The following is a 57,671-nucleotide window of genomic DNA, read 5'->3' as shown; positions in this document are numbered from 1 at the left end:
CTCAGACCCGCTGCTCGACGAGCACGTCACCTGGACGTACAACGACAACATCACCGCCTGGCAGGCGCTGCTCGGCGATCAGGCTGCAGCCGACGAGCCTGCCTCGGTCTATGCGACACCGGTGCGCGCCGACGACCTCTCTGGCCTGCCCGACACCTTCATCGACACCAGCACGCTCGACATCTTCCGCGACGAAGACATCGCCTTCGCCAGTCGGCTGCTGCAGGCCGGTGTGCAGACCGAGCTGCATGTGTATCCCGGCGTGCCGCACAGGTGGGATCGCATCGCCCCTGAGATCGAGATCTCTCGTCAGGCGGTTCTCGCCCGCATCCGCGCGATGCACGCGATCTGATCGACGGGACGCGCGACAGAGGCGGTCAGGTGCCATGCGCGGGCGTCGCTCGGCATCCGAGATCTGAGCAGTATCGGCGGCCTACAGCGCGATCGGCCGACTCACCACGACCGAACGCATGACGAGAGTCGAACGGATGCGCTCGATGCCGGGGATGACCGAGATGCGCTGATCGTAGAGCTCTTGGTAGTCGGCCAGAGTTCGCGTGAGCACCCTGACCAGAAAGTCTGGTTCGCCGAAAAGCCGCTGGCACTCGATGATCTCGTCGATATCTGCCAACGACCGTTCTATTGACGCCATGGTTCCGGCATCGCTGCGACTCACCGTGATGAAGAGCAGCGCCTGGAACTCGAGTCCGGCCTTTCGCGGGTCGATGCTGGCGTGATAACCGGTGATGATCCCGGTTCGTTCGAGCTGACGCACACGCCGCAGACACGGCGAGACGCTCAGCTGCACCTTTTCGGCAAGCTCGGTGACGGTCTGCCGACCATCTTTCTGAAGCTGCGCAAGAATCTTCCGGTCAATTGCATCCATACGCAAGATCTTACTTATAGAGACGCTTTCGACAACCAGACTTGGCACCACATGCGAAAGCTGTGCACATACCATTCACTCTATGGATACCGCATTGCTTCCGGCGTTCTTCGCCGTGAGTCTCATCGTCATCATCACCCCGGGTGCAGACTGGGCGTACATCCTCTCGCATGCACGCGGCACGCGTGAGGCGATGGCCTCGATCGGCGGGCTCTTGATCGGTTATGCAGGCCACACGATCCTTGCGACCGCCGGCCTCACTGTCGCACTGGCGCTGCTGCCCGGTGCGCTCACGACCCTCACCTTCGTGGGTGCGGCCTATCTCTGCTGGCTCGGGGTGCAGTCCCTGCGGCGTCCCAGCGGCTTCGCACTGTCGGCTCCGGCGCAGGTGACTCCAGTGCAGGCGCAGGCGATCTCGACGACGACAGGAGCGATGCCGGTGGTGACCAGGTCGATCACGCTGCCGGTGCTGCCTGCCCCGCCGGAGCATCCGCTCGGACGCGTCGTCGCCAAGGGCGCCGGCGTCAGCGGGCTCAACCCCAAGGTCGTGCTGCTCTATCTGTCGATTCTGCCGCAGTTCATCAGCCCTGACGCCGCATGGTCGCTGAGCGCGCAGACGGCGATGCTGGGCGGCGTTCACGTGCTGGCCACGATGTGCTTCTACACGCTGCTGGCGCTCACCGCAGTGCGCGTGCTCGACCGGCACCCTGGTGTCTTCAAGCCGATCTCGATCGTCTCGGGCATTCTGATGCTCTGCTTCGGGGTGGCGCTGATCGCAGACCAAGTCGTGACGCTGCTGCGCTGAGTAGGTGGTGCCGTGGGCTGCGCAAACGGCGGGCCAGACCGGCGGCGAGCTGCGGCAATTGGCAGACACCTGCGGCGATTGGTCAAAAACCGCTGATTTTGCGCGAACGATGGCTACTCCATCCAAACCGTGGTGGCCGCGCACGTGCGAACCGTGCTGGCGGCGCACGTGCGAACCGTGGTGGCGGCGCACGTGCGAAAGGTGGCGACAGCACCCACCAGCAGAGCGCAAGCGAGCCCCGGCACCAGAGGCTGGGCCGAGGCTCGCTGCAGTCGCTACGCTGTCAGCGCGACTGCACGCTGAGATCAGACAGACGCGCGCTGACCGATCAACACAACGGGTGCGCTGACTTGCACGCACAGACCGATCAGAATGGCGTGTTGATGTCCTGCACGTCGATCAGCTTCTTGTTCACGAACTCGTCGAAGCCGAGATCGATCAGCTCGTTGCCGAAGCCCGAGCGCTTGATGCCGCCGAACGGGATGTCTGCGAACACACCGGTGGGATGGTTCACGAACACCATGCCCGTGTCGATGCGCTTGGCCACCTCGACGCCACGCGCCTCGTCAGCGGTGAACACCGAGCCGCCGAGACCGTAGGGCGAGTCGTTGGCGATGCGCACTGCGTCGTCTTCGTCCTTCGCACGGTAGAACGTGGCCACCGGGCCGAAGAGCTCCTGGTGGTAGGCCGGGTTCTCCGGGGTCACGCCGGTGAGCACGGCCGGCTGGTAGTAGGCACCCTGAGCCGGGATCGGCGCGCCGACCTCGACCTTCGTGGCACCGGCTGCGACGGCGCCGTCGACCTGTGCGGTCAGCATCTCCTTGGCACGCTGTGACGACAGCGGAGCCATCGTCGTCGCCGGATCCTTCGGATCGCCGGGCTTGATCGTCGCATTGGCCTCGGCGATGTACTTCTCGAGGAACTCGTCGTAGAGAGCATCCACGACGATGATGCGCTTGGCCGACACGCAGACCTGCCCTGCGTTCCAGTTGCGGCCGCGCACAGCGAGGTGCACCGCCTTGTCGAGGTCGGCGTCGTCGAGCACGATGAATGCGTCAGAGCCGCCGAGTTCGAGGGTCGCCTTCTTCATGGCTGCGCCGGCGACGGATGCGACGGCCGAGCCCGCCCGCTCGCTGCCGGTGAGTGCGACGCCGACGACTCGGTCGTCTTCGAGCACGAGCTTGGTGTGCTCATGCGTGGCGAACACGTTGGCGAACACCCCTTCAGGCGCACCGGCCTCGCGGAACAGGTCGTCGAACGCCTGCGCAGCCTGCGGCACGATCTCGGCGTGCTTGAGAATCACGGTGTTACCCGCGGCGATCTGCGGCGCCGCTGCACGTGCGATCTGGTAGTACGGGAAGTTCCAGGGCTCGATCAGGTAGACCACGCCGAGAGGCTGGGTCACGAGCTGTGCCTTGCCCTCTGCAGGGTCGGCGACGGGGAGCACGCGCGGTGCGAGCAGCTCGTCGATGTGATCGGCGAAGTACTGCAGAATGTCAGCCGACAGATCGACCTCGCCCAGTGCCTCTGCGGTCAGCTTGCCCATCTCAAGGGTGAGGATGTCGGCGTACTTCTGCTTGTCGGCGCGCAGCAGATCGGCTGCTTTGGCAAGCACCGCCGCACGATCGGCAAGCGGAGTGTTTCGCCAGTCAAGGAAGGCATCGTGTGCCTTGGCGACCTTGTCGAGGATCTCCTCGTCAGTCGCGTTCGGAAAGGTGGCCACGACTTCGTTCGTGGCCGGGTTCACAGTCTGATACTGCAGCATGGATCTCCTTGGTCCGGTTTCGCGTGGCGTTCGCCGCACCGATCGAGGCACTCCTCTGTCGGCTCCGAGAATCCTGACTGCTGATCGCGGTGCGGCACTTCGACGCCACATCGCGTGAGTGGGGCGACGCCTTGAGCGTCGACCCGAAAACCGAGTGTAAGACCGGATTGATCGTGTGACAGTCCGCTGGCATCGGGATGTGCCAGAACAGGACATCTCTCAGACTCAGTCGCAGACAACTGCTGCAGAACTCCGCGCGCATCGGCACACGTTGCAGACGAGGAATCCCCGTGTCGCGACAGATTCGTCGCAGGCACGGGGATTCGACTGCTCAGTCTTCATCTCAGCCGGTCAGATCCGACTGCGACTGAGCGTGGGTCACTCGTCGACGGTCTCGTCTGCCTCGCCCAAGGCGATCACGCCGTAGTTGTAGCCCTTACGTCGGTAGACGACGCTCGACTTGCCGGTCTCGACGTCTTCGAAGAGGTAGAAGTCGTGGCCGACCAGTTCCATGCGATCGACGGCCTGCTCGGGCGACAGCCGCTCGGCTGGGAACTCTTTGCGACGGATCACCAGCGGCGACTCCGGCTGCTCGTCGACACCCGCGTCGGTCGCAGCAGACGCGTCAGGCACGACGACTCCGGCATCCACACTCACCTGGACGCGATTGGGGCGACCCTTCGAGATCTTGCGACGATCTTTGCTGCGCCGCAGTCTCTCTGACAGTTTGCCCAACGCCTGGTCGAACGCTGAGAAACGGTCGCCGCCTTCGGCCTCGGCACGAATCACCGGGCCCGGAGCGATCACTGTGAGTTCGACGCGTTCGCCGAGATCGGGAGTCTTGTCGCTGATGTTCGAGACCTTCACCTCGAACCGCTGTGCGCGGTCAGAGAGCTGAGTGACTTTGTCGGCCTTCTGATCGACATAGTTCTCGAAACGATCGGAGTTTTTCACTCCCCGTGCCAGGACGCTGATCTGCATGGCAGACCTCCTTCTGTCGTCGGCTGTGCCGAACACCGGCACCGCCGGGAATTAGGTTGCGACCATTGTACGGTACACAGCCGACGACGGAGGCCTCAGCGACCTGGCGCGTCGAACGTCGCGAAGATCAGATCGTTGTTCAGACCGATGCCGGCCCGAGCGCCCTCACCAGCGGCGATGATCAGCTGCGAGGGCGTGATGCCGCGCACGTCACCGGCGGCGTAGACTCCGTCGACCCCCGAACGGCCGTACTCATCGGTCTTGACCCCGCCGAGATCGCCTGCCGTGGGCACGAGATCGGCCACGACCTGCGGCAGGCTCCACTCCGGCTGCACGAACCCGCCGGTCGCCGGCAGCACGCGGCCATCGGCGAGTTCGACCGACTCGAGACGGCCTCCGTCACCATGCAGCGCGGCGATCGGGGTGTCGTCGACCTCGATGCCCTGTCTGCCCAGCACCTCGGCCTGGTGCTCTTCGATGATGCCTGAGCCGTTCGTGAGCACGATCTCACGGTCGGCCCACTGCGATGCACGCTTTGCGGTGTTGACCAGTTCGGGGTTCTCTCCGATGACCACCAGCGACTGCTCGCGGCGTTCCCAGCCGTCGCAGTGCACACAGCTGAAGATGGTGGATCCGTAGTAGCTGATCAGGTCGGGCACCTGCGGCAGCGCCTCGAGCACACCGGTGGCCAGCAGCACCTTACGGGCCTGCACCTCGCCGCTCGGCCCGCCGCGCACGCCCTTGATCGACGCGGTGAACTCGCCGTCGACGCCCGTGACGTGCTGCACTTCACCCCACTGGAAGTGCACGTTGGGATACTTCGCGAGGTCTTCGCGCCCCAGTTCGCGCAGTGCCATCGGCGGGGTGCCGTCACGCGTGATGAAGCCATGCGACATATAGGTCGCACGGTTGCGAGGGCGATTGCCGTCAACGACGAGCACCTCGCGTCGGGCCCGGGCGAGCACCAATGCGGCGCTCAGACCGGCTGGTCCCCCACCGACCACGATGCAGTCGTAGTTGTTCATCTGCAGCTCACCTCTCTGTGACCGTGCCTGTTCGACGGGGGTTGACGCCGCCCGCGTGTCAGAGCCCGCGCTCGGCGAGCACCGTGGAGAAGCGATCGAACCGTGCGAACGTCTCGTCGCGGCCGAGAATCTCGAGTGACTCGAAGAGCGGCGGAGAGACGCGTCGCCCCGACACGAGTGTGCGGATCGGCCCGAATGCCAGGCGCGGCTTGACGCCGAGACCGTCGACCAGCGCCGTCTGCAGTGCGGCGTGGATGGCATCGGTGTGCCAGCTGGTGGCTGGCAGCGCCTCGAGTGCAGCCCGCGCGGCCGAGACGACCACTGCGGGATCGCCCTTGAGCTTCATCGCGTCGTCCTGGTATTCGACTTGGTCTGCTGTGATGAACAGGAAGCGCAGCATGTCGGGGGCTTCGCCCAACACGTTGAGACGCGGCTGCACCAGCGGTGACGCCTCGTGCAGGATCTCGGCTTCGCGCTCGGTCAGCGGCGTGCTGACGAGCCCGCCGTGCTGCAGAAACTCAGTGAGTCGCGCTTCGAAGTCTGCGGGATCGAGCGCGCGCAGATGATCGCCGTTGATGGCAGTGGCCTTCTTCAGGTCGAAGCGTGCCGGGTTCGGGTTCACATCGACGATGTCGAAGTGCTCGACCAGCTCGGCCGGGCTGAACACGTCGCGATCTGGGGCGATGGACCACCCCAGCAGAGCCAGGTAGTTGACCAGGCCCTCTGGGATGAACCCGTTGTCGCGGTGGTTGAACAGGTTCGACTCGGGGTCGCGCTTGCTGAGCTTCTTGTTGCCCTCGCCCATCACGAAGGGCAGGTGACCGAAGCGCGGGATGAACGTGGTCAGCCCGATCTCGATCAGTGCGTGGTACAGAGCGATCTGACGGGGCGTCGACGACAGCAGGTCTTCGCCGCGCAGCACGTGGGTGATACCCATCAGCGCATCGTCGACCGGGTTGACCAGCGTATAGAGCGGCTGCCCGTTGGGGCGAACCACGACGAAGTCGGTGAACGAGCCGGCCGGGAACACGATCTCGCCGCGCACCAAGTCGTCGTACGAGAGGTCGGTGTCTGGCACGCGCAGACGCAGAGCAGGCTGACGCCCCTCAGCGCGGTAGGCGGCGCGCTGCTCGTCGGTGAGGTCGCGCTCGAAGTTGTCGTAGCCCTGCTTGGGGTTGCGTCCCTGTGCGACGTTGCGGGCTTCCATCTCTTCGCCCGTGACGTAGCTCTCGTAGAGAAAGCCGGCGGCCTTCAGCTTCTCGATGACGTCTTGGTAGATGTCACCGCGCTGCGACTGCCGGTATGGGCCGTGCGGGCCGCCCACGTCGATGCCTTCGTCCCAGTCGAGGTGCAGCCAGCGCAGAGCCTCGACGATCTGCGCGTAGCTCTCTTCGCTGTCACGCTCGGCGTCGGTGTCTTCGATGCGGAAGACGAACGTGCCGCCGACGTGCCGCGCATACGCCCAGTTGAAGAGTGCGGTGCGGGCCATGCCGACATGGGGTGTGCCGGTGGGTGACGGGCAGAAACGCACGCGGATGTCAGAACCGGTCGCGTGAGAGAAAAGGTCTGTGGTCATGATGGCTCAGTCTACCCCGACAGGTGTCGGGGAGCACAGCGCGGCGCGCGCAACCAGCGAGCGAGCGTCGAGACGGATGCCGCAGGGGGCATCCGGCCAGGCCGTCGGCTCAGGCCGCCCTGACGGCGATCAAATGTTTCATTAGCCTATCGGTTCAGGCCGCGGCCACGGCTCTTGCGCAGACACGATGTATCATCGGCACCAATCTCCACCGCGACTCGGTCGAACGCCACACAGCCGAAGGTCGAACGCCACACCGCTGAAGAGGGAACCAATGAACCATCTGCTGCTCTTCACTCTGCTCACGATGTCTGTGCTCATCACCGCCTTCGCACGCAGACGTGGCTGGTCCTCTCCGCTGGTGATCGTGATCCTGACATCGGCGATCTCGTTCCTGCCCTTCGTTCCGCACTTCGACATCGACTCCGAGCTGATTCTGACGCTCGTGCTGCCGCCGCTGCTCTACTCCTCTGCGCTGAACGTCTCGGTGATCAGCTTCCGCAAGAATCTGCGCGACATCTCGATGCTAGGCGTCGTGCTGGTGATCGTCACGGCCGCAGTCGCCGGTTTCGTGGCCTACATGGTGATTCCGGATATGACTTGGGCCGCGGCTCTGCTGCTCGGTGCGATCATCGCGCCTCCTGATGCCGTCTCGGCAGCCTCGGTCGGCCGCAAGCTCAATCTGCCGAGACGCCTGATGACCGTTCTGCTGGGCGAGAGCCTCATCAACGACGCCACCTCGCTGACCATGATGAAAGTGGCGCTGACACTGGTCGGCGGGGCGGCGCTCACCTTCGCAGACGACCTCGGCATCTTCGGCCTGGCCGTCGGCGTCGGCATTGGTCTGGGCGTGGTCATGGGAGTGGTCTACAACTGGCTGCGCCGACGCCTGAACGATCCGGTGATCGAATCTCTGCTCGGCCTGCTGCTGCCGTTCTTCGCCTACACCGGCGCCGAGCACTTCGGCGGCTCGGGTGTGCTGGCCGTCGTGGCAGCCGGTCTCTTGGTCGGGTATGCGTCACCGACCTTCAACTACCGCACCCGTCTGCAGGACGAACCTCTCTGGAAAGCGATCGATGTGCTGCTCGAGGGCATGGTGTTCGCCCTCATCGGGCTGCAGCTGCACAGCGTCAGCACCAACCTGGTCGACGGCGGGCGTGGCATCCTGTGGAGCCTCAGCGTCGCCGCGCTGGTGCTCGTCGCCGTGATCCTGGTGCGACCGGCCTTCGTCTTCGCCACGTACGGCCTGCAGCTCTTGGGCATGCGCCTGCGCCGAAGCCGACACAGCGGATCGCCTGACTCAGCCGATGCATCCGCCCCACCCGGTGGGCAAAGTGTCCCAAGTGATCCGAGTCTGCTCACCCGGTCGATCATGGTGCTGACTCCGGAGAACAGCTCGACGCGCCGCTTCGCGGTTCGAGCGAAGAACACGGTGAGAGCGTTCGGCAGCTCGCAGGATCCGCTGAAGTGGAACGAGCTGTTGGTGCTGTCGTGGACGGGGATGCGCGGCGTGGTCACCCTGGCCGCCTCACTGAGCATTCCGGTGGTGATGGCCGACGGGTCGCGCTTTCCCGGGCACGACATGCTGGTCTTCATCGCGTTCGTGGTCACGGTCGGCACACTGCTGCTGCAGGGACTGACTCTGCCCGCGCTCATCCGCCTGCTCAACGTCGAAGACAAAGAGCAGCCCAAGCGCGACCGGGCCGCCCGGCAGCGTCTGCTGCGCACCAGCCTCGCCGAGGCCACCGACTTCGTCAAAAAGCGCGAGGGCAACTGGCGCAAGAAGTTCGGCGACGAAGCCGTCGACCGCGCGATCACGAACATCGAGTCACGGCTCAGCCGCATCGAGCATCAGCTCGACGCCGCCGAACATCAAGAGGTGACCGCACTCGCGTCTCGGCACATCACCGAACTGCGCCGTCAGGTGCTGCGCACTCGACGCGAGATTCTGCTGCGCGAACGCAACGCCGGGCACATCGACGAAGAGCTGATGCGCGAGGTGATGGCCGGACTCGACGCCGAAGAGCTGGCGCTCGACGAGTCGGTCGTGGGGGCCCGCTGATGGGCGGCCGCAGGTGAGCGGGTTCTGGTCTTCCTCGTCAGGCGGATGCGCCGAGGTCTCGCTGCGTGCGCTGCGGTCGGCCGACACCGAGTGGACGAACGTGCCCAACGCGTCCACTGGCTATGCCTTCGGCGAGATCGTCTGGACGTGGGTGCCCTTCGGCGAGCGCGGCGGTCACGGCAAAGACCGCCCCTGCGTCGTGGTGGGGTCGGTCTCTGACCGCGGCGACCTGCTGATGGTGTATCTGACCAGTCGAGATCATGATGACGACGCCGACCACCTGTTTCTGGGCTACGGCAGCTGGGATCGCAGCGATCGGGGCAGCTGGGCGCAGGTGCGCCGCCTCTTCCAGGTTCATCACACGGAGGTGCGAGACGGCGGCGCAGCACTCGATCGCATGCAGGCGAGAGCGCTGCGCCGAACGCTGCGGCTGAGCGACTGATCGATTTCTTCGTTCAGAGCTCAGCCGCAGACGGCCTGACGATCAGCAGGGACGGGTCTGCGGAGCCCGTTCGGCCGTCTTCGCCGGATCGGTCTCGGCGAAGGGCAGAATCACGTCGTCGATCGCAGCGAGCGTCGCATCGTCGAGTTCGACCTCGGCGGCCTGCACGTTCGAGGTGACCTGCTCGGGGCGTGAGGCGCCGATGATCGCACCTGCGATGCCGTCGCGATGCAGCACCCAGGCCAGCGACAGCTGCGCGAGCGTGATGCCGTGGTCGTCGGCGATGGGGCGCAGTCGCTGCACGGCTGCGAGCAGATCGTCGTGCAGGAAGGGCGCGATCATCTGCGATCCCCCGTGCTCGTCGGTGGCACGGCTGCCGGCCGGCGGCTGCTCGCCTGGCAGGTACTTGCCGGTGAGCACGCCCTGCGCAAGCGGCGACCAGACGATCTGCGAGATGCCGAGCTCCTTCGACGCGGGCACGACCTCGCCCTCGATGACTCGCCAGAGCATCGAGTACTGCGGCTGGTTCGAGATGATGCGGAAGCCTGCCTGACGCGCGAGCTCCTGCCCGGCGCGCAGCTGGTCGGCCGTCCACTCTGAGACGCCGATGTAGAGCGCCTTGCCGGCGCTGACGACATCGGCGAAGGCCTGAATGGTCTCTTCGAGCGGAGTCTCGGTGTCGTAGCGGTGCGCCTGGTACAGATCGACGTAGTCGGTGTCGAGCCGTTCGAGCGAGCCGTTGATCGATTCGAGGATGTGCTTGCGACTCAGTCCGCAGTCGTTGTGCCCCTTCGGCCCGGTCGGCCAGTAGACCTTGGTGAAGATCTCGAGAGACTCGCGTCGTTGGCCGTGCAGGGCTTCGCCGAGCACTGACTCGGCCTTCGTATTGGCATAGACGTCTGCCGTGTCGAACGAGGTCACTCCTGCGTCGAGCGCCGCGTGCACGCTGGCGATCGCAGCATCGTTCTCGATCTGTGAGCCGTGTGTGAGCCAGTTGCCGAAGATGAGGGATGAGATTTTGAGGCCGCTGTCGCCCAGATACCGAAATTCAGTCATGAGTGCACGTTATCGCATGCGTCATGCCCGGCGCTGTGAACGCGACATGAACCTGCGCCGACTTGCCCCGATGAGACTGGTTCGCTCTCACGCGAGCGTGAAAGACCCCTCGAACACCAGCTCGGCAGGCCCGCCCAAGGCGACGTGCTCACCGTCTTCGGCGGCGAACATGCGCACGGTGAGCGCTCCGCCCGGCACCTGCACCCGCCACAGGTTCGGGGCGCTCTCCCCCATCCAGTGACGAGTGGCCAGTGCGGCGGCAGCAGTGCCGGTGCCGCACGAAAGGGTCTCTCCGACGCCGCGTTCGAAGACGCGCATACTGATCTGCCCAACGCCGTCCACGATCGGCTGCTCGCCGAGCGCCACGAACTCGACGTTCGCGCCCGCAGGCGGAGCAGGGCTCAGCACGGGCGGCTCGATCAGCTGCAGCCGCTGCTGTGTGGCGCGATCCGGCAGCAGAACGACCACGTGCGGGTTGCCGACGTCAATGCCGAGACCGGGCCGACTCGCGCCGCCGAGTTCGTCGTCGACCGTGACGTCTCCGGGCACCAGCGCCCAGCGTCCGAGGTCGACCTGAAAGCCACCCGCCGACGCCTGCACGTCTTTGATGCCGGCACGCGTGGCGACCGGCAACGTGCTGCCCGGCATGATCTCGGCCAGACCTCGAGAGGTCAGATAACGGCTGAAGACGCGCACGCCGTTGCCGCACATCTCAGCGACGCTGCCGTCTGCGTTGCGGTAGTCCATGAACCACTCGGCACGAGGCTCTTCGGCCAGCAGCGGGCGGCCTTCGGGCAGATGTTCAGAGCGCACCACGCGGATCAGCCCGTCTGCTCCCACGCCGAAGTGTCTGTGGCAGATCTGCGCGATCTGTTCCTGGGTCAGCTCAAGCGTGCCGTCGGCGTCTTCGACGAGCACGAAGTCGTTGCCGGTGCCCTGCCCCTTGGTGAACGCAATCGTGGTCATCGTCACTCCGTTTCATGATCTGGCCGGGCATCGACGTCATGTGCGAGGTCGTCAGCCACAGCTTCGGCGATGCATCGGATGTTCCCAGGGTCTCCGGTGTGCAGCCGCACAGCATCATGGTATCGCCGAAACCAGGTGCGCTGCTTCTTGACGAGTCTCGTCGTGGCGAGCACGGTGTCTTCGACGGCCTGGGTCTCGGAGCAGCGGCCGTGCAGCTGTTCGAGCGCCTCACGATACCCCGTGGCGTGAATCGCCGTCGGGCTGGTGGCGAGCCCCTGCCGATCCAGGGTGCGAACCTCGTCGAGCATTCCGCCGCGCCACATCGCCTGGGTGCGCTCGGCGATGCGCGCGTTCAGTACGGCACGCTCGTCTTCGAGCACGAAGAGCCTCGTGGGCTGCCACAGCTCGGCGGCATCCGCGCGGAACGAACTGAATGGTCTGCCGGTGAGCTCAAACACTTCGATGGCTCTGATGACGCGACGTCTGTTGCGCTGGTCGATGCGATCCGCCGCGATCGGATCGACTTCACGCAGCAGATCGTGCAGCTGTTCGTCGGTGAGATCTGCTGTCTGCTGCTCGAGACGCGATCGAATGGCCGGGTCGGTTCCGGGCATCTGCTGCTGATGGATGACGGCCTCGATGTAGAACCCCGACCCGCCCACCATGATGGGATGAACGCCGCGCTGCTGCATCTCGGAGATGACGGTTCTGGCACGTTCTCGGAACCAGGCCGCTGTCGCCTCTTCTGTGATGTCGAGCTCATCGAACAGATGGTGCGGCACGCCACGACGTTCGAGCCCCGTGATCTTCGCCGTGCCGATGTTCATGCCACGGTAGACCTGCATCGCATCGGCGTTGACGATCTCACTGGGGATGCCCTGCTCGCGCAGTGCGAGAGCGACGTCGACGGCCAGCGCGCTCTTTCCTGTGGCGGTGGCGCCTGCGATGACGGTCAGCGCCATCAGGATGCGGTGGTCGCTCTGATCGGAATGCTCGGCATGCCGAGACTGACTCGTCCGTCGTCGACGGCGCAGGCATCGGCTTCGGCGGCCTCCCAGGCATCGCCGGATACGGTGCGGCGCACCCGATACTGGTCTTCTCGAGGATCGGCCAGCAGGTGGAAAGGCGCAGCGTCGGTCACCGGAACCGTCACGAAATCGCCGGGACGAGGCGCATCTGCACCGGCCGGCACGCTGAAGTGGACGAGGCGGTTGTCTGCGGCGCGACCGCTAAGACGATGATTCGCGTGATCTTTGCGTCCCTCGGCGGGCGCGACCAGCACCTCGACGCTGCGGCCGATCTGGTGGCGGTTCTCTTCGAGCGAGATCTGGTTCTGCACTTCGACCAGTCGCTCATAGCGCTCTTGGACCACAGCCTTCGGCACCTGATCTGGCATAGTGGCCGCCGGAGTACCGGGACGAATCGAGTACTGGAAGGTGAACGCACTGGCGAAGCGCGACTTGCGCACCACCTCGAGAGTCTGTTCGAAGTCTTCGTCGGTCTCGCCCGGAAACCCGACGATGATGTCTGTGCTGATGGCGGCGTCAGGCATGCGGTCGCGAACATCGTCGAGGATGCGCAGGAACTTGGCGCTGCGGTACGACCGGCGCATGGCTTTGAGAACTCTGTCTGAGCCCGACTGCAGTGGCATGTGCAGCTGCGGCATGACTGAGGGCGTGTCGGCCATCGCATCGATGACGTCGGCGGTGAACATGGCCGGATGCGGGCTGGTGAACCGCAGACGCTCAAGCCCGTCGATCGCACCGGCGGTGCGCAGCAGCTTGCCGAAGGCCTTGCGGTCTCCGAAGCCGACGCCATATGAGTTCACGTTCTGCCCGAGCAGCGTGACCTCGATCACGCCCTGATCGACAAGAGCTCCGACCTCGCTCAGCACGTCGCCCGGCCGGCGGTCTCTCTCTTTGCCACGCAGTGACGGCACGATGCAGAACGTGCATGTGTTGTTGCAGCCCACCGAGATAGAGACCCACCCGGACGCATGAGACTCCCGCTTGCTCGGCAGCGTCGACGGAAAGACCTCAAGCGATTCCAGAATCTCGACCTGCGCCTCATGATTGTGTCGCGCACGTTCGAGCAGCACCGGCAGCGAGCCCATGTTGTGAGTGCCGAAGACCACGTCGACCCAAGGGGCCTTCTCGATGATGCGCCCCTGATCTTTCTGAGCGAGACAGCCGCCGACGGCGATCTGCATACCCTCGTGCTCCCGTTTCACCGAGGCCAGGTAGCCGAGATTGCCGTAGAGGCGATTGTCGGCGTTCTCACGCACAGCGCAGGTGTTGAGCACGATGACGTCGGGCTCCTGCCCGTCTGCCTCGACATAGCCGGCAGCCTCGAGTGATCCACGCAGGTGCTCGGAGTCGTGCACGTTCATCTGGCAGCCGAACGAGCGCACCTCGTAGGTGCGGGGCTGGTCGGTGTGTGGTGCGCTCTGTTCGATGGTGCTCATGATGAAGTCATTCTAGGCGACGTCGGTGATACGGCAGAAAGTCTCCGTTCTGCGCGGCTCGTACGCCACGAGACGCTCTGCAGAGGTGCCGCCTCGGCGAACCTAGCCAAGCACCCTGGCGATGGCAAGATGAACCGTCTCAGAGTCGAAGCCTTTGCGCTGCAGCGTCGCCGAAAGCCGCTGGCGTTGAGCCGAGGGGGTCTGGGCACCCAGACTGCGCAGTCGCTTGCGGGCCAAGGCCTCAGCACGATCGACCTGCTGATCGCCGTCGAGGTCGGCGAGTGTGTCGTCGATGACCGAGCGGTCAAGCCCGCGCTCTTCGAGTGCACGTCGGATGACGATCGTGCCCTGGCCTCGACGACGCAGAATCTGCTCTGCGATGTCCTGAGCGATCTGACGGTCGTCGATGTCGCCGCGCTGCTGTGCTTCGGCGATCACGGCGTCGACCGCTGCCGGAGCGATCTCGTGTGCGTACAGCGCACCTCGGAGTTCTGACTCCGTTCGGTCTCGACGCGTCAGCAGACGGTCGAGTTCGGCTCGGGCCTGCAGCAGTTCAGGATCGGCTCCGAGCATTTCGCCGAGGGCTGTCGCCGCGTCGGCTGCGCCGGCGAGCGCACCCTCAGCCTCGAGCTCGTCGGCGTGATGCTCGGTTTCGTCTGTCGGGCCTGCAGCTGATGTCTGCGTCTGCGCCTCTGCGTGGGCCTGACCTCGGCCCTGCGCAGCGCGAACTCGAGGAGAAAGCGAGACCACAGAGGCGTCAGCGCTCTGCTGCCGATGGTTGGAAGCAGTCGCAGTCTGTTCAGACCGGTCGTCAGCATCTCTGCGCCAGGCCCCCAGACTGACGACGTTGTCGTCGCTCATCAGGCCTCTTTTGCCACACGCTTGTCGTCGAGCGATTCGACATTCGACTCTTCTGCGGATTCTGGAGCTTCGATGATGCCCAGACTGACCTTGATCTTAGTCTCGATCTCATTGGCGATCTCGGCGTGGTCTTTGAGAAACTGTCGAGCGTTCTCTTTGCCCTGACCGAGCTGCTCACCTTCGTAGGTGTACCATGCCCCAGACTTGCGCACGAAGCCGTTGTCGACACCGTAGTCGATCAGACCGCCCTCACGAGAGATGCCTTCGCCGTAGAGAATGTCGAACTCGGCCTGCTTGAACGGCGGAGCCATCTTGTTCTTGACGACTTTGACTCGTGTGCGGTTGCCCACTGCGCTGCCGCTGTCTTTCAGAGTCTCGATGCGACGGATGTCAAGGCGCACCGATGCATAGAACTTCAGTGCCTTTCCGCCTGAGGTGGTCTCGGGGCTGCCGAAGAACACACCGACTTTTTCACGCAGCTGGTTGATGAAGATCGCCGTGGTCTTCGAATGCGAAAGCGCACCGGTCAGCTTTCGCAGGGCCTGGCTCATCAGTCGTGCCTGCAGACCCACGTGCGAGTCGCCCATGTCGCCCTCGAGCTCGGCTCGCGGAACCAACGCAGCCACCGAGTCGATGACGATGACGTCGATCGACCCCGAGCGGATCAGCATGTCGGCAATCTCAAGCGCTTGCTCACCGGTGTCGGGCTGAGAGACGAGCAGCTGGTCGATGTCGACGCCAAGCTTGTGAGCGTAGTCAGGATCGAGCGCATGCTCGGCGTCGATGAACGCAGCGATGCCGCCGTTCTTCTGCGCATTGGCGAGTGCGTGCAGAGCCACTGTGGTCTTACCCGAGGACTCAGGGCCGTAGATCTCGACGATTCGGCCTCTCGGCAGCCCGCCGATGCCGAGCGCGGCGTCAAGTGCGATCGACCCCGTGGGAATCACCTCGACAGGTGCACGCTCGTCGCTGCCCAACCGCATGACCGACCCCTTGCCAAATTGGCGGTCGATCTGTGCCAGCGCTGTGTCAAGCGCCTTATGACGATCATTTGCTGCAGCCATGTGCTTCCTCATCTCTGGTCGACGTTCACATTCTGTGATGAAGATCACGTTAGAGCCGACCACTGACATTCCTGTACGACGTCGACTTGTCTGTGGAGAAGCAGACTGGCGACGACGCGCTCTGCAGAGAACGTTAGCAGAAGATTCGAAGATATGTTCGAAGACCACTCTGCGTGTCTCCAGCGTTCGACTCCTCGTCACAGACCTGAGGATTCGACACGAGACGGCGGCGCGTCAGGAGCGCATCCGATTCTTGGCCGTTTTGGGGTCGACGCCATGCCACCGGCTTTTGGGCACGTCTGCTGCGGCGCACAGCGCCAGCCAGACCTCACGAGGCTCATCGCCTCTGGCCAACGCGACTCTGCCGGTCACGTCGCCGCAGGCACCCAGCACAAGGTCATCGACCAGCACCTGCCCGTACGCGCTGCCGAACTCGTTCTCGACAAACTCCCAGAACTGGCTGTTGCGCATCGGCTGAGCTCAGCGCGCTGAAGGAACGTAGCGATCGACGTCGTCGAGCAGCTCGTCAGGAATCGTGTCGGGGATGCCCGACATATCGTCGAAGGGATGCGCAGTGATGCCCTCGAGCGTGGCCATGCGATCACTCACCTGACGCATGATCTGCGAGACCGGCACATCAAGCGCGTCGGCAACCGACGCGAGAATCTCGCTCGACGCCTCTTTCTGCCCGCGCTCGACCTCGCTGAGGTACCCGAGCGCAACGCTTGCCCGACCGGCCACCTGGCGAAGCGTGTGGCCCCGTTCCTGTCGCAGATCCCGGAGCACATCACCGAGCTCCTGGCGAAGCAATACCATCGGTTCTCCTCTCCGGCCCGCTTGAGCCTGGCTGTTGCGGCTACGAACCAGAGTAGCCCACCCCTGTTACAAGGTATGCAGAGTGACAGCTCATGCACAATTACTGAAGGCCATGGGGTTCTGTTGGTACAACGAAGGTGCACCACACGCTATTCCCGCGTCTGCGACACGAGTTCGTCGCCGTGGAACGCCCGTGTGCTCTCTAATCCGTCGCAGCAGCATGCCGGACGAGATTCCAAGCCCTCCTCAGTGGCCGTGTGCGTCGGCCGCCTGGAATGCGAGCCTGCCGTGGGCATAGGCTCCGCCTGCACGCAGAGCCGCGGCGACCCACGCGGCTTCGGCCAGCTCGACGTCGGTCGCGCCCGCGTCGATCGCTCGTGCAGTGTGCCCCTCGATGCAGAACTCGCACTGAGTTGTGAACGCCACTCCCAGGGCGATCAGCTCGAGATACTTGACCGGGATCTCACGCTGCACCGAGAACACGGTGTCGTTGAACGCGCCAAACGCTTTGAGCACATCTGGGGTGCTCTCTCGATAGACCCTGCCGTAGGCTTTGCTCTCCTGCTGTGCCATCCTGCACCTCTCCGTTCGTTCTCGGTGACCATACCCGCACACGTCAGCCGGCATCCGTCGAGCCGACGCACGACGTAACAGTGTGCCGCCCTTGCGGGGCCGGCGCCGCTCTCCGGTCACGCGCAGCTGCCCCGGCACTAGACTCGTCCAAGATCCATGCGGCGCACCGAGGAGCGGAACCTCTCGTTCCCAGCTTCACCGCGGCCTCCGACAGCCTGGCTGCGCCGACCGAGAGACGAGGAATCCAATGCAGGACGGGCAGACGAGCACAGAGACGAGCTCGAGCACGACGAAGGCGAGAAGCGGCTTTCGCACGAGACACCTGACCATGATGGGTCTGGGCTCGGCCATCGGCGCCGGCCTCTTTCTCGGCAGCGGGGCAGGCATCGCGATGGCGGGGCCCGCGATCATCGTCTCCTACGCCGTCGCCGGCGTTCTCGTGCTCATCGTGATGCGCGCCGTCGCCGAGATGGTCTCAGCACGCCCCTCGACCGGCTCGTTCGCCACCTACGCGTCACAGGCGTTCAACAAGAAGGCCGGGTTCACCCTCGGCTGGCTGTACTGGTTTCTGCTGATCATGGTGCTCATCGCCGAGATCAGCGGGGCCGCCGGCATTCTCAACTCGCTGATTCCCGCAGTGCCGCAGTGGTGCTGGGCGCTGATCTTCGTGGTCTCGTTCGCGGCGGTCAATCTCTGGGGCGTTCGCAACTTCGGCGAGTTCGAGTTCTGGCTCTCGGGGGTCAAGGTCGTCACCGTCGTGGTCTTCCTGATCATCGGCGTCGCATTGATCGTCGGCGTTGTGGGCGACGGCCCGGTGGGCTTCTCGAATCTGTTCGAACACGGCGGCTTCGCTCCGCAGGGCTTCAGCGGTGTCGCGGCCGGGCTGCTCGCCGTGATGTTCAGCTTCGGCGGCATCGAGATCATCACGATCGCCGCTGCCGAGGCCGATCGCCCGCGTGAGGCGATCCGCGCGGCGACCAAGAGCATCTTCTGGCGCATCCTCATCTTCTACATCGGCAGCATGCTCGTCATCGCCACGCTGCTGCCGTGGAACGACCCGGCTGTCAGCGGCCCGAACGGCCCGTTCGTCGCAGTGCTGCAGCTGGCTCACATCCCGGCCATTGCGACGGTCATGCAGATCATCGCCGCCCTCGCGCTGCTGTCGGCGTTCAACGCGAACATCTACGCGACCTCGCGCATGGCCTATTCGCTGACAGCGCAGGGTGAGGGGTTCGCTCCCCTGCTGCATCTGTCGAAACGCAAAGTGCCGACCAATGCCGTCTTGGCCTCGATCGTGCTCTCGTTGGTCGGGGTGTTCCTCAACTGGTGGATTCCCGGTCAGGTCTTCACGGTGCTGCTCGACCTCGTCGGCGCTGCGCTGCTGGTCGTCTGGGCGGGCATGCTCGCGTCACAGCTGCGTCTGCACCGCGAGCTCGAGCGCGAGGGGTCGATCAGTCTGCGCATGTGGTGGCACCCGTGGCTGTCGTGGATCGGGCTCATCGGGCTCGCCGCGTTCGCCGGGCTGATGCTCTGGAACGAACAGACTCGCTGGCAGCTGCTCGGCACGATCGCCATCACGCTGGTGATCTGGCTCATCGGCCTCATCAGGGGCGTCGATCGACGCCGTTCGACGATGCCCGGCGACCAGTCGCCTGAGGCGGGTCAGGGCAGCGGGCCAGTCGTGACGGGGCGTCCGGGCGTCGACGACCACTGACTCCACGAGCCGGGATAGAGCGCCGCATCGATTCCGGCAAGGCTGAGCGCCAGAATCGTGTGTGTCGCTGACACGCCAGATCCGCAGTGCACCGCCACGGAGGTCGTGCCGTCGATGCCGAGACCGGCAAAGCGCTCGCGCAGCTCGTTCGGCGAGCGGAACGTGCCGTCGTCTGCGAGGTTCTCATCGGTCGGGGCGTTCACCGCACCCGGAATGTGCCCCGCCTGCGGATCGACCGGCTCGCTCTCACCGCGGTAGCGTTCGCGCGCACGGATGTCGACCAGCGTGCCATGCTGTGGCAGACGGCCCGCCTCGTCCATAGTGACGGTCGGCAGATGACCGAAGCGCACCGTCACCGTGCCGTCGGCGCCGGCGACGACGTCGCCTGCCTGCAGCGGCCGACCCTCGGCTCTCCATTTGGCGAGCACTCCGTCGAGCAGTCGAACGTTCTCGAAACCGGCGTCTCGCAGCAGCCACCAGGCGCGCGTCGCGGCGATGCCTCCGACGTCGTCATAGACGACCACCAGGTCTTCGGGGCGCAGCCCCCACCTCCGCACAGCTCGCTGAAAGCGTTCGGTTGAGGGCAGTGGATGCCGCCCGAGCTCTGGTGCGGCAGGATCGGCGAGCTCGACGTCGAGGTCGACGTAGATCGCTCCGGGCAGATGCCCTGCCAGATACTCGTCATGGGTGCGATCATTGCCCAGCTGCCAGCGCACGTCGAGCAGCACCAGGCGGGGAGCATCCGCCTGCCCGCGCTGGTCGATGAGCGCCGCGACATCGTCAGTCGAGATGAGCGGATCGATGGCCATATGACTCCTTTGTCGGTGAGTTGTGCAGCGGGTGTCGAGCAGGGCGACTCGGATCAGCGCATGCCGAGATCGATGTGCTCCCAGAGATGATCGAGGGCGGCCGAGACCGTTGCCTCGCGAATCGCCTGACGGCTGCCACCGAAGTGATGCGCGAAATGAGTCACGCCGGACTGTGACGCCAGGCCGATGAAAACCGTGCCCGGAGGCTGGTCGTCCTGCCAGTCGGGGCCGGCGACTCCCGTGGTCGAGATGCCCACGGTCGAGACCAGCGGCCCCTGCGCCAGCCGCTCACGCACGCCGAGCGCCATCTCTTCGGCCACCTGCGGGTCGACCGCGCCGCGTTCTTCGAGCAGCTGTTTGTCGACGCCGAGCAGGCGGTGCTTGAGCGGAGTCTGGTAGGCCGTGATGCCTCCGGCGAGCACCTTCGATGCGCCGGGCACATCGGCCAGCGCCCCGCTGACGAGACCTGCGGTGAGCGACTCTGCGACGGCGATGGTGAGCCCGAGCCGCGTGTAGTGCTGAATGATGAATCCCTGCCGGCTGATCGGCTGTTCTGCCATCATCGGGTGCCTCCTGGCTGTGTGGTGTCGTCGGCAGACGAGCGCGCTCGGTGCCCGCGAACGGCATCGACGGCATAGGCGACGCCGCTGTACAGAGTGAGCAGCACCGCTGCTGCGAGCAGCGCCCATGTGATCCACTGGAACCAGGCGACGTGGAGCGCGAAGGGGGCGAGGGCAAATGCGATGGCGACCGACTGCACCACCGTCTTGAGCTTGCCGGCACGCGAGGCGGGAATCACCAGGTGCGACCGCAGAGCGATGACGCGATAGATCGTGATGCCGATCTCACGCAGCAGAATGACGATTGTCACGGCCCACCACACATCGCCGACGATGCTGAGGCCGATGAGTGTCAGGCCGGTCATGCCCTTGTCTGCGATCGGATCGGCGATCTTGCCGAAGTCGGTGATCTGCCCCCAGCTGCGCGCGAGGTGACCGTCGATGCCGTCTGAGGCCATCGCCACAATGAACAGCACGGTCGCCCACCAGCGCAGACCGCCGCCGTGCACCCCGGCCGCGTCGACCAGCAGCAGCACGAAGACGACGGGTGCGAAGAGGATGCGCACGACCGTGATCGCATTCGGCAGGTTCCAGGGTGAGGGCTGAGCGTCGCTCGAGCGCGCCGGGGTGGGTGTGGTCATCTGGGTCATCTTCCTGTCAGCTGCCAGGCGTCCTGACTCGAGCCGCCATGCCGACGGCCGTCGTCCAAGTCGTCAAGATCGTTCGAGAGCACCGGTTTGCTGGGATCGACACCTCGGGCGTCGGGTCCCGTCGGTGCGTGGTTGTCGGGACCGCCATAGCCGGCGACGTGCCCGCGCGTTGCGGTTGACTCCGCCTCGTGTTGGGTGCTGCGGCTCTCATAGGACTGCCCAGCCGTGCCGCCGCCCGAGCCAGTCGGATGCCCGCCGCTGGGTGCGTCGCCGCCCGCGGCTGGCGTCGCACCGTCGTCATCAGCGTCGTAGATGCTGTCGCGCTCGCCTCGCAGGTAGGCCAAGACGTTGGGCAGATACTCTGGCGTCACCAGCACATCGCGTGCCTTCGAGCCTTCGGAGGGGCCGACGATGTCACGCGACTCGAGCAGATCCATCAGACGCCCGGCTTTGGCAAAGCCGACGCGCAGCTTGCGCTGCAGCATCGATGTCGAGCCGAACTGGTTCGAGACGATCAGCTCGGCCGCAGCCAGCAGATCTTCGAGATCGTTGCCGATGTCGGCGTCGATGTGCTTCTTCTCGGCCTCTGGTGCAGCGGTGACGTCTTCGCGGTAGTCCGGGTTGGCCTGCTGTCGAACATGATCGACGATCGCATGGATCTCGCCCTCTTCGACCCAGGCGCCCTGGACACGAGCCGGTTTGTTGGCACCCATCGGCAGGAAGAGCGCGTCACCCTGCCCGATCAGCTTGTCGGCGCCGGCCTGGTCGAGGATCACGCGGGAGTCGGTGACGCTGGTCACGGCGAACGCGAGACGGCTCGGAACGTTGGCCTTGATGAGACCTGTGACCACGTCGACGCTCGGTCGCTGCGTCGCAAGCACCAAGTGGATGCCGCTGGCACGGGCGAGCTGAGTGATGCGCACGATCGAGTCTTCGACGTCTTTCGGCGCGACCATCATCAGGTCGGCGAGCTCGTCGACGACGACCAGCAGGTAGGGATACGGCCTGAGCACTCGCTTCGAGCCTGCAGGAGGCTGCACCTCTCCGTTGACGACGGCCTTGTTGAAGTCGTCAATGTGTTTGAAGCCGTAGTTTGCCAGATCGTCGTAGCGGTGATCCATCTCTTTGACCACCCACTGCAGCGCGTCTGCCGCCCGCTTGGGGTTGGTGATGATCGGGGTGATCAGGTGAGGCACTCCGGCGTAGTTCGACAGTTCCACACGCTTCGGGTCGACCAGGACGAGCCGCACCTGTGCCGGCGTGGACCGCAGCAGGATCGAGGTGATCATCGAGTTCACGAAACTCGACTTGCCCGACCCGGTCGAGCCGGCCACCAGCAGATGCGGCATCTTGGCGAGGTTCGCCAGCACGAAGCCGCCTTCGACGTCTTTGCCGACGCCGATGGTCAGCGGATGGTGGCTCTTCTGCGCCGCCGGCGATCGCAGGATGTCTCCCAGATGCACCGTCTCGCGGTCGCGGTTCGGAATCTCGACGCCGATGGCCGATTTTCCGGGAATCGGCGACAGAATGCGCACATCGGCGCTGGCCACCTGATACGCGATGTTCTTGCTGAGCGCAGTGAATCGCTCGACCTTGACGCCCGGACCGAGTTCGACCTCGTAGCGAGTCACCGTCGGGCCTCGGCTGAATCCGGTGACTTTGCCGTCGACGCCGAACTGCTGCATGACGTCGGTCAGCTGTGCGATGACTTCGTCATTGACCTTGGTGCGTGCCTGTGCGGGTGCCCCCTTGCTCAGCAGGTCGATCTCGGGCAGCTGATAGGGATGCTCTGGGTCGTCAAACGAGGCAGGCTCAGGTTCAAAGGTGTCTGGTTCGTCACTGGGAGCAGCACCGTGCTCCCCCTCGCTGAGCACCTCGGTGTGGGTGTTGTCAGCGGCATGCACGGTCGCGGCGGGTTCGTCTGGAATGTCGAAGAGTGCGGCGACTTCGTCTGCGGCAGGCGTCTCGGCGCTTTCGATCGCCTCGTGCTCGGCTGCCTCGGCGGCCTTCTTCGCACGGCGTTCGGCTCGGCTCGGGCGACTGCGCCGACCGGGCTGCTGCGGGCTCTCTTCGGAGCGGTCGCTCGCCAGCAGCGGACGTGTCGGCGGAAGCTGTTCGCCCGGAGTCATCTTGGCCTCGTCGGCCTCGCGGGAAGCACTGTGATCGAGGCCGAACATGTAGGCATAGGCCTCGCGCAGCCGACTCATGATGCGGTTCGGCGGCGTCTTGGTGAGAATGAGCAGTGAGAGCAGCAGCAGCACGGTGAGCACCGGCACAGCGAACCAGACCGTGAGGCGGATCGGCAGGAAGGCGACGGTGAAGCCGATGATGCCGCCGGCCTGGGCGACGTGTTCGAGGCCGTCGTCAGCTGGAACGGGGTTGCCTGCCGCAACCTGCCAGAGCCCGGCGAGCATGGCGACGAAGAGCCCCAGACCGATGCCGATGCGACCGGTCTCAGCGGCCTTGACCGGGTGGTGGAACAGCCAGAGACACAGCAGAAAGAAGAGCACTGGCAGCAGCGTGGCAGACCCTCCGAAGAGCGCCCCGAACGTTGCGGTGTGCAGCGCGTGCCCGACGGCTGAGGTGGGCAGGAACCACTCGACGACGACACCGAGAACCGCCAGTACGAAGAGGGCGAAGGGAAACCCGTCGCGGCGTTCGTCTGCCGGCACCTTGTCGGGAGCGAATGCGCGTGCGGCGGCGCCCACGCCATGCGCGCACGCCATGTAGGCACGCCTCACAAACGGCCCGAACCCCTCGCCTTCGGTCTGCACGCGCTTGGCCTGGCCCTTCTGCGCGTCTTGGAGCACGCGGGTCTTCGCCGTCTTCGCGGCGGGTTTCGTTCGGGGTTGTCGAGCCATGGCCTCAACGGTACCGCCAGCCGCAGACGCTTGCACGCATACACGCTGGCGGCACCAGGAAGAGTCCGAGCGGCAGACCCTGGATCAGTCGCTCTCGGTGACGATCTCGACGTCGTCGATCGACTCGGCTGGAAGCACGATCGGCACGATCATCGGCTTGCGGCGAAGCCTCTGGCTGACCCACCGGCCGACGGTGCGGCGCACGACCTGCTGCATGACGTGCGGGTTGCGCTCGCCCTCTGCGTAGACGTCTGCGATCGCACGCTCCACGCGTGGCACGACGTCGTCGAAGACCTTGTCGTCTTCGGCAAGGCCGCGCGCCTGAATCTCGGGACCGACGACCAGATGGCCGTCGTTCATGTTGATGCCGATGATCACCGTGATGAAGCCCTCGGCGCTCAGCGTGCGCCGATCCCGCAGGTCGGCCTCAGTGATCTCTCCCACCGACGAGCCGTCGACGAAGATGTGGTCGTTGCGGTACTGACCGGTGATCTTCGCTCGACCCTTTGCCAGATCGATGACCGACCCCGAGTGCGCCACGACGATGCCCTTGGGGTTCACACCCGTCGAAGCCGCCAGTCCAGCGTTGGCGTGCAGATGGCGAACCTCGCCGTGAACCGGCATCGCCATGTGGGGACGCACCACGTTGTACCACTGCAGCAGCTCGCCCGAGTTGCCGTGGCCCGAGACGTGCACCTTGGCGTTGCCCTTGTGGATGACGTCGGCGCCCTTCTCGATCAAGTTGTTGATCAGACCAGAGACCGCAGTCTCGTTGCCCGGGATCAGCGACGATGCCAGCAGAACGGTATCGCCCTTCTCGACGGTGATCGAGGGGTGTGAGCCGTTGGCGATGCGAGACAGCGCGGCCAGCGATTCGCCCTGCGAGCCGGTGCAGATGTAGACCAGCTTCTCGCGCGGCATCTTGCCGGCCTTCTTCAGATCGACCAGGGCGTTGTCGGGAATGTTGAGGTATCCCAGTTCGCGGGCGATCGTCAGGTTGCGCAGCATGGAACGGCCGACCAGCACGATCTTGCGTCTCGCCTTGATGGCGGCGTCTGCGATCTGCTGCACGCGGTGCACATGCGACGAGAACGTCGACACGATCACCTGCTGCTTCGCCTCGCTGATCACACGGCGGATCGCCGGGCCGACGCTGCGCTCAGAGTCGGAGTGCCCCGGCACCTCGGCGTTGGTCGAGTCCATCAGCAGCAGATCGACGCCTTCGGCGCCGAGACGTCCCAGGCCCTGGAAGTCGGTGACGCGACCGTCGATGGGTGTCTGGTCGACCTTGATGTCACCGGTGTGCAGCAGCGTGCCGGCCGGTGTGTGCATGGCGACGGCGAGGCAGTCGGGAATCGAATGGGTCACCGTGAAGAACTCGAGTACGAACTCGCCGACGGTCAGTTTGTCTCGTGCCTCGACGACGATCGACTCTGGAGTGATGTGGTGCTCTTTGAGCTTCGCCTCGGTGAGCCCCAGCGTCAGACGTGAGCCGATCAGAGGAATGTCGTCGCGCAGTTTGAGCAGGTAGGGCACGGCACCGATGTGGTCTTCGTGGCCGTGAGTGAGCACGAGCGCATCGATGTCGTCGAGACGATCGGCGATCGGTGCGAAGTCAGGCAGGATGAGATCGACACCGGGCTGTGAGTCTTCGGGGAAGAGCACGCCGCAGTCGACGATGAGCAGACGTCCGTTGAGCTCGAACGCCGTCATGTTGCGTCCGACCTCGCCGAGGCCGCCCAGTGGGATGATGCGCAGAGTGTCTTTGCGCAGTTTCGGTGGCTGATTGATGACTACAGCGGACAAATCCGACCTTCCGTGGGCACACTCGTGCCCGTGCTTCGTGCGGCTCCAACGTGGAGACTCGCGTCTTCATGGCCGTGCCTCGTGCACGACATGTACATCTCTTCTCGTCACCGGAGCAGGCGAACGTCGCGCGATCAGCCTGCGCTGGTCACGCTGCGCGGGGCGCGGACGCCGTGCTGCTCAGGCGTTACGCCGTGCCGCGCCGGGGATGCGCGGCAGTGCTCCTCCGGCCGCAGCATTGCGGTCGGGGCGGAAATCTGTGAAGTCGACACCGGGAATGCTCTCGACCGCGTCGATGTCAGCCTCGATGAGCGCGGCTTCGGCGTCTTCTGGACCGACCAGCGGCAGTCGCACGCGCGGGCTGCCGATTCTGCCGAGACCGTGCAGGATGTACTTCGTCGACACCGTGCCCGGAATGTGCGTCATGGTCGCCCGCACCAGTGGCTCGAGCTGACGGTGCACGTCGAGCGCAGTCGCGAAATCGTTGGCGTTCACGGCGTCGAACATCTTGCGGTATGCGGCCGACACGATGTTGGCGGTCACGCTCACCACGCCGACCGCACCGAGCGCGGCGTGCGCCAGCGCATGGGTGTCGTCACCGGAGTAGTAGGCCAGGCCGGTCTCGTTCAGCACGCGCGAAACCTGTGCGAAGTCGCCCTTGGCGTCTTTGACCGCGACCACGTTGGGATGCTTCGCGGCGCGCGAGATGGTCTCGTACGTCAGCGGAATGCCAGCACGCCCGGGGATGTCATAGAGCATCACTGGAAGATCGGTGGCGTCTGCGACCATGCGAATGTGTGTGAGCACGCCCGCCTGCGTCGGCTTCAGGTAGTACGGGGTCACGAGCAGAATGCCGTCGGCCCCGGCGGCCTCGGATTCGCGGGCCAGCTGGATGGCGTGCGCCGTCTCATTGGAGGGCCCACCCGAGATGATGCGGGCACGGCCTGAGGCCACCTGTTTCGCAGTGCGAACCAGCTGGATCTTCTCGGCGTCAGTGAGCGTCGAGGTCTCACCGGTCGTGCCGCTGACGACGATTCCATCGGCGCCTTGGGTGACGCAGTCATCGATCAGCGCTTCGACTCCGGCCCAGTCGACTTCACCGTCGGCGCGCATGGGAGTGACGACTGCGACCAGCACTTGGCCGAGCTGATTGATGATCTCTGTCTCTGGCATCACCTCAGTTTACCCCGCAGGCAGGCGGCTGGCCACATTTCGAGCGTGACCGGCGCCGAATCATGCCGCAGGCCTCTGCTGCGCAGCGGCGTCTCTGCTGACAGAATGGGCGAACGCAATGCGACCGGAGCAGAGCCAGACCGAAGGAGCCACCATGTCGACCATCGCCATCGTCGGAGGGCACGGCAAGATCGCGCTGCTGCTCACGGAGCGTCTCTCGTCGGCCGGGCACACGGTGCTCAACGTCGTTCGCGACGCCCGCCATGAGCCCGACGTGCTGGAGCGCGGCGGAACCCCGCTGCTCGCCGACCTCGAAGCGGCGAACGCCGTCGAACATCTCACCGAGAGGTTTCAGAATGCGGATGCCGTGGTCTTCGCGGCTGGGGCGGGCGGCGGTTCCGGTGTGGCTCGCAAGCACACCGTCGACTACCTCGGTTCTGTTCGCAGTGCGGACGCAGCGGTCGCGGCAGGGGTGCGCCGTTTCGTCCAGATCTCGTTCATCGGCGCCGAGCAGGACGAGCTCGGCCTCGACGACGAGGTCTTCACCGCGTACCACCACGCCAAACGAGACGCGGATCGTGCACTGCAGAGCCGCGACGACCTGGACTGGACGATCGTGCGACCCGGCCGCCTGACCGACGACCCGGCCTGCGGTTCGGTTGCTCTCGGCACCGGGTTCGCCCGGCGAACGGCCGAGGGCGGAGCGTCCGACAGCATCGCACGCGCCGATGTCGCGGCGCTGCTGCAGGCGGTGCTCGACGAGCCGGGCACCGTCGGCCGCGCGATCGACGCGCTCGAGGGAACCGCAGCGATCGCAGCAGCCGTCGCCCAGCTCTTCGGCGTGTCTCAGTCTCGCTGAGCCGATTCTGCCTGCGGCGCCTTGCGCTCGACGCGAATCGCCTGCACGATCGTGCGTCGGCCGTCGGATCGATGCCCTGCGGCATCCTGCATGAGCCCCAGACGCAGAAGGTCCTGCCAGGTCACCCGCTCCCCTGCCTGTTCGACTGCCGCAGCCAGGTCGTCGACGCGCTGCGTGGCGACCTCGCGGTCGGCCTTTCCGCTCGGTCGCAGCGGCAGGTCGTCGGTGGGCAAAGCGCCCTCTCGCGACAGCCTCGCGATGAGCCGGTTGGCACGCACGGCGAATCGCATCTCGGCATAGATCACATAGACGCCGAGCAGCGGAAAGATCAGCAGGAACGCGCCCATCGTCTTCGCAATAGGATCATGCAGGCCGATCAGCACGAAGGCGCGCTCGAACACGGTGAAGATGTACAGGGCCAGAAAGACGATCATGACGATCGCCAGGGTCAGTGCCCGAGACTGAGCGCCGCGGTCCATCTCAGAGCCCGATGACGTCGGCGAGCCCGACGGTCGTACCGGTCTGCTCGTGTGCGAAGACGATGCTGCGTGCGATGCCGTCTCGGTAGGCGTCGATGCTCAGGGTGTCATGCCGAAGAGTCAGCGTCTCAGCGGTGCCGCCGAAGATGACCTGCTGCACGGCGTCGACTCCCTGCAGACGCAGCGAGTGCACCGGAATGCCCTCGACCAGCTGGCCGCGAGCGGTCTGGTCGGTGTTCGGCTGCGCGTAGGGGCCGTGTGCGGCCGCAATGAGCTCGGCCGTGCGCACCGCGGTGCCCGAAGGGGAATCCTTCTTGCGGGCAGGGTGCGCCTCGACCACCTCGACCGAATCGTAGAGCGGAGCGGCGAGCTGCGCGAGTTTGGTGGCCAGTGCTGAGCTGACCGAGAAGTTCGGCACGATCACCAGAGAGCTGCGATCTGCCCGATCGGCGACCTCGGCGATGCGCTCGGCGCTCCAGCCCGACGTGCCGACGACCACGTCGATGCCGTGGTCGAGCGCGTGGTCGACGATCTTTCGGCTGGCGTCATAGATCGTGAAGTCGACCACGACGTCGGCTCCCTCCATCTTGCTCAGCGAGCTGTGCGAATCAAGTGTCGAGTGCAGCGCGAAACGGTCGTCGTGTTCGATGATGTCTTCGACGAGCCGCCCCATGCGCCCGGTGGCGCCGGTGACAGAGATGTTGAGAGTCATGCGTTCAGTGTAGTGCGGGCGCTCTACGACCCGGCGATGCGGTCAGCGAAGCGGCTCGAAGGTGCGCAGCACGTCGTCGAGCAGTGCCGATGCGCCGAAGCGCATCGACGCCGGGGCCACGAACGAGTCGCCGCAGATCACGCGCGCCAGCCGCAGATAGACCCGGGCCTGATCCACGGTGCGCACGCCTCCGGCGACCTTCACTCCGATGGTCTCACCGGTCTCTTCACGCCAGTGTGCGCTGGCCTGCAACAGCACGGCCGCTGCCTCGGGAGTCGCACCTGCGCGCCCCTTGCCCGTCGACGTCTTGACGAAGTCGGCACCGGCGAGCAACGCGATGATCGCGGCATGGAACATGGCGTCGTAGTCGGGCAGCTCCCCCGTCTCGAGAATGACCTTGAGGTGTGCGCGGGTGCCGTCGCCTCGTTCCACCAGGCGCCGCGCGGCCAGCACCCAGTCGTAGACCTGCGCGTAGCGTTCGCTGAGCAGCGCACCGCGGTCGATGACGATGTCGATCTCGTCTGCTCCGGCAGCCACGGCGTATTCGATCTCGGCGGCCTTCGCAGCGAGCGGCGACCGACCATGCGGAAAGCCGCCGGCCACTGCGGCGAGCGCGACCGGAGCATCCGCCGCCTCGTCGAGCGCCACCCGAGCCGGCACGACGAGGTCTGCGTGCACACAGACCGCAGCCGTCGCGGGCAGCACTGCCGGGTGCATGAGGTCCGATTCGGGTGCGAGTGCTCGCCGCACCAACGCCGCGACGCTCTCTGGGGTGTCGTCAGCCGACAGACTGGTCAGATCGATGAGCGATGTGATCAGCCGCAGGTCGTCGGGGGTCGCCGCATCGCGCGTCGCGATCTGGGTCTGCTGCCCCACCCACGGCGTGAGCTGGGCAGGATCGATATGCGGCAGCGAACGCAGCAGCGTCGTGATGCGCGCGTCGGTGGCCGGCCCGTCGAGCAGCTGCGCCGAGCGCTCAAGGATGCGATCGAAGTCTGACATGCAGCTCATTCTAAGCGGGCGGCGCGGCGTGAGAGACGTCGCCGGGTACGATGATGGGCATGCAGAGACCCCGTACCGTTCCGCTGAAACACGAGCGCATCGCAGACGCGCTCGCAGCCGACATCCAGGCCGGGACCTTCGCTGCAGACGAACCGCTGCCCAGCGAGGCCGCACTCGGTCGACGGTTTGCGGCGAGTCGCAACACCGTGCGTCAGGCGCTGGCCGCGCTCACCGATCAGGGTCTGATCATGACGCGGCCGGGCGTCGGTTCGTTCGTGACGTTCCATCCGGTGGATGCCGAGCCCGCGCTGGGCTGGGCCAGTGCGATTCAGCAGAAGGGTGCGGTCGGTCACGTTCGAACGCTCTCGATTCGAGAAGTGGCGGCCGCAGAGCTGCCGACCGGCCTGCTCGGTTCGATTGTGTCACCGGCCGAGCGGCTGCTGCGCATCGAACGCGTACGACAGGTGGTCGGGGCGCGCACGATCTCGCTGGAACGTTCGCTGGTTCCGGCCGTCGTCGAGCTCGACGGGCTGCCCGAGCAGGGCTTGGTCGACGAATCGATCATCGCGACGCTGCGCAAGGCCGGCCTGGTCGCAGCCTCTGGAGAGCAGTGGGTCGACGTCGGCACACTCGGCGAGCGCGACGCTCAGCTGTTCGACCGCACGGCGGGATCAAGCGTTCTGGTGTCACGATGCGTCACGCGCGCTGCCGACGGCACGCTGGTCGAATACGCCGAGTCGCTGATGGACCCAGACTATTTTCGCCTGCATCTGACTTTCTGACGCACCACGGCTGCGTGCTCTCCTACGCTAGAGGCATGACCAATCCGGATCTGCCCAAATTCGCTCCGCCCGCCTACCAGCCGACGCCGACTCCCCCGCCCTACGGAGGCCCGGGACAGGCCCCGTATCAGCCCTACCAGCAGGTCACCCCGTACAAGAGCCGCATCGCCGCCGGCCTGTTCGGCATCTTCTTCGGAACCCTTGGCGTGCACAACTTCTACCTCGGCAAGACCGGGCTCGGCGTCGCACAGCTGCTGATCACGGTGCTGTCGCTCGGCATGCTGGCCATCGTCTCCTCGATCTGGGGTCTGGTCGAGGGCATTCTCATTCTTGCGAAGGCACCGAACTACCGCACCGACGGCACGGGCCAGCCGCTGCACGACTACATGACCGAAGACTGAATGACCGAAGACTGACGCTGGCCTGCCCTCCGCCCATCAGTGCTGGTGAGCGGCGGGCAGGCGCAGTGACACGCCCCCTTCGGTTCCAGGTTCGACGACGACGAACTGTCCCATCATGCCTTCGTCCTCATGCCGCAGCAGGTGGCAGTGATACATGTAGGGAGTCGCCGGGTCGGTGTCGGAGCCGAACTGCACCGCCAGGCGCACTTTGGTGGCGTGCGGCACGAAGACCGTGTCTTTCGGCCCGCGCATCCATTCGGGTGGTTCAGCCCCGTCGATCTCGACGATGCGGAACGAACAGGCGTGGATGTGAAAGTTGTGCGGGTCGACGGTGTTCGCCACCCGCCATTCCTCGAGCGCCGCTGCGGGCACGACTTCGTCGATGCGGTTCATATCCATCGACAGCCCGTTGATGCGGTTGGCATTGTCGAATGAGAAGTCGCGCGCCTTGCTGCCGGCCGCCGGAGTCGCGGCGACTCGGGCACCGGGAAGATCCGCCGCGAGGGGTGGCGAGGGCCGCAGCTGCTCGGCGGCGTCGAGCCGCAGCAGGTTGAACTCGGCGTTGTCGAGCACGTCGTTGGTGCCTTTGGCGCTGCGCAGCATCACCCGTTCGCCGGGCTGCAGCTCGACGACGATCTCGACGCGCTCTGCCGGGCTGAGCAGCACCTGCGTCGCGCTCACCGGGTGCTCGAGCAGTCCGGTGTCTGTGGCGATCACAGAGAAGGGGCGCTGGTCGTCGCATTCGACGTGATAGACGCGTGCGTTCGACCCGTTGACGACGCGCAGGCGCACGAGCGTGGTCGTCGCGGTGAACTGCGGCAGCAGCGTTCCATTGACCAGGATGCTGTCGCCGAGCAGGCCGAACGCGGAGTCGGCGCCGGAGGTCGAGAGATCCCCGTCTCTGGTGAACGAGCGATCCTGCAGAATCACCGGGACGTCGTCGACGCCATAGGTGCTCGGCACGCCGGCCCGGCTCACGGCGGGGTCGTCGATCAGAAAGAGGCCCGCCAGCCCCCGGTACACCTGCTGAGCAGTCTCGCCATGCGGGTGCGGGTGGTACCACAGCGTCGCTGCAGGCTGAGCGATCGTCCAGTCGGGGTGCCATTCGCCGCCTGCGTCGACCATCTGGTGCGGGCCGCCGTCCATCCGAGCCGGCAGCATCATGCCGTGCCAGTGCACGGTCGTCGCCTCGTCGAGGCCGTTGGCGAAGTCGACGGCGACGTGCTCACCCGGCTTCGCCCGCAGCGTCGGCCCCAAGTAGTCGCCGTTGTAGCCAGCCGTCTGCGCGGTCTTTCCCGAGACGAACTCTGTGCTGCCGGGTTGGGCCTGTAGGGCGAATCGACGGATGCCTGCCGCATCGACGGTCGCCGGTGCCTCTGCCGGGATGTGCAGCGCATTGACGAAGGCTTCGGCGTCGGCCGTCGACACGCTCTGCGAGCATCCGGCGAGAGCCGCCCCCGAGGCACTGATGCCCAACGCGCCGACGGCGATCAGACCGGTGCGCTCGAGAAAGCCTCGACGGCTGACTTCGGTCATCGTCAGTGCGCCTGTGCCGCCGAGACCGTCGACTGGAGCTCACTCACCCGCAGCCGATCGGCGTCGATCGGACCGACCGCGGCGATCTGCAGCGGCCCGGCGACGAGTTCCGCGGCGAGATCGCGCACCTGTTCGGCCGTGACGTCGCGAATGCGCGCGATCGTCGCAGGCAGATCCCAGAGCTCGCCGAGCCCGATCTCCGATTTACCCAGGCGCGTCATATGATGCGAGCTGTCTTCGAATCCGAGCGTGATGCCGCCCGAGAGCTGGCCTTTGACCCGCGCGAGCTCCGTCGCGGTCGGCCCCTCCTCGGCGAACCTGGCCACGACATCCTGCATTAGACGTGCGACTTCGGGAGCCGAGTCCGGGCGGGTGCCGGCATACACGCCGAACGAACCGGCGTCGGCGTATGTGCCCGAGAACGAGTAGACCGAGTAGGCGAGTCCGCGCTGCTCGCGCACCTCCTGAAAGAGGCGCGAGCTCATGCCGCCGCCGAGCACGCCGTTGAGCACGCTGAGCGTGAACCGGCGCTCGTCCCACCCGGGGATGCCGCGTGTGCCCATGATCAGATTGACCTGCTCGGCGTCGCGCTGACGCACCTCGAAGCTCGGCTCGACGAGTGCCGGCAGCGCGCCGCGGGTGCGCCTCGGGTGCAGCGCACCGTGTGTGGAGGCGCCCATGCCTCCGGCTGCGAGCGCCTCGCCGAGTCGGGCGAGCAGATCATCGTGGTCGATGGCCCCGGCTGCGGTGACGACGATGTCTTCAGGACGATAGTTCGCACGGTAGTGCGCCCAGACGGCATCACGACCGACGGCGTTGATCGACTCGGGTGTGCCGCCGATCGGGCGCCCCAGACTCTCGCCGCGGTACACCAGCGACGAGAAGAGCTCGTGTGCGACGTCGGTGGGGTCGTCTTCGCTCATCGCGAGCTCTTCGAGAATGACCTTGCGTTCGCGTTCGAACTCGTCACGGTCGATGACAGAGCTGATCACCATGTCGGTGAGCACGTCGACGGCCACACCGAGGTCGGCGTCGCGCACCTTGGCGTAATAGCAGGTGTGCTCTTTGCCGGTCAGCGCGTTCGACTCGCCGCCGATCTCGTCGAATGCCACGGCGATGTCCATCGCCGTTCGCGTGGGCGTGCCTTTGAACAGCAGATGCTCGAGAAAATGCGTCGAGCCGAACTGGCCTTCGTGCTCGTCACGTGAGCCGACTGGAACCCAGATTCCCAAAGTCACCGAGTGCGCACCGGGCATGTTCTCGGTGAGCACGCGCACACCATTGGGCAGCACCGTTCGGCGAACGGTCGCGCCACCGTCGAGTTCGAACGAGGAGTCGTCCACGTCAAGTGGAAGAGGGAAAGGAGAGGTAGTAGCCATCTGGCTGAGTCTAGTTGGTCGTCCGGTCTCCCGGCTCGACGATCCGGCTCGGAATGAAACCGCAGCCTTCGTCGCTGAGATGAACTGTGTCCGACTTCGCCTCCTCCGCACCGCCGACGCCCCTGCCCTCGCGCGCGCCGGTCGTGATCATCGGGGCCGGTCAGGCCGGGCTCTCGACCGCCTACTGGCTGCTGCGCCGTGGGCTGCGCCCGAACGTCGACATGGTGATCGTCGATCGTGATGCGGATGCCGGCGGGGCTTGGCAGCACCGCTGGCCGGCCATGCGCCTCGGCGACGCACATCGGGTGCACGATCTGCCGGGCATGCATGACCTCGGGCTGAGCTTCGAGACCGCCGATCATCATCGCCCCGCATATGAGATCGTCGTCGAGTACTACAGCGCCTACGAAGCACACTTCGGCCTGCAGGTGCATCACGGGCACGGGGTCGACCACGTCGTGCGCCCGTCCCCTGCCGAAGGGTTCGAGACCGATCGCTTCGAGGTCGTCGGCACGAGCGCGACGGGAGCGTTCAGCATCCGCGCGCAGGTCGTCGTGAACGCGACGGGCACGTGGGGTGCGCCGTTTCTGCCGTGGTATCCGGGGCAGAACGTCTTCGCCGGGCGACAGCTGCACACCCAGGGCTACCGCTCAGCCGAGGAGTTTCGCGGCCAGCGAGTCGGCGTCGTCGGCGGGGGCACCTCGGCGATCGAGCATCTCGCCGAACTCGACGGCGTCGCCGCCCAGACGCACTGGTTCACCAGACGCCCGGTTCGCATCGTGCCCACGCGAGGTCTCACCGACCAGGCCGGCCGAGCATCCGTCGCCGCCGCCGATGCGGCCGCACGCGCCGGCCGAGCGCTGCCCAGCATCGTGAGCACGACCGATGTGCCGATCACGCCGTATATGAGCGACCTGCACGAGAGGGGCGGGCTGCGTCGACAGCCGATGTTCCGCAGGCTCGACGAGCAGGGCGCGGTACTGGCCGACGGCACGCACGTCGACCTGGACGCCATCATCTGGGACACCGGGTTTCGCGCCGATCTCAGACACCTCGCGGGTCTGGGGCTGCGCGAGGAGGCCGGCGGCATCCGCGTGATCGACGGCGTCGCACAGCGTGACCCAGCCTTGATTCTGGCGGGGTACGGCCCGCAGGCCAGTACCATCACGGCGGAGCGAGCGGGGCGGCTCAACGCGCGATCGACGCTGGACGCGCTGGATGCGCTGGATGCGCTGGGCGGCATCCCCCGCAGCTGAGGCAGCCACGAGGCTGACCGCGCACGCGTCTGGAAAAGTCAGTCCTTTACAATGGGGGCAGCTCGAATCCGGAAGGCATGAGATGACACCTCGCACCTATCGACGGGTCGAAACGCACAGCGCCCGCCCCACCGCCGCTGCCTCACACCGCAGCGTCCAAGCCGCTCGAACGCGTGCCGAGCTGCTGCACGCCGCTGCCACTGTCATCGGAGAACGCGGCTACGAGGCAACGTCTCTGGCCGACATCACGGCAGTGCTGCACAAGCCGAAGACCGCACTGCGCTATCACTTCGACACGAAGGCAGACATCGCGACCGCACTGCTCGAGACCGAGTTCGAGCGCTGGGAGACGATGCACGAGCTCGTCGATGACACGAACCGCACCGGACTCGCCGGTCTCATCACGATGATGCGCACTTTTCTCGCAGACCACGGCACCGGCCCGTATCAGCGGGCCGCCATCTCACTGCTGCTCGACGCGCCGGTGCTCGATGTGACGCTGCCCACTCCGCCGTTCAGCGCGCGACAGCTCGTGGCCGAGTATCTGATCGAGGCCCTCGAAGACCGCGAGATCGACAGTGCGATCGAGGTGCAGACGGCGAGCGAAGGCATCGTCGACGCCACGCTCGGTGTCGTGCTGCGCTACCGGCTCGAGCCGATGGTCGACCTCGAAGACAAGGCCGAATCGATCTGGAGCTGGTCGCTCATGGGATTGGGCGTCAAGCGCCCGCACGCGCTGCTCGAGAAGTATCGAGCCATCGCGCTGCCGCCGCACGACATCGAGACGAAGCGTCTGCTGTGACCGCAGCGGTCAGCGTGTGCGAGCGAGCTCGTCGAACAGATCTGCGTTCAGCTGGTATGCACGCTTCGACTCTGCGATGAGCTGGTCGATCTGGGCGGCGTCAAGACCGAGATGGTCGATGTGCTCACGGTAGGCCCGTTTGTAGCCCACCAGTTTGTCGATCTGGTCGAAGCGGTAGAACGTGAGCTGGTCTTCGGTGGCGCCGTAGTGCCGCGAGATCATCGTGGCGATGACCTGCCCGCCTGAGAGATCGCCGAGGTAGCGGGTGTAGTGCTGGGCGAGGTAGGAGACCATGTCTTCGTCTGCCGCAACGGTGCGCAGATGTTCGACGTATCGCCGAGTGGCCGCGAGCGCGGGATGCTCAGCGCGCCAGTCCTGAACGCCCAGCTCTGTGAGATCGTGCCTGGCTGCCGCGAATCTGGCCAGACGGGGATCGTGCAGAAACTCAGGTTCCTCGGGCCTCGGCGGACGGTTCTCCAGCGCCTCGTAGACGTAGGCGATCTGAGCCAGATACCTCGTGTAGTCGGCGAGGGTGAGACGACCTTCGATCAGGTCGGCGATGAAGGTCTTCGTCTCGGCTGCGGAATGCTCGGCGACGGTCGCCTCACGCAGTCGCGCTGAAGGAGTCGCAGCCGCCGGTCGTTCCCTGCTCGTCGCTGTCATGGTCATGGCACCTCGTCTGTCTCTTTGTGTGGTGTGGCTGCTCGCACCGCGAGCGCCTGCCCGCTCTGCTGAGCAACGTTCGTGTGTGTGTTCTACCTTAGTCGCAATGCGGTCATCTTCCATTACCGCGTCTGACCATCAGCAGACTGGTTCCGCCGGCGACCACGATCACTCCCCCTGCGATGATGAGCAGTGTGGTCCACAGCGAGTCGTTGCTGCGCCGCTCTGAGGCAGCAGGCGGCTCTTCTGCTTCGGCACGCCGCGACGATGACTCAGCAGCTGTTCCGCTCTGTGTCGTGTGCACGGCGATCGTCCTGCCGGTGTCGCCGAAGAAGACGAAGTACCGCTCTCCATCGTCGCCCTGCTGCAGCACGGACGAGTCGATGGCCAGGCGAACCTGCCCGTCGGTGACAGTGAACGCCCCCACATACTGGGCATCCGGATACGCCATGACGGTTCCCCCGGTGGCATCCGCGTCGTCCTCTGGCCAGGCGAAGCCGATGTCGAGCCGATCGCCCCAGGCGAACGACTCCGCGAGCCCGGCGTCAGTGCCTTCGATCTGCTGCACTCGGCCGTCCTCAATCGCCGCTCTGAGGTCGTCGATCGTCTTCAGCTCCGTCGGCGTCGCCGCCTGCGGCGCGTCTGCCATCGGTGCCGCGGCGGCAGCCGAAGACTCGGTTCGCCGAGGCGTCGTCGCGGGCTGGCGCTGTGCGTCAGCGGTCTGTGCTGGTGCCTGCCGTGCGGCGGCGTTCCCGCCCTCGCTGCCTCCGGTCACGCTGTTCACCGTCACCTGCTGAGTGACTGGGGCGTTGCCATAGCGAACCGTGACCGGGGCTGCCACCTTGTTCGGGTCTGCCGCGCCGTTCGATGAGTACCAGTACGCACCCTGACCGGTGGCCTGCTGAAAGCTCACGAAGTCCTGAGGGAACGAGCCCTGGGGATTGCCCGCCTCGTTCAGCACCGCGCCGGAGTCGTCCTTCACGCTGATGCCTTCGTAGTCTGGGAGGATGTCGAATCCCTTGGCTTCTTGATCAGTCGTGTCTGCCCGGCGCAACGCCCCCTCAGCGAGCGCTGCTCGGCCTTTCGCCTTGTCGAACGTGGCCAAGGTGATCTCTCTCGGCTCGACGGGGCCCCATTGCGTCATGTCCTCCATCGACGACGAGAACCCGCTTCCGGTTGCAGTGATCTTCGCGCTGCCGTCGGCGTTGACGGTGAGTTTGGGATTCTCTGCGTACCAGAAGGTCAGCCCGTTGTAGTAGGCGACGGTCCACGCGCCCTGCCATTGAATCGTTCCTGCGCCAGTGCGCCAGTCGACGCTGCCAGTACCGCCCGAGATGTCGATGCGGTTGTGGCTATAGTCTCCGTCGTCCTTGTGTACGCCGGAGACGAGCTTCGCGCCTTTCACAGACTGACAGCGATTGGCGAACGTCGAGTCGACGCGTGTGGTGCGATCCTCCGACGGTCGGGTCACACGCACATTGCCGACGTCGTTCTGGCGAGCCGCAGTGTAGGCGGCCTCATCGATCTGCTGACTGCCGCGTCCGGGATCGGGCACCTTTCCTGCAACGAGGAAGTTGCAGCTGCCAGGCATGAACGCACCGTTGCCGGACTCATTGTTCATCTCCCATGCGAAGCTCGCATCCTTGATCTCGACCAGATTGCTCGCGGGGGTCGCCGCCGTCACCGCAGCCTGGGCAAACGCGCCGCCGCCGACTCCGACAGCCAGCAGCGCCAGCACGGCGGCGACACGACGCCCACGGCGCCCGGTGCCCATGGTCGGCCGCGCTCCCGCGCCGCGTCTGTGACGTCTGAGACCGCTCGTCTCTGACTTCTTACCCGTCGACTCAATCATCTGCCTGCCCATCAGCCGTTCTGCTCCTTCGAAAGCGCGACCAGTGCCGCCCCCTCGGCCACCAGGAGCGGGGTGCGATCCGCAGCGCAGATCACACCCCGCCTCGTTCATCTGTCCGGTCTCAGATCAGAGACCGCTGCGATCAGCGCTCAGACGCCTGATCGTCACGACGGCGAGCCCGTGTCAGCAGCAGGCCACCGGCCAGCAGCGCGGCCGCCAGTGCGATCCCGGCGATTCCCTGACCGGTTCGTGCCAGCTGCTGCTGGTCCGAGGTCTGGGCATTCGTCTGGGCACCGGTCTGCTGACCGTTCTCGGCTGACTGCTTGCCGCTCGTCCCGTCGGCTGCCGGCTCTGACGGTGCCGGGGTCTCGTCGCTCTTCTTGGCCTCGACTGTGAGTGTGACCGGATCGGACGACACTGTGCCGCTGTCGTTTGTCGCGACGAGGCGATAGCTCTCGCCGTTCTGGCTGAGAGTCACCGATTTGAGCGTCAGGCTCGATTCGGTGGCTCCCTCGACATCGGTCCAGGTCTGGCCGTCAGTCGAACGCTGCCACTGCAGCTTCGGTGCCGGGGCCCCGGTGAGCTCGGCGCTGAAGGTGGCATCCTGCCCCTCGGCGGCCTTCTGGTCGGTCGGCTGCGTCTGCACCGAGGGCTTCTCGGGGTAGAGCGCATCGAACTGCGCCGTCGTGATGCTGACCGGAGTCTCGGCCAGTACCAGAGGCTGGTTCGGTGCCTGCGGCAGACCGTGAGCGTTCCAGACGATGACCTTGTACGACTGGTCACGCGACAGCCTGGCCTTGCCCTGGTCGTCCTTCGTCGTCACCTGCAGTGTCGTCGCGAACGTGCCGTCGGTCAGAGCGCCGGGGCCGTACTTGGTCACGTACTGCACGCCGAGGGTGCCGTCAGTCGCGGTGATCGCGCTCAGGTCGACGTCTGCAGGAACCAGCGCAGCGTAGACGCCTGCAGAGTCCTTCCATGCCTGGCTGCCATCACTCCAGTACTGAGGAAGATCGGTCGGGACGAAGCCGGTGCCGTCGACCTTGACCTCCAGCATGTTCTGCGCCGGCGCGGTCGAGACGCTGCCGGTCACGCTGGCGGCGAGCTTCGGGGTCGCGATGACGGGGTCAGAGGCGGCGGATGCTGCCGACGCACCGATTGCATTCTTCGCCGTGACCGTTGCGGTGTATGCCACTCCGGGAGCGACAAGGCCGTCGAACACACTGCTCGTGGCATCAGCGGCTGCGGTGACCGTCTTCGGGCTGCCGCCGTCGGACGGCGTCAGCGTGACCGCATAGCCGGTGACGGCCGAGTTGTTCTCAGCGGGCTTCTGCCAGGTGACCTCGATGACCGAGGTCTTCGACTTCGTCACAGCTGGCTTGGCGACAGCTGCGGGCACGTCGTTGACGAGGAGCTTCGCCGGGTCAGTGGCCACGCCTTCAGCGCTGGCCAGATTCGTGAAGACCGCCCGGTACTCTGTGTCGTTCTGCGCGATGGTCGCCGCATCGATCTTCAGATGAGTGGTGACCGACGGACGCTGCGACGTCGTGGTGACCGAAGTCTCCGGAACGTCGGTCCAGTCGGCGTCGCCCGTCTTGCTCTGCCACTTCGCCGCAGGCAGGGGCAGCCCGGTAGCCGTCGCCGCGAAGGTCACTGACTGTCCGGCTCGCGTGGACACGGCCTCTGGCTGTCCGGTGATCTGCACGGGCTCAGGGAACACTTGATCCCACTGGTCTTCGGTCATCGAGATGTTCTGACGAGCGATCACGGCGTTACCGGTGGGCATGCCGTGTGCCCGCCAGACCACGACCTGGTAGGTGTGAGTCCGATCCAGTTTGGCGGCGGGAGCTTTCAGCTGGGTTGTGAACGCCCCGTCGACAATGTCTTTCTGCATGATCCATTTCGCCTCGCCGATGAACCCGTTGTTCTGGTCCATCGTCGCCAGGTCAGTGGTCGAATCGATCACGGCGGCATAGACGCCGTTGTTCAGGAAGGCACCGACTGACGAGTCAGGCAGATTCGTGTAGTTCGTGCCTGCGACGGTGATTCCGAGCCCAGTCGTATCGGTTGAGTCGACCGTGACAGTGGTGACCGGCGTGGCCGCCTGACGCACCGTGAGTGTTGCCGCAGTGCTCGTCGCTGTTCCGATCGCGTTGGTCACGACGGCACGGTACTGCGTTCCAGTGGCCGAGAGCTTGGCGGCCTTGACCGTCAGCGTCGTGGCCGTGGCACCGGGGACGTCGACCCAGTCAGCGTTGACGGCCTTGGACTGCCACTGCACGGTCGGCTGCGGAGTGCCCGCGGCTGCAACGGTGAACGTCGCATCGCCGCCCTCGGTCACGGTCGCGTCGGCGGGCTGCGCGGTGATCGTCGGGGCAACGCCCTTGGACTGCGCGGTGTAGCCGATGCTCACTGGCGTCGCGGGCTTGTTCGGGTCAGCGCTGCCGCCTGACGAATACCAGTAGGAGCTCTGCCCCGTGAGCTTCTGGAAGTCGACGAAGCTCTGCGGGAACGATCCTTGGGGATTGCCGGTGGGATTGAGCACCTGCCCTTCGGCATCTTTGACCTGCACGCCTTGGTACTGCGGCGTGATCGGCTTGCCGTCATTCGTCGTCACCCCCTTGTCGGTGACCTTCACCGCGCCTGCGGCAAAGTCGGCAAGGGTGATCTGCTGGGCCGGAATGCTCGTCCACTGGCTCATGTCCTCCATCGACGATCCGAACCCGCTGGCTGTGGCCGTGATCTTTGCGCTGCCGTCGCTGTTGACGGTCAGGTGTGGGTCACTTGCATACCAGAACGTGAGGCCGCTGTAGTAGACGACCGTCCACGACCCCTTCCAGCTGATGTCTGCGGTGTTCTTGACCGAGTCGATCTCGCCAGCGCCCTTGCCGATCTGCACCTCGTTCAGGCTGAAGTCGTTCACATCCTTGTGCGCACCAGGTGCGACCTTGTTGCCCTTGACCGAGAGGCAGCTGTTCTCCCACGTCGCCGCAGTCAGATTTCCCTGCAGATCAGGCTTCAGCACGCTGGCGTTTCCGGCGTCGGTCGCTGCTTCATAGCCGGCCTTGGTGAGCTGGATGTTCCCCTGCCCCGGGTCTGGGATCTTGCCCTTGACCAGATAGTTGCAGCTGCCGGGCATGAACCCGCCGTTGCCTGACTCATGGTTCATCCCCCATGCGAACGTCGCATCGGACACGGTCTTGGAGTCATCCGCCGCCGAGGCGAACGTGGTGCCGGCGATGGTGCCGCCGACGGCGAGAACGGCCGCAAGGCCGACTGCCAACGGGCCACGCACACGGCGCGGTCGTCCTGTTCTGTACATGTGTGCTCTCTTTTCTCTATGGGTGCTCGGGATCATGGCTGTTCAGGCCTCTTTCGACTGCAGGTTTCGCCGTCTGCGCAGAATCACGAGGATCAAGACGACGATCGCCAGCACTGCGACGGCACCGACGGCGAGCGCGGCGGCGACCAGCGCCCCGTTCGAACCGCTCTGGTCGGCGGACGCCTCGGTCGTGGCCGTCTGACCTGATGCGTCGAAGGTCGTCCATCCGGTCACATCGCCCTGTGCGTTGACGGCGACGAGATGATGCTCTCCGTCAGTGATGTCGTCGGGCAGTCGCACGTCGAACTCTCCGGCGGAGTTCGGCTTGGACCATCCCGTGAACTGGGGGTCGGACATCACGAAGAATCCCGTCCACGATGCAGGGTCGGCCGCAGCATCGGTGACTTTCAGCTGTGAGTCACCGACGGTGACCTGAAGACTGCCCCGTTTGTCATCGGTCAGAGCCGCGAGATCTGGGCTTCCAGGCACGGTTGCCGGCCGAGCATCGGCCGCGTCAGGTGCTGCCACACCGGCTGCGCCGCCCGAGGTCTGCTGCTCGAGCGCCTTGCCCTGCGCCGAGGTCTGGCCGGTCGTCCCAGCCTGTGCGTCGACCTTCGTTCCTGAATCGGAGATATGCCGGAAGTTGATGGGAGTGAACGACTCGTTCGACGGCTCTTTGACGCCGTGGGCCCCGACGGTCATGATGCCGCACTGCGTCTCCAGACAGTTCACACTGCCTTTGTTGCCGTCACGGTCGCTGTACTCGAACGTGGGGCCAGGAACCATGAGCTTCGCATGCCACGTGCCATCGGCGTTCAGCAGGCCACCGTTGGCCGCGTACTGCGTCTCACTGCCGGGAAAGCTCACGAAGAGCATGTAGCCGGTCGGGTTGGACTCGTCGTCGTAGACGTACTTGCGGTCGAGGCCGTCGACTCCGCCGCTGCTGGGCTTCCAGTTCTGCCCGGCCCAGCCGAAGAGCACGTAGATTCCGCCGAATCCGTTCTTCTTCGACACGAAGCCGCTGCCTGACACGTCGAGCGTCGTCAGATACTGATTGTCTGCGACGTTGACCAGATCGGGTCGCCCCTCGACCGTGGCGACGACGGTCGGACCGGCTGCCTGGGCGGGCTCTGCCGTCGACTGTGCCGCTGCGGTGCCCGCCGCGATCAGACCGACGACGGCAAGAGCGAGACCTCGCAGGATGCGGCCGGCATGACGCTGTCGATGTCGTGTCGCTGGACGCGCTGAGTTCTTCACGCTGATTCCTCTCGTGTGTGTTCGGATGCTTCTCTCCCGCGGCTGGGCAGCACCAGCGGCTGACCCGTGCGAGGATGCTCGATCACGTCGACCGGGTACCGGTAGACACGACTGATGCGTTCGGCCGTGAGCACTTCGCTCGGGCTTCCCACTGCCGTCACCGTGCCGTGCTCGAGCAGCGCGATCCGATCGGCATAGGCGGCGGCGAGGTTCAGATCGTGCAGCACGATGACGACGGCGTCACCCGCTTGTGCGCGCTCGCGTGCGATGCCGAGCACTTCTTCTTGATGACGGATGTCGAGCGCCGCGGTGGGCTCGTCGAGCAGCAGCACCCCGGTACGCTGCGCCAGCACTCGTGCGAGTGAGACCCGTGCGCTCTCCCCTCCCGAAAGCGAGGGAAAGGCCCGTGCGCCGAAGGCCGACGTCTCAGTGCGCTCCATCGCCTCGGCGACGGCGGCTTCGTCTTCGACCTCGCGAGGCGTGCGCTGCCACGGTGCACGCCCCATTTCGATGACCTCCAGCACGGTGAACGGGAACGCCAGCGAGTTGTGCTGGGTGAGCACGGCTCGCGCGCGGGCCTGTTCGCTGAGCGACCACTCGCTGATGCTGCGTCCGTCGAGGCGCACCACTCCGGTCGACGGGATGTCGCCGCTCAGCGCTCCGAGCAGCGTGGACTTGCCTGCGCCGTTGGGGCCGACCAGCGCGAGCACCTCGCCGGCGCGCACCACCGCATCCACATGATCGAGAATGGTGCGACCGCCCAACTCGACCGAGAGATCGCAGGCTTCGAGAGCGGTCTCCCCGATCGGCGTGCGCTTCGGCAGAGCGATCATCCGAGCACTCATCAGACCGCTCATCCCCACCCTCCTGACGTGCGCCGCGTACGCCGCAGCAGCCAGAAGAAGAACGGACCGCCCACCAGTGAGGTGAGCATGCCGATGGGCAGATCCGCATACGTCACCGCAGTACGCGCGACCAGATCTGCGACTTCGAGCAGCAGCGCGCCACCGAGGATGCTGGTGATCAGCAGCGGGCGGTGCGCCGGCCCCAACAGCATGCGCATGAGATGCGGGATGACCAGCCCGACGAATGCGATGATGCCTGCGAACGAGACTGCGGCAGCGGTCAGAACGGCGACGACCACGATGCCGATCACGCGCAGCGCCTCGACGTTCACACCGAGGTGTCGTGCCGAACGCTCGCCGAGCGAGAGCAGATCGAGTCGACGGGTGAAGAGAAACGTGCAGGCGATGCCGATCACGACCAGCGGAGCCACTGCCGCCACCTGCACCCACCGGCTGCCGTTCAGGCTGCCCAGCTGCCAGAACACGATCTGCTCGCGCGCAGACTGGTCGCTGACGAACGTCAGAAAGGCGAGTGCGGCCCCAGCGAACGCGTTGACTGCGACGCCGGTCAAAATCAGGGTGACCACCTCGGTGCGGCCGCCCGATCGAGAGAAGGCGTACACGATCAGCGTCGTCGCCAGACCGGACACGAACGCCATGACCGGAACGGTCCACTCGCCCAGCAGAGCGATGTTGAACACGATGGCTGTGCATGCGCCGACCGCAGCACCGCTCGAGACCCCGACGACGCCCGGGTCTGCCAGCGGGTTGCCGAAGATCGCCTGCATGATGAGACCGGCGACGGCGAGCGCGGCGCCCACGAGCAGCGCCATCACGACACGCGGCAGGCGGATGCTCCACAGTGCGGCTGCGGCATTGGGATGCGTCGTGCCGTGCCCGATGTCGATGCCAACACCCTGCAGCAGAATCTGGATGACCTCTCCTGCCGGGATATGCAGCTGCCCGGAGCCGACGGAGATGACGCCGAAGACAGCGAGCAGGGCGCTCAGCACCACGATGGCGACGGTGGTGCGAGCCTTGTGCGGCAACGTGGCTGCAAGTGGTTCGGCGGTCAGCCCAGAGTGGGCCGACAGCTCTGCCCGTGACGTCTGTTCGAGCTTCGCACTGGGCGCAGAAGGTGAGGCTTTCATCAGCCGTCCCTACGGCTTGAACCGTCTGAAGCCCCCGCAGCCGGGCTGGCATCCGGTGCGTACACCGCGCGGGCCAAGGCGTCGAGAACGTCTGCGGTGCGCGGCCCGTAGCTCATGATCTCGGTGTCGGACATGTCGACGACCCTGCGGTTCTGGCCTGCCGGAGTGTTGGCCACCGCAGGCACGCGCTCCAACAGTCCGTCGACGCCCCCGACCGATTCCAGGCCTTTGGTCATCATGAGGATGAGGTCGGGCTTCATCTGGACCAGCGCCTCGGCGTTGATCGGCTTCATGCCCTTCCAGCCGACCTCGCGCGCGACGTCAACCCCGCCGAGAGCGTCGATGAGCGAGTCGACGCCGGATCCTTCGCCGAACATGTAGTAGATGCCGGCGTTCCCGCGCACATACAGAAAGACCATGCGCACACGGTCGGCCTCGTTCTGCGGGCGAATCGCAGCGACCTCCTGCGTCTTCGCAGCGATCTCGGCAGACAGGCGATCTGAGAGACGGTGCCCGGTCTCGGGCACGCCCAACGCAGAGGCCACCTGCATCACGATCTCGCTGACGTTGCCCATGTTGCGCTCGGAGTCGACGAAGACGACGGGGATGCCGGCGTCTTTCATCTGCATGAGGGTGTCCCACGGCCCGAGCGTGGTGTCGGTGACGATCACGGTGGGAGCGAGATCGAGGATGGCCTCGCCGTTGAGCTCGTGGCCGTTCTGCGTCACCAGCGGAAGATCTGCGGCTTCGGGGAATCCCGTCGAGACGTCTCTGCCCACGACCCTGTCGCCGAGGCCAAGGCCGAAGACCGTCGCCGCCAGCGACCCATAGAGGTCGAGTGCCAGAATGCGGCTCGTGTCTGTGACCGTGACGGATGCGCCCTGTGTGTCGGTCACGGTCGCCGGCAGCTGCTGCTGCGGGTCGTTCTCGATCGGGGTGATCGAAGTCTGAGCCGTTGTGGCGGTGGACTCGCCGAAGTGGTTACGCGGATTGCTGAGGGTGTCGAGTGAGGAAAGCGGCTGAAGGTTAGCCACACCAGCCTTCTGCTCACCGGTCGTCGCCTTACTCCCGACAGAGCATCCCGACAGAGCCAGCGCGAGAGCAACGACCGTTGCCCCTATCACGCGCGTGAATGGCCTGACAGCAGCTGTGCCGTGACGTCGAGATCCGGCCTTCACAGGCGGATTCTCACGCTGTTCTTGAGGGCACATCGCTGTCTCTCTCTCCGGTCCGGCACTCGTCGGGCGCGCACGACGATCCAGAGAATCACCAAGTCGGGGGCCCACAACCAATCTAAGGCTTACCTCAGATGCACCTTTGGAGTTTAGGCAACGATCGTATTGTTCGTCAACCGTCGTGTGGTCTGACGTGTGTCGCCGTGCGAGTCGCTGTGGCTATGCGAGTAGCTGTGCGGGTGGCCGTCTGAGCCGCTGGCGATCGCGTGTTCCCAGGCTCTGTGTCGCTTCTGCCCAAGTGCGCGATCTGCACGCCGCACGCCCCCAGCCGCTGGCGAACAGTGGGCGTCTCGCAGACGATCAGAGACCTGAGGTACCGCCCCCCCAACTTGCATCCGCGTCCGTATCCCTGTCCATGTCCGTGTCCGTGTCCGCGCCCAGAGGCACCGCCCCAACCACGACCCTCCGCATCCACAGGCCGCCCCCGCTCTGCCCTCGTCCTACACCACCCGCATCCACACATGCCAAATGCAGCCCAGGCAGTTCGAGGCATGCCAAGTTCCATGTCTCGATCAGTTGGGGGCGGCAATTCCCATGTCTCGATCAGTTGCGGGCAGCAATTCCCATGCCTCGAACGGATGCGGGCAGCAATTCCCATGCCTCGAACGGAGAGAGACCGCGTTCTCAGGGCCGACGCCTGGACATTCAGGCAGAAACTGCTCGGTGACGGCTGCGCTTGGCTACGGCTGCGCTGGACTACGGCTGCATTCGTCGACGGTGGCACCGGCGGCACCGGCGACAGTTGCCGCTCGACCCCACGGCACCCTGCAGAGACGCAAAAGAGCCCCACCAGACAATGTCTGGTGGGGCTCCGAGTCGTACTCGACACATCTTTGCCGCAACCGCTCGCCGCAACCACTTGCGGTAGCGAGCCGTTATCCCCCTACAGGAACGACAACGTCAGCGGTCAAGCGTTGAACAACAACGTCAGCGGTCAAGAGGTCAACAACAACGTCAGCAGTCGAGAATTCAACGACTGCGACTGCTCCTACTCAGCGTCGGCCGCAGCATCCTCTTCGACCACAGGGATCAGCGACAGCTTGCCGCGATCGTCGACCTTCGAGATCTCGACCTGAACCTTCTGGCCGACCTGCACCACGTCGCCGACCTGGTTGACGCGCTTGCCGTCGTTGAGCTTGCGCAGCTCAGAGATGTGCAGCAGTCCGTCGCGGCCGGGCATCAGCGAGATGAACGCGCCGAAGTCGGCGAGTTTCACAACGGTGCCCAGGTAGCGCTCCCCCACCTCAGGGATGGTCGGGTTCGCGATCGCGTTGACCGCGGCACGAGCGGCGTCAGCTGAAGGTCCGTCAGCGCTGGCGATGTAGACCGTGCCGTCGTCTTCAATCGAGATGTCAGCGCCGGTGTCTTCCTGGATCTGGTTGATGATCTTGCCCTTCGGGCCGATGACCTCACCGATCTTGGCGACGGGAACCTGCACAGTGATGATGCGCGGCGCGGTCGGAGCCAGTTCGTCCGGCTCAGAGATCGCCGAGTTCAGCACCTTGAGAATCGTCAGACGAGCCTCTTTGGCCTGCGTCAGCGCACCGGCGAGCACCGAGGCGGGAATGCCGTCGAGCTTCGTGTCGAGCTGAATCGCGGTGATGAAGTCAGCGGTGCCGGCGACCTTGAAGTCCATGTCACCGAGCGCGTCTTCGGCACCCAGGATGTCGGTGAGCACGGCGTACTCGGTGTGGCCGTTCTCTTCGTGGCTGATCAGCCCCGAGGCAATGCCTGCGACCGGGGCGCGCAGCGGCACACCGGCGTTCTGCAGAGCCAGCGTCGACGCGCAGACCGAGCCCATCGAGGTCGAGCCGTTCGACCCGAGCGCCTCAGAAACCTCGCGAATCGCGTAGGGGAACTCCTCGACACTGGGCAGCACGGGCACCAGAGCGCGCTCGGCGAGCATGCCGTGGCCGATCTCGCGGCGCTTCGGGCTGCCGACACGACCGGTCTCACCAGTCGAGTAGGGCGGGAAGTTGTAGTGGTGCATGTAGCGCTTGTGCGTGACGGGCGACAGCGAGTCGATCTGCTGCTCCATCTTGAGCGTGTTCAGCGTGGTCACACCCAAGATCTGAGTCTCGCCGCGCTGGAACAGCGCCGAGCCGTGCACGCGAGGCAGCACGGCCACCTCGGCGTCGAGCGCGCGGATGTCGCGCAGCCCGCGTCCGTCGATGCGCACGCCCTCGTTGATGATGCGCCCGCGCACGATCTTCTTGGTCACGGCCTTGTACGCCGCACCGATCTGCTCGTATTCGGCCTCGTCGACCTCAGGAGCCAGACGCTCTTTGATGCTTGCCTTCAGCGCGTCGTCAGCATCCTGACGCTCGAGCTTGTCGGCGATCTGGTAGATCTTGGCGAGCTCGTCGTGAGCCAGCTTCTCGACCTTCTCATACAGGCTTGCGCTGTAGGGCGGGAAGAGCGTGAACTCGGCGACGGGCTTGGCGGCCTGACGCGCGAGCTCCTCCTGAGCCTCGACCAGCTGGCGAATGAACGGCTTCGCGGCCTCGAGCCCCTGGGCGACGACCTCTTCGGTCGGCTTCTGCGCGCCGGCCTCGATGAGATCCCACGAGTTCTCGCCTGCCTCGGCCTCGACCATCATGATGGCGACGTCTTCGCTGCCGTCTTCGGTCACGACCTTGCGACCGGCGACAGCCATGTCGAACACGGCCTGGTCAAGCTGTGACTGCTTCGGGAATGCGACCCACTGGCCGTCGATCAATGCGATGCGAACGCCACCGATCGGGCCTGAGAAGGGCAGTCCGCCGATCTGGGTGGATGCGCTGGCCGCGTTGATCGCGAGCGTGTCGTAGCGCTCGTCGGGGGCGATGGTCAGCACGGTGATGACGACCTGCACCTCGTTGCGCAGACCCTCGGCGAACGAGGGGCGCAGCGGGCGGTCGCACAGACGGGCGACGAGGATGGCGTCGGTCGTGGGGCGACCCTCACGACGGAAGAACGAGCCGGGGATGCGCCCGGCGGCATACATGCGCTCTTCCACGTCGACCGTCAGCGGGAAGAAGTCGAAGCCCTCTTTCGGCTTCTTCGACACGGCGGTCGTCGACAGCAGCGTGGTCTCGTCGTCGAACGTGACGAGCACGGCGCCGGCGGCCTGCTGGGCGAGACGACCCGTCTCGAAACGGATGGTGCGCTTGCCGAACTTGCCGTTGTCGATGACGGTCTCGGCGTACGTGATTTCTGGACCCTCCAAGGGGTACTCCTTTACCTGATACGTGCAGGCAGGCAGGACTGGCACGAGCAACGTATGGTGCTGATCAACAGTAGAAAACCTCGGACGGACGTTCCGAAACTCACCACCGAAGATCAGCGCCTGAACGGCTCACCTGCACGGTTTTGATTTGTGAGTGGCTCTCAACGAGCCATTCTGCATTCTAGCAGAGAGACGCTGGGAAGGCTCTGTGCTCTGATACCGCTCAGAGGTGTCTGCCGCAGCAGCCTTCATCGTTGCACTGGGCTGGTCTCGTCGCACGAAAGAAGGTCTCGACCTCTCGGGAGAGGTCGAGACCTTCTGAAGTCACGCGGCCGGTGACCGCGTCACTCGCTGCGTCGCCGTGAACGAGACCAGATGACCGTGGCGAGGCCAGCGGCCAGCAAGGCGAGGCCAGCTCCGATCGAGCCTACTTCTGGTCCTGTTCGAGCAAGCTGATGCTCGTTCGGGGCCGAGTCGCCGTCGGATGCTCCGTCATTCTGGTCAGGAGCAACCGGCTGGGCTGGGGCAGTCGGGGCACTCGGCGTGGGCGTCGGGGCGGGAGTCGGCGCCTCATCGTCTCCGAAGCCGTACCAATCGTCATGCGCGGTGACGTCCTGTCCCTCGGACTGACCCGTGACCGTCGCCGTGTTCTTGTAATCACCAGCAGCAACCGGACCATCAGCCGTGAACGTCACCGACGCACCAGCAGCCAAAGTCCCATCGAAACCAGCCGGAGCCGCCACCCCGGTCAACTTGTCATCCGAGACCGAGACACCGGTCACAGCCGAATTACCACTGTTGGTGACGGTGTACTCGAATTTCACCGACGAGCCAGCAGGCACATGCACCGCACGATCAGCACTGTCATTCGCCACACCATTGCCAGACTTCACAACAGTCAGACCAGTCGTCGTGCCGAACCCGAACCACTCATCCGAAGACTGCAGATCCTGTCCCTCGGACTGACCCGTGACCGTCGCCGTGTTCTTGTAATCACCAGCAGCAACCGGACCATCAGCCGTGAACGTCACCGACGCACCAGCAGCCAACGTCCCATCGAAACCAGCCGGAGCCGCCACCCCGGTCAACTTGTCATCCGAGACCGAGACACCGGTCACAGCCGAATTACCACTGTTGGTGACGGTGTACTCGAATTTCACCGACGAGCCAGCAGGCACATGCACCGCACGATCAGCACTGTCATTCGCCACACCATTGCCAGACTTCACAACAGTCAGACCAGTCGTCGTGCCGAACCCGAACCACTCATCCGAAGACTGCAGATCCTTCCCCTCAGACTGACCCGTGACCGTCGCCGTGTTCTTGTAATCACCAGCAGCAACCGGACCATCAGCCGTGAACGTCACCGACGCACCAGCAGCCAACGTCCCGTCAAAACCAGCCGGGCTCTCGACCTGGCCAAGCCGATCATCATTGAGCACGACGCCTTCAGCAGGAACGTTCCCCGTATTCGTGACGGTGTAGTTGAACTTCACGTCGGAGGCGGCAGGAACTCTCACCGCTTTGTCCGCGGTTTCCGCTCGCGCACCGTTGCCAGTCTTGACAACCGTCAGACCGGTCTTCGTACCGAATCCGTACCAATCGTCATGCGCGGTGACGTCCTGTCCCGCCGACCTAGCCGTAGCGGTCGCCGTGTTCTTGTAATCGCCAGCAGCAACCGGACCATCAGCCGTGAACGTCACCGACGCACCAGCAGCCAACGTCCCATCGAAACCAGCCGGGCTCTCGACCGGACCAAGCCGATCATCATTGAGCACGACGCCTTCAGCAGGAACGTTCCCCGTATTCGTGACGGTGTACTTGAACGTGACATCAGACTCAGCGGGAACCCGAACAGCATCATCAGCACTCTCGTTGGACACCCCATTGCCGGTCTTCACCACGGTGAGGCCGGTCTCCACGGGGAACGGGTCGACGTTTGCAACCATTGTGTCTCCGTTGCCAGCCTCGTTCCAGGCCGAAACCCTGAACTGATAACTCTTCGACGGATCGAGTCCGGTGACCGTCGAAGAGTTCACAGTGTCGACCGGGGTATTGACCACTGCCCAGGTGACACCGTTGTCGGTCGACTGTTCGACGACGTAGTCCTTCAGCGGCGACTGTGCGACTGCGGTGACGCCAGTCGCCAATGCGTCCCAATCGAGCTTCACCGACGTGTTCGTCTGATCTGCGTACTGGGCTTTCAGCCCGGTGATGGGGTCAGGCGTTCGTGCGAAGATCTCCACCCGTGCGCTCGAAGTCCCTTCTGCGACGGTGAGATACATGAAGCCGCGGGAATCGAACGCGATGCCACGCACTGTGCTGAGCTGGCCGTCGGCGTTGCCCTGCCCGAAGGCCGAGAATCTTCCTGCGAACGTGCCACCAGAGGTGAAGACCGAAATCTGTCCGGATCGTTGCCCGACGTAGATGTCTCCGGAGCTCGGCTCGACCTGGATGGCGAAGGTCGCGTTAGTCTGATTGTCGCCGGTTGCGAGGTTGCCCAAGCCGATGGTGTCGATCACCTCGCACCGATCTCGGAGCGAGCCGGTCGGGTTGCCGACAGACTCAGTGGCGCACTTCGTCGGGTCGATCCGCTGGATAAAGCTCTGATTGCCGGCTCCCGGGTCGACATAGCCGACCAGCAGCGTGCCATCCTTCGGGTCAACCGCAATCGAGTACGGCGAACGGTAGCCGGCGTCAGCAGGATACAGCGTTGCAGCAGCCTGGTTGAGGTAGATATTGCGCACGAAGGTGCCATCTGCGTGATACTGCTTCAACAGTTCAGGAGTCTGACTCGTGACGATCATGTCGCCGTTCAGCATGCGTGCAATACCGACTGGGTAGTCGAACGACTGCGGGTCGTTGCGATTCGCCCAGTTATTGCCGGTGGGCCAGGTGGTCTTGCCGATCGCGCCAGCCTCGGTTCCGTCGGGGTTGACCATGCGGAGGGCGTGATTGGCGTGGTTCAGCCAGGCGTACCCGGCATCGGAGTCAAGCGTCCAGGCGACGCCGTCGTTGCTGACGGCCACACCACGCACTCCGCCGAACTGACCGCTTGGCATGTCGTTGCCGTCGAGAACCTGCGCGTCGGCGAGCGCGGCATAGTTCGCGCCGAGACCCGCGTTGATGCCATTGGCAGCGGCGCTGTAGGTTCCGTCGCCCTGATACTGCCCGATGCCCCAGTCAGGGTCAGTCGCGAGCGCATAACGATGAAGTTTGGAGTCGCCGACATAGCAGGCGTTTGAAGACTTCATGGTGCCTCCGTACCACACGCGACAGAGAAAACTGCTCGACGTCCACACGATCTTCGCGCTGTCGGTGACCCACAGCGACCCGTCTTTCGGGCTCAATGCGAGCCCATAGTTGTACACCGAGCCGGTGTCGGCCGAACGCGTCTCCACGTCGCCGGCGTAGCCCCAAAGGCCAGACCCGCGGGCCTTCCCGTCGGTCTGCGCAACGCTGGTCACGCCTTCGGGAGTCGACGAGACATCGACTCTTCCCACTTCCGCCTGCGCCGCCGCTGGCTGCACCAGAGCCATTCCTGATATAGCGATGGCACCGCTTAACAGCACCGCGCCAACTCGTCGCACACGCTTTGAGAGCGTCCTCTGCCATGAGAACTTCATGATTTCTTCCCCTAAACACAGCTGAAATGCACTTCGAATCGTGCACGCATGTTTCAACGCTATCAGAGGGACGCGACGGTCGACACCGTCATCTTCTCAGCTCTCGCCTCACCGACACTGACTCCTGACGCCGAGCATTCAACAGATGCCGACTCAGACGCACCGAGACGACGAAAGCCCCGGGCGAACCGGAGGGTTCGTCCGAGGCTTTCGAGCCGAATCGCAGGGCTGCTGCGTACCTCGGCAGAAGTCAGCTGGGTCTCAGCGGCGCAGGCCGAGGCGCTCGATCAGCTTGCGGTAACGATCGATGTCGACCTTCTGCAGGTAGCCGAGCATGCGACGGCGCTGGCCGACGAGCAGCAGCAGGCCACGACGTGAGTGATGGTCGTGCTTGTGCTCTTTCAGGTGCTCGGTGAGGTCGGTGATGCGACGGCTCAGCAGCGCAACCTGCACCTCGGGTGAGCCGGTGTCACCCTCGTGCGTCGCGTACTCGCTGATGATCTGCTGCTTGACATCAAGTGCCAGTGCCATGGTGATTCCTCTCACTCGCTGCGCGGTGCCGCTGAGGGAATTCTCAGTGGCGCTCTGGTTCCGCGGCCGATATACGGCGAACACTCGACTGTAGCACAGCCCGCGTCTCGTCGCAGTCCCGATGCATCTGCTCGATCAGCGGTTCGAGGCCCGTGAACGCGACCATACCGCGCAGCCGAGCCACGAAGACCACGCGAGCCCAGCGTCCGTAAAGATCGAAGTCGCCCACATGATCGTCGTCACGATCGATGACATGCGCCTCGACGGTTCGCGGCACGTCGTCGAAGGTCGGGTTCGTGCCCACCGAGACGGCCGCCGGGTACCGATGTACCTCACCCGTGTCTGCGCCGTCCGGCCCGCCGGCCGAGACGTCCAGCCAGCCTGCGTACACCCCGTCAGCGGGAACGAACCCCTCGACGCCACGCTGCTCGTGGGTGGCGGGGTCCTCCCCCGGCCCCAAGTTCGCCGTCGGGAACCCGAGCTCGCGACCGCGCTTCGCCCCGTGCACCACGAAACCGCCGACACTGGGCGACCGCCCGAGCACAGCGGCCGCCGTGTCGACGTCGCCCGCGCTCAGCGCCGCACGCACGCTCGACGACGAGAACTTCGGCTCGCCCGGCTGCGGGCGCAGCACGTCGGCGGCGATCACGTCGAATCCCAGGCGCACGCCTGCCTCGCGCAGCGTGTCGACATTGCCTGCGCCGAAGTGTCCGAAGCGAAAGTCCTCACCCACCAGCACCAGCTTGGCCTCGAGCCGCTCGACGATCACCTGCTGAATGAACTCCTCCGGCGTCAGCGACGCGAACGCACGGTCGAATGTCATGATGGCGAGCGCGTCAACACCGGTCTCGGCGATCAGCTGTGCCTGTCGGCGTTCGTCGGCCAGAGGCTGCGGGCATTTGTCCGGTGCGATCACGGCGAGCGGATGCCGATCGAACGTCGCGACGATAGAGGCCAGGCCGCGCTGTCGGGCCAGTTCGGTCAGCTGCGCGATGATCGCCTGATGACCACGATGCAGACCGTTGAACTTGCCGATCGTGACGGCGCTGGGCCCGAGATCCGACGCCTCTCGGTCGAGGTGCAGAACGCGCATCAGCCGTTGTGCTCTGTGTCGGTCTTCGCCGCAGTGTCGGCAGAGCCGGCGACGCTCTGCGTACCCGGGCGGTGTCTGGCCAGCCACCAGAGGCCCAGCAGCGGCAGCACCAGCGGGATGAACCCGTAGCCCATGCCGAACCACGACCAGACCGTGCTCTCGATGCGTCCGTTCGGAGCATCAGGAGAGATGAACAGCTGCGGTGCCCAGGTCGTCAGCGCACCCACGACGAGCACGCCGACCAGCTCGAAGCCGATGGTGAGCAGCGCGATGCGGTGCCAGCCCGGCCGGTGATGGCGAGCCAGCGCGACGGTGGCCAGGATGTACACGAGGGCGGCGACTGCGCTCAGCGAGTACGCAAGCGGAGCGTGATTGAACTTCGTGAGAATCTGCACCAGTGACCGTGCGGTGGCCGCGAGCGCGAGAATCGCGTAGACCACGACCAGCAGTCGGCCGGCTCCGCTCAGCCGTGGCGATTCGTCGGCGTCGCTGCGCGCGTCTTCGCCGCTCAACGGGGTGTGTGGGGTGAAAGCAGTCATCGGTCACTCATTCTAGTCAGCGTTCGAGGTGTCGCAGCAGCCGCTTCAGCCGACGCCGAGCGCCGTGGGCGCCAGGCCGGTCGCGCCCTGCAGAAACCAGATCTGGTCCATACGCCAGATCATCACCGCGATGGTGAGGGCCGCGATCGCGAGCACGACGTTCGACCACTTGGTGCGCTCGATGAGCCCCCAGAACACCGCGGCCGGCGGAATGATCAGCGCAGTCACCAGGTAGCCGACGAACTCGACTCCGCTGCCGGTCGGGCCGGGTCCCGTGTTCCACACCACGACCGTGACGACGATCTGTGCCACCAACAGCAGCTCGACCAGTGCGAGGCACCCGAGCGTCAGGTCGCTGGGAGCTCGCCCGACGAGCCCGAGCACGAGGCACAGAACGCCGACCCCGCAGCTCACGATGATCTGGGTCCACGTGAACCAGTCGGTCAATGGTCTCGGCTTTCTTTCTGGACGTCTTCGCGCTTCGCGCGCTCTGTGGCCTGCGGTACGACGAGCACCGCCCGCGCCCGACCCCCGCGATTCTCCAGGATGCCGCGCAGCCCGCCGACGTCGTCGAGGGCTGCGGTGAGCACCTTGGCGGTCGACGGATGCCGTGCCGCGCTGGCAGTGACCTGCTGCGGCGCCCCGGTCGGCTCGACACTCGGTGCCAGTCGTTTGCCGTGGCCGAGGTCGACGGCCTCCTGACTGGTCAGCAACCGGGTCGGGAAGACCGCGCTCGCCGCCTGGCCGAGCGTGAGCGTGGGCGGCGTCTCGACCTGCTCGATCGGCACCTCACGGCCGGGCAGAACCGCGGCATCCGCCACATCGAACGGCCCCACGCGCACACGCCGCAACGCGGTCAGGTGCCCGCCCACGCCCAGCGCACGACCGAGGTCGCGGGCGAGCGCACGAATGTACGTGCCCGAGCTGCAGTGCACCCGCGCATCGACGTCGACGAATCCCTCTTCGCCGCGGCGCACGTCGGTCACGGCGAACTCGTGGATCGTGACCGGCCGAGGTTCGAGTTCGACGCCCTCGCCTGCTCGCACCCGTGCATACGAACGCACGCCGTTCACCTTGATCGCACTGACCGACGAGGGCACCTGGTCGATGGCGCCGCTCAGCTGCGTCGCAACGATCTCGCGAATGCCGCTCTCGGTCACCGTGCGCAGCATCGCGGCGTCGGCCTGCTCGGTGATGTCGCCCTCGGCGTCATCGGTGACGGTCGCCTGGCCGAGTCGAATGGTCGCCTCGTAAACCTTGTCGAGCCCGACCAGATAGGTGAGCAGCTTCGTGCCGCGGTCGACGCCCAGTATCAGCAGCCCGGTGGCCATCGGATCGAGTGTGCCCGCGTGCCCCACGCGTCGCGTGGCGAAGATGCGCCGGCCTCGGGCGACCACGTCGTGGCTGGTCCAGCCCTGCGGCTTGTCGACGAGAACGATGGCATCGGGCATGGTCTCCAGTCTGCCACAGGGTTTCACCCGGCTTTCGCATACAGCGGTCTCTGCGCCGTAGAATCGCCCCATGAACGACGAGGTCACCCCCGCACAGACGCACGCTCCCCATCGCTCCAGCGACACCTCACCCGGCTCGGAGTCCTCTCCCGGTTCGGCTTCACCGGCACGCATCGCGGTCATCGGCTGCGGATCGATCGGGGGTGCGATGGCTGCGGCTCTCGATCGGGCAGGCTTCCAGGTCACCGTGACCGCTCGCGGTGCGCACCTGGCGGCGATTCAGCGCGACGGGCTGCGAATGACCGGAGCGTTCGGCGAACATGTGGCGCACGTGCAGGCGGTGCCGGTGCTCGATGCGGCTCCCGATCTCGCCATCCTCACCACGAAGGCGCAGGATGCGGCAGCGGCGTTGGCTGACAACGCCGCGTGGCTGCGCGGTGTGACGCTGCTGGTGGTGCAGAACGGAGTCGAGGGCCCCACCACCGCCCACGAGGCGGTCGACGGGGCGAGCGTGCTGAGCGGCACCTCGTCGATCGGTGCCAATGTGCCTCGCCCGGGCGTCGTCGACGTCACCACCCCGGGCCCGACAGTGGTGTGCCCCGGCCCCGGCAGCGATCTGACCGAGGCTCGACGGGTCGTCTCGCTGCTGCAGTCGGCGCTGCCCGCGCGTGCCGTCGAGAACACCGACGGCGTGCTCTGGACGAAACTGGTCGTCAACCAGGTCAACGCACTGCCTGCGATCACTGGGCTGAGCATTCAGCAGACGATCGCCGACGAC

General features: G+C 65.4%; 50 protein-coding genes (2 of these 50 cut by a window edge). 11 read left to right on the top strand and 39 right to left on the bottom strand.

Annotation, left to right across the window (positions count from 1 at the left end; genetic code table 11):
• A protein-coding gene (locus tag F8O08_RS02745) for an alpha/beta hydrolase (RefSeq protein WP_158042477.1) crosses the window boundary here: on the top strand, positions 1 to 352 show its 3' portion. 602 nt of this gene lie to the left of the window's left edge; only the last 352 of its 954 coding nucleotides appear in the window; the start codon falls outside the window, past its left edge; it ends in the stop codon at positions 350 to 352.
• A gap of 81 nt (positions 353 to 433) precedes the next feature.
• On the opposite strand, the gene F8O08_RS02740 is transcribed toward F8O08_RS02745, so the two are convergent.
• Complete coding sequence (locus F8O08_RS02740; protein ID WP_158030963.1) at positions 434 to 886, bottom strand: Lrp/AsnC family transcriptional regulator; 453 nt, start codon at positions 884 to 886, stop codon at positions 434 to 436.
• A gap of 82 nt (positions 887 to 968) precedes the next feature.
• Here F8O08_RS02740 and F8O08_RS02735 point away from each other — a divergent pair, with 82 nt between their 5' ends.
• The gene (locus F8O08_RS02735) at positions 969 to 1,691 is read left to right on the top strand and encodes a LysE family translocator (protein ID WP_158042476.1); all 723 of its coding nucleotides are present in this window, start codon (positions 969 to 971) and stop codon (positions 1,689 to 1,691) included.
• A gap of 367 nt (positions 1,692 to 2,058) precedes the next feature.
• Here the strand turns inward: F8O08_RS02735 and F8O08_RS02730 are convergent, their stop codons facing one another.
• The 4 genes from F8O08_RS02730 to gltX form a co-directional block, all read right to left on the bottom strand.
• Positions 2,059 to 3,456, bottom strand: a complete 1,398-nt coding sequence (locus F8O08_RS02730) for an NAD-dependent succinate-semialdehyde dehydrogenase (protein ID WP_225733458.1) — start codon at positions 3,454 to 3,456, stop codon at positions 2,059 to 2,061.
• A gap of 378 nt (positions 3,457 to 3,834) precedes the next feature.
• Entirely contained in the window at positions 3,835 to 4,437 is a 603-nt protein-coding gene (hpf, locus tag F8O08_RS02725; RefSeq protein WP_158042475.1) for a ribosome hibernation-promoting factor, HPF/YfiA family, read from the bottom strand.
• Between the two features lie 95 nt (positions 4,438 to 4,532).
• Positions 4,533 to 5,462, bottom strand: coding sequence for an NAD(P)/FAD-dependent oxidoreductase (locus F8O08_RS02720; RefSeq protein WP_158042474.1), 930 nt, complete (start codon positions 5,460 to 5,462; stop codon positions 4,533 to 4,535).
• Between the two features lie 58 nt (positions 5,463 to 5,520).
• Complete coding sequence (gene gltX, locus F8O08_RS02715; protein ID WP_158038353.1) at positions 5,521 to 7,038, bottom strand: glutamate--tRNA ligase; 1,518 nt, start codon at positions 7,036 to 7,038, stop codon at positions 5,521 to 5,523.
• 274 nt (positions 7,039 to 7,312) lie between these two features.
• Between gltX and F8O08_RS02710 the strand changes: the two genes are divergently transcribed.
• Positions 7,313 to 9,100 carry a cation:proton antiporter gene (locus tag F8O08_RS02710; RefSeq protein ID WP_192496905.1) on the top strand — a complete coding sequence of 596 codons (1,788 nt, stop codon included), beginning with the start codon at positions 7,313 to 7,315 and terminating at the stop codon, positions 9,098 to 9,100.
• 13 nt (positions 9,101 to 9,113) lie between these two features.
• On the top strand, positions 9,114 to 9,542 hold the full coding sequence (locus F8O08_RS02705; protein ID WP_158042473.1) for a type II toxin-antitoxin system PemK/MazF family toxin: 429 nt from the start codon (positions 9,114 to 9,116) through the stop codon (positions 9,540 to 9,542).
• 42 nt (positions 9,543 to 9,584) lie between these two features.
• Here the strand turns inward: F8O08_RS02705 and F8O08_RS02700 are convergent, their stop codons facing one another.
• From F8O08_RS02700 to F8O08_RS02660, 9 genes are all read right to left on the bottom strand, one after another.
• Entirely contained in the window at positions 9,585 to 10,598 is a 1,014-nt protein-coding gene (locus tag F8O08_RS02700; protein ID WP_158042472.1) for an aldo/keto reductase family protein, read from the bottom strand.
• An 87-nt stretch (positions 10,599 to 10,685) separates the two neighbouring features.
• The gene (gene dapF, locus F8O08_RS02695) at positions 10,686 to 11,564 is read right to left on the bottom strand and encodes a diaminopimelate epimerase (RefSeq protein WP_158038357.1); all 879 of its coding nucleotides are present in this window, start codon (positions 11,562 to 11,564) and stop codon (positions 10,686 to 10,688) included.
• A gap of 2 nt (positions 11,565 to 11,566) precedes the next feature.
• Positions 11,567 to 12,526, bottom strand: a complete 960-nt coding sequence (miaA, locus tag F8O08_RS02690) for a tRNA (adenosine(37)-N6)-dimethylallyltransferase MiaA (protein WP_158042471.1) — start codon at positions 12,524 to 12,526, stop codon at positions 11,567 to 11,569.
• On the bottom strand, positions 12,526 to 14,028 hold the full coding sequence (miaB, locus tag F8O08_RS02685) for a tRNA (N6-isopentenyl adenosine(37)-C2)-methylthiotransferase MiaB (RefSeq protein ID WP_158038359.1): 1,503 nt from the start codon (positions 14,026 to 14,028) through the stop codon (positions 12,526 to 12,528). Before miaB ends, miaA begins: the two co-directional genes overlap by 1 nt.
• 102 nt (positions 14,029 to 14,130) lie before the next feature.
• Positions 14,131 to 14,889, bottom strand: coding sequence for a regulatory protein RecX (locus F8O08_RS02680; protein WP_158042470.1), 759 nt, complete (start codon positions 14,887 to 14,889; stop codon positions 14,131 to 14,133).
• Complete coding sequence (gene recA, locus F8O08_RS02675; RefSeq protein WP_158038361.1) at positions 14,889 to 15,953, bottom strand: recombinase RecA; 1,065 nt, start codon at positions 15,951 to 15,953, stop codon at positions 14,889 to 14,891. The genes F8O08_RS02680 and recA overlap by 1 nt, the downstream gene beginning before the upstream one ends.
• A 234-nt stretch (positions 15,954 to 16,187) precedes the next feature.
• Complete coding sequence (locus tag F8O08_RS02670) at positions 16,188 to 16,424, bottom strand: DUF3046 domain-containing protein (protein WP_158038362.1); 237 nt, start codon at positions 16,422 to 16,424, stop codon at positions 16,188 to 16,190.
• A 9-nt stretch (positions 16,425 to 16,433) separates the two neighbouring features.
• Positions 16,434 to 16,769, bottom strand: a complete 336-nt coding sequence (locus tag F8O08_RS02665; RefSeq protein WP_158030947.1) for a helix-turn-helix domain-containing protein — start codon at positions 16,767 to 16,769, stop codon at positions 16,434 to 16,436.
• A gap of 246 nt (positions 16,770 to 17,015) precedes the next feature.
• A complete protein-coding gene (locus F8O08_RS02660; RefSeq protein ID WP_158038363.1) occupies positions 17,016 to 17,342 on the bottom strand; it encodes a carboxymuconolactone decarboxylase family protein in 327 nt (108 codons plus the stop codon).
• A gap of 328 nt (positions 17,343 to 17,670) precedes the next feature.
• On the opposite strand from F8O08_RS02660, the gene F8O08_RS02655 reads away from it, so the two are divergent.
• Entirely contained in the window at positions 17,671 to 19,056 is a 1,386-nt protein-coding gene (locus tag F8O08_RS02655; protein WP_225733459.1) for an amino acid permease, read from the top strand.
• Here F8O08_RS02655 and F8O08_RS02650 read toward each other — a convergent pair.
• The 6 genes from F8O08_RS02650 to dapA form a co-directional block, all read right to left on the bottom strand.
• Positions 19,005 to 19,865, bottom strand: a complete 861-nt coding sequence (locus F8O08_RS02650; RefSeq protein WP_158038365.1) for a sulfurtransferase — start codon at positions 19,863 to 19,865, stop codon at positions 19,005 to 19,007. The genes F8O08_RS02655 and F8O08_RS02650 overlap by 52 nt on opposite strands.
• A 53-nt stretch (positions 19,866 to 19,918) precedes the next feature.
• Positions 19,919 to 20,428, bottom strand: a complete 510-nt coding sequence (locus tag F8O08_RS02645) for a CinA family protein (protein WP_225733460.1) — start codon at positions 20,426 to 20,428, stop codon at positions 19,919 to 19,921.
• The gene (gene pgsA, locus F8O08_RS02640; protein WP_158038366.1) at positions 20,425 to 21,066 is read right to left on the bottom strand and encodes a CDP-diacylglycerol--glycerol-3-phosphate 3-phosphatidyltransferase; all 642 of its coding nucleotides are present in this window, start codon (positions 21,064 to 21,066) and stop codon (positions 20,425 to 20,427) included. The genes F8O08_RS02645 and pgsA overlap by 4 nt, the downstream gene beginning before the upstream one ends.
• A 5-nt stretch (positions 21,067 to 21,071) precedes the next feature.
• Entirely contained in the window at positions 21,072 to 23,936 is a 2,865-nt protein-coding gene (locus tag F8O08_RS02635) for a DNA translocase FtsK (protein ID WP_158038367.1), read from the bottom strand.
• Between the two features lie 84 nt (positions 23,937 to 24,020).
• A complete protein-coding gene (locus tag F8O08_RS02630) occupies positions 24,021 to 25,742 on the bottom strand; it encodes a ribonuclease J (protein WP_225732850.1) in 1,722 nt (573 codons plus the stop codon).
• 180 nt (positions 25,743 to 25,922) lie between these two features.
• Complete coding sequence (gene dapA, locus F8O08_RS02625) at positions 25,923 to 26,915, bottom strand: 4-hydroxy-tetrahydrodipicolinate synthase (protein WP_158038368.1); 993 nt, start codon at positions 26,913 to 26,915, stop codon at positions 25,923 to 25,925.
• 154 nt (positions 26,916 to 27,069) lie between these two features.
• Between dapA and F8O08_RS02620 the strand changes: the two genes are divergently transcribed.
• Positions 27,070 to 27,774, top strand: a complete 705-nt coding sequence (locus F8O08_RS02620) for an NAD(P)H-binding protein (RefSeq protein ID WP_158038369.1) — start codon at positions 27,070 to 27,072, stop codon at positions 27,772 to 27,774.
• Here F8O08_RS02620 and F8O08_RS02615 read toward each other — a convergent pair.
• From F8O08_RS02615 to deoC, 3 genes are read right to left on the bottom strand one after another with little or no spacing between them, the layout of a single operon-like run.
• The gene (locus tag F8O08_RS02615) at positions 27,762 to 28,253 is read right to left on the bottom strand and encodes a hypothetical protein (RefSeq protein ID WP_158042469.1); all 492 of its coding nucleotides are present in this window, start codon (positions 28,251 to 28,253) and stop codon (positions 27,762 to 27,764) included. The two genes, F8O08_RS02620 and F8O08_RS02615, sit on opposite strands and share 13 nt — an antisense overlap.
• A 1-nt stretch (position 28,254) precedes the next feature.
• Positions 28,255 to 28,965: a 4-hydroxy-tetrahydrodipicolinate reductase gene (gene dapB / locus F8O08_RS02610; protein WP_158038371.1), complete on the bottom strand. Its 711-nt coding sequence runs from the start codon at positions 28,963 to 28,965 to the stop codon at positions 28,255 to 28,257.
• Between the two features lie 42 nt (positions 28,966 to 29,007).
• Positions 29,008 to 29,967, bottom strand: a complete 960-nt coding sequence (gene deoC, locus F8O08_RS02605) for a deoxyribose-phosphate aldolase (RefSeq protein WP_192496906.1) — start codon at positions 29,965 to 29,967, stop codon at positions 29,008 to 29,010.
• A 59-nt stretch (positions 29,968 to 30,026) separates the two neighbouring features.
• Between deoC and F8O08_RS02600 the strand changes: the two genes are divergently transcribed.
• Positions 30,027 to 30,749, top strand: coding sequence for a GntR family transcriptional regulator (locus F8O08_RS02600; protein ID WP_192496907.1), 723 nt, complete (start codon positions 30,027 to 30,029; stop codon positions 30,747 to 30,749).
• 35 nt (positions 30,750 to 30,784) lie between these two features.
• Positions 30,785 to 31,150, top strand: a complete 366-nt coding sequence (locus tag F8O08_RS02595) for a TM2 domain-containing protein (RefSeq protein ID WP_225733461.1) — start codon at positions 30,785 to 30,787, stop codon at positions 31,148 to 31,150.
• A 36-nt stretch (positions 31,151 to 31,186) separates the two neighbouring features.
• Here F8O08_RS02595 and F8O08_RS02590 read toward each other — a convergent pair whose 3' ends face one another.
• Together F8O08_RS02590 and F8O08_RS02585 are read right to left on the bottom strand one after the other, a co-directional pair.
• Positions 31,187 to 32,686: a multicopper oxidase family protein gene (locus F8O08_RS02590; RefSeq protein ID WP_158038375.1), complete on the bottom strand. Its 1,500-nt coding sequence runs from the start codon at positions 32,684 to 32,686 to the stop codon at positions 31,187 to 31,189.
• 2 nt (positions 32,687 to 32,688) lie between these two features.
• Positions 32,689 to 34,065 carry a M16 family metallopeptidase gene (locus F8O08_RS02585; protein ID WP_158042468.1) on the bottom strand — a complete coding sequence of 459 codons (1,377 nt, stop codon included), beginning with the start codon at positions 34,063 to 34,065 and terminating at the stop codon, positions 32,689 to 32,691.
• A gap of 86 nt (positions 34,066 to 34,151) precedes the next feature.
• On the opposite strand from F8O08_RS02585, the gene F8O08_RS02580 reads away from it, so the two are divergent.
• The gene (locus F8O08_RS02580; RefSeq protein ID WP_225733462.1) at positions 34,152 to 35,321 is read left to right on the top strand and encodes an FAD-dependent oxidoreductase; all 1,170 of its coding nucleotides are present in this window, start codon (positions 34,152 to 34,154) and stop codon (positions 35,319 to 35,321) included.
• A gap of 82 nt (positions 35,322 to 35,403) precedes the next feature.
• The gene (locus tag F8O08_RS02575; protein WP_192496908.1) at positions 35,404 to 36,123 is read left to right on the top strand and encodes a TetR/AcrR family transcriptional regulator; all 720 of its coding nucleotides are present in this window, start codon (positions 35,404 to 35,406) and stop codon (positions 36,121 to 36,123) included.
• A 9-nt stretch (positions 36,124 to 36,132) separates the two neighbouring features.
• Here F8O08_RS02575 and F8O08_RS02570 read toward each other — a convergent pair whose 3' ends face one another.
• The 14 genes from F8O08_RS02570 to truB form a co-directional block, all read right to left on the bottom strand.
• The gene (locus tag F8O08_RS02570) at positions 36,133 to 36,786 is read right to left on the bottom strand and encodes a heme oxygenase (biliverdin-producing) (RefSeq protein ID WP_192497543.1); all 654 of its coding nucleotides are present in this window, start codon (positions 36,784 to 36,786) and stop codon (positions 36,133 to 36,135) included.
• 112 nt (positions 36,787 to 36,898) lie between these two features.
• Positions 36,899 to 38,650, bottom strand: coding sequence for a hypothetical protein (locus tag F8O08_RS02565; protein WP_158042466.1), 1,752 nt, complete (start codon positions 38,648 to 38,650; stop codon positions 36,899 to 36,901).
• Positions 38,651 to 38,780: 130 nt separating this feature from the next.
• Positions 38,781 to 41,957, bottom strand: coding sequence for an immunoglobulin domain-containing protein (locus F8O08_RS02560; RefSeq protein WP_192497694.1), 3,177 nt, complete (start codon positions 41,955 to 41,957; stop codon positions 38,781 to 38,783).
• A gap of 42 nt (positions 41,958 to 41,999) precedes the next feature.
• Positions 42,000 to 43,214: a hypothetical protein gene (locus F8O08_RS02555; protein ID WP_158042464.1), complete on the bottom strand. Its 1,215-nt coding sequence runs from the start codon at positions 43,212 to 43,214 to the stop codon at positions 42,000 to 42,002.
• Positions 43,211 to 44,071: a heme ABC transporter ATP-binding protein gene (locus F8O08_RS02550; RefSeq protein ID WP_158038382.1), complete on the bottom strand. Its 861-nt coding sequence runs from the start codon at positions 44,069 to 44,071 to the stop codon at positions 43,211 to 43,213. The genes F8O08_RS02555 and F8O08_RS02550 overlap by 4 nt, the downstream gene beginning before the upstream one ends.
• On the bottom strand, positions 44,068 to 45,210 hold the full coding sequence (locus F8O08_RS02545; RefSeq protein WP_192497693.1) for a FecCD family ABC transporter permease: 1,143 nt from the start codon (positions 45,208 to 45,210) through the stop codon (positions 44,068 to 44,070). The genes F8O08_RS02550 and F8O08_RS02545 overlap by 4 nt, the downstream gene beginning before the upstream one ends.
• Complete coding sequence (locus tag F8O08_RS02540) at positions 45,210 to 46,244, bottom strand: heme/hemin ABC transporter substrate-binding protein (protein WP_225733463.1); 1,035 nt, start codon at positions 46,242 to 46,244, stop codon at positions 45,210 to 45,212. The genes F8O08_RS02545 and F8O08_RS02540 overlap by 1 nt, the downstream gene beginning before the upstream one ends.
• Positions 46,245 to 47,433: 1,189 nt before the next feature.
• Entirely contained in the window at positions 47,434 to 49,653 is a 2,220-nt protein-coding gene (locus tag F8O08_RS02535; protein ID WP_158030927.1) for a polyribonucleotide nucleotidyltransferase, read from the bottom strand.
• A gap of 344 nt (positions 49,654 to 49,997) precedes the next feature.
• Positions 49,998 to 53,156, bottom strand: coding sequence for a fibronectin type III domain-containing protein (locus F8O08_RS02530; protein ID WP_192497692.1), 3,159 nt, complete (start codon positions 53,154 to 53,156; stop codon positions 49,998 to 50,000).
• A 384-nt stretch (positions 53,157 to 53,540) separates the two neighbouring features.
• The gene (gene rpsO / locus F8O08_RS02525) at positions 53,541 to 53,810 is read right to left on the bottom strand and encodes a 30S ribosomal protein S15 (RefSeq protein ID WP_158030926.1); all 270 of its coding nucleotides are present in this window, start codon (positions 53,808 to 53,810) and stop codon (positions 53,541 to 53,543) included.
• Positions 53,811 to 53,853: 43 nt separating this feature from the next.
• On the bottom strand, positions 53,854 to 54,903 hold the full coding sequence (locus tag F8O08_RS02520) for a bifunctional riboflavin kinase/FAD synthetase (protein WP_158042461.1): 1,050 nt from the start codon (positions 54,901 to 54,903) through the stop codon (positions 53,854 to 53,856).
• Positions 54,903 to 55,442 (bottom strand): hypothetical protein, encoded by a 540-nt coding sequence (locus F8O08_RS02515; protein ID WP_225733177.1) that lies wholly within the window; start codon positions 55,440 to 55,442, stop codon positions 54,903 to 54,905. The genes F8O08_RS02520 and F8O08_RS02515 overlap by 1 nt, the downstream gene beginning before the upstream one ends.
• 45 nt (positions 55,443 to 55,487) lie before the next feature.
• Positions 55,488 to 55,889 (bottom strand): hypothetical protein, encoded by a 402-nt coding sequence (locus tag F8O08_RS02510; protein WP_158030924.1) that lies wholly within the window; start codon positions 55,887 to 55,889, stop codon positions 55,488 to 55,490.
• Complete coding sequence (truB, locus tag F8O08_RS02505; RefSeq protein WP_158042460.1) at positions 55,886 to 56,893, bottom strand: tRNA pseudouridine(55) synthase TruB; 1,008 nt, start codon at positions 56,891 to 56,893, stop codon at positions 55,886 to 55,888. Before truB ends, F8O08_RS02510 begins: the two co-directional genes overlap by 4 nt.
• Before the next feature lie 70 nt (positions 56,894 to 56,963).
• Here truB and F8O08_RS02500 point away from each other — a divergent pair, with 70 nt between their 5' ends.
• On the top strand, positions 56,964 to 57,671 hold the 5' portion of the coding sequence (locus F8O08_RS02500) for a ketopantoate reductase family protein (protein WP_158042459.1). Its footprint extends 411 nt past the window's final position; the window shows 708 of its 1,119 coding nt (coding positions 1-708); it begins with the start codon at positions 56,964 to 56,966; its stop codon lies beyond the right edge, outside the window.

The organism is Pseudoclavibacter sp. CFCC 13611 (assembly GCF_008831225.1).
Classification (GTDB): Bacteria; Actinomycetota; Actinomycetes; order Actinomycetales; family Microbacteriaceae; genus Pseudoclavibacter_A.
This window is presented reverse-complemented; position numbering and strand designations above follow the sequence as displayed.

Bases quoted from the DNA above. Each gene is read 5' to 3' on its own strand.
- F8O08_RS02740 (WP_158030963.1), bottom strand. From the start codon at position 886: ATGGATGCAATTGACCGGAAGATTCTTGCGCAGCTTCAGAAAGATGGT.
- F8O08_RS02735 (WP_158042476.1), top strand. From the start codon at position 969: ATGGATACCGCATTGCTTCCGGCGTTCTTCGCCGTGAGTCTCATCGTC.
- F8O08_RS02730 (WP_225733458.1), bottom strand. From the start codon at position 3,456: ATGCTGCAGTATCAGACTGTGAACCCGGCCACGAACGAAGTCGTGGCC.
- hpf (WP_158042475.1), bottom strand. From the start codon at position 4,437: ATGCAGATCAGCGTCCTGGCACGGGGAGTGAAAAACTCCGATCGTTTC.
- F8O08_RS02720 (WP_158042474.1), bottom strand. From the start codon at position 5,462: ATGAACAACTACGACTGCATCGTGGTCGGTGGGGGACCAGCCGGTCTG.
- gltX (WP_158038353.1), bottom strand. From the start codon at position 7,038: ATGACCACAGACCTTTTCTCTCACGCGACCGGTTCTGACATCCGCGTG.
- F8O08_RS02710 (WP_192496905.1), top strand. From the start codon at position 7,313: ATGAACCATCTGCTGCTCTTCACTCTGCTCACGATGTCTGTGCTCATC.
- F8O08_RS02700 (WP_158042472.1), bottom strand. From the start codon at position 10,598: ATGACTGAATTTCGGTATCTGGGCGACAGCGGCCTCAAAATCTCATCC.
- dapF (WP_158038357.1), bottom strand. From the start codon at position 11,564: ATGACCACGATTGCGTTCACCAAGGGGCAGGGCACCGGCAACGACTTC.
- miaA (WP_158042471.1), bottom strand. From the start codon at position 12,526: ATGGCGCTGACCGTCATCGCAGGCGCCACCGCCACAGGAAAGAGCGCG.
- miaB (WP_158038359.1), bottom strand. From the start codon at position 14,028: ATGAGCACCATCGAACAGAGCGCACCACACACCGACCAGCCCCGCACC.
- F8O08_RS02680 (WP_158042470.1), bottom strand. From the start codon at position 14,889: ATGAGCGACGACAACGTCGTCAGTCTGGGGGCCTGGCGCAGAGATGCT.
- recA (WP_158038361.1), bottom strand. From the start codon at position 15,953: ATGGCTGCAGCAAATGATCGTCATAAGGCGCTTGACACAGCGCTGGCA.
- F8O08_RS02670 (WP_158038362.1), bottom strand. From the start codon at position 16,424: ATGCGCAACAGCCAGTTCTGGGAGTTTGTCGAGAACGAGTTCGGCAGC.
- F8O08_RS02665 (WP_158030947.1), bottom strand. From the start codon at position 16,769: ATGGTATTGCTTCGCCAGGAGCTCGGTGATGTGCTCCGGGATCTGCGA.
- F8O08_RS02660 (WP_158038363.1), bottom strand. From the start codon at position 17,342: ATGGCACAGCAGGAGAGCAAAGCCTACGGCAGGGTCTATCGAGAGAGC.
- F8O08_RS02655 (WP_225733459.1), top strand. From the start codon at position 17,671: ATGATGGGTCTGGGCTCGGCCATCGGCGCCGGCCTCTTTCTCGGCAGC.
- F8O08_RS02650 (WP_158038365.1), bottom strand. From the start codon at position 19,865: ATGGCCATCGATCCGCTCATCTCGACTGACGATGTCGCGGCGCTCATC.
- F8O08_RS02645 (WP_225733460.1), bottom strand. From the start codon at position 20,428: ATGATGGCAGAACAGCCGATCAGCCGGCAGGGATTCATCATTCAGCAC.
- pgsA (WP_158038366.1), bottom strand. From the start codon at position 21,066: ATGACCACACCCACCCCGGCGCGCTCGAGCGACGCTCAGCCCTCACCC.
- F8O08_RS02635 (WP_158038367.1), bottom strand. From the start codon at position 23,936: ATGGCTCGACAACCCCGAACGAAACCCGCCGCGAAGACGGCGAAGACC.
- dapA (WP_158038368.1), bottom strand. From the start codon at position 26,915: ATGCCAGAGACAGAGATCATCAATCAGCTCGGCCAAGTGCTGGTCGCA.
- F8O08_RS02620 (WP_158038369.1), top strand. From the start codon at position 27,070: ATGTCGACCATCGCCATCGTCGGAGGGCACGGCAAGATCGCGCTGCTG.
- F8O08_RS02615 (WP_158042469.1), bottom strand. From the start codon at position 28,253: ATGGACCGCGGCGCTCAGTCTCGGGCACTGACCCTGGCGATCGTCATG.
- dapB (WP_158038371.1), bottom strand. From the start codon at position 28,965: ATGACTCTCAACATCTCTGTCACCGGCGCCACCGGGCGCATGGGGCGG.
- deoC (WP_192496906.1), bottom strand. From the start codon at position 29,967: ATGTCAGACTTCGATCGCATCCTTGAGCGCTCGGCGCAGCTGCTCGAC.
- F8O08_RS02600 (WP_192496907.1), top strand. From the start codon at position 30,027: ATGCAGAGACCCCGTACCGTTCCGCTGAAACACGAGCGCATCGCAGAC.
- F8O08_RS02595 (WP_225733461.1), top strand. From the start codon at position 30,785: ATGACCAATCCGGATCTGCCCAAATTCGCTCCGCCCGCCTACCAGCCG.
- F8O08_RS02590 (WP_158038375.1), bottom strand. From the start codon at position 32,686: ATGACCGAAGTCAGCCGTCGAGGCTTTCTCGAGCGCACCGGTCTGATC.
- F8O08_RS02585 (WP_158042468.1), bottom strand. From the start codon at position 34,065: ATGGCTACTACCTCTCCTTTCCCTCTTCCACTTGACGTGGACGACTCC.
- F8O08_RS02575 (WP_192496908.1), top strand. From the start codon at position 35,404: ATGACACCTCGCACCTATCGACGGGTCGAAACGCACAGCGCCCGCCCC.
- F8O08_RS02570 (WP_192497543.1), bottom strand. From the start codon at position 36,786: ATGACAGCGACGAGCAGGGAACGACCGGCGGCTGCGACTCCTTCAGCG.
- F8O08_RS02565 (WP_158042466.1), bottom strand. From the start codon at position 38,650: ATGGGCAGGCAGATGATTGAGTCGACGGGTAAGAAGTCAGAGACGAGC.
- F8O08_RS02560 (WP_192497694.1), bottom strand. From the start codon at position 41,957: ATGTACAGAACAGGACGACCGCGCCGTGTGCGTGGCCCGTTGGCAGTC.
- F8O08_RS02550 (WP_158038382.1), bottom strand. From the start codon at position 44,071: ATGAGCGGTCTGATGAGTGCTCGGATGATCGCTCTGCCGAAGCGCACG.
- F8O08_RS02545 (WP_192497693.1), bottom strand. From the start codon at position 45,210: ATGAAAGCCTCACCTTCTGCGCCCAGTGCGAAGCTCGAACAGACGTCA.
- rpsO (WP_158030926.1), bottom strand. From the start codon at position 53,810: ATGGCACTGGCACTTGATGTCAAGCAGCAGATCATCAGCGAGTACGCG.
- F8O08_RS02520 (WP_158042461.1), bottom strand. From the start codon at position 54,903: ATGCGCGTTCTGCACCTCGACCGAGAGGCGTCGGATCTCGGGCCCAGC.
- F8O08_RS02515 (WP_225733177.1), bottom strand. From the start codon at position 55,442: ATGACTGCTTTCACCCCACACACCCCGTTGAGCGGCGAAGACGCGCGC.
- truB (WP_158042460.1), bottom strand. From the start codon at position 56,893: ATGCCCGATGCCATCGTTCTCGTCGACAAGCCGCAGGGCTGGACCAGC.